54 protein-coding genes and 3 tRNA genes (2 of these 57 running past the window's edge) are annotated in these 55,475 nt (G+C 69.4%); 34 read left to right on the forward strand and 23 right to left on the reverse strand.

The window, feature by feature from the left end; translation table 11 throughout:
• A protein-coding gene (locus JOE67_RS10515) for a glycosyltransferase (protein ID WP_204975524.1) crosses the window boundary here: on the forward strand, positions 1-104 show its end. The gene continues 1,093 nt to the left of window position 1, outside the view; 104 of the gene's 1,197 nt are visible here — the last part of the coding sequence; its start codon lies beyond the left edge, outside the window; the stop codon is at positions 102-104.
• Positions 105-107: 3 nt separating this feature from the next.
• Here JOE67_RS10515 and JOE67_RS10520 read toward each other — a convergent pair whose 3' ends face one another.
• Positions 108-467 carry a hypothetical protein gene (locus JOE67_RS10520; RefSeq protein ID WP_204975525.1) on the reverse strand — a complete coding sequence of 120 codons (360 nt, stop codon included), beginning with the start codon at positions 465-467 and terminating at the stop codon, positions 108-110.
• A 109-nt stretch (positions 468-576) separates the two neighbouring features.
• Here JOE67_RS10520 and JOE67_RS10525 point away from each other — a divergent pair, with 109 nt between their 5' ends.
• The 3 genes from JOE67_RS10525 to JOE67_RS10535 all read left to right on the forward strand — a co-directional run bounded on the left by JOE67_RS10525 (position 577) and on the right by JOE67_RS10535 (position 2,695).
• The gene (locus JOE67_RS10525) at positions 577-1,068 is read left to right on the forward strand and encodes a MarR family winged helix-turn-helix transcriptional regulator (protein ID WP_338041580.1); all 492 of its coding nucleotides are present in this window, start codon (positions 577-579) and stop codon (positions 1,066-1,068) included.
• Between the two features lie 126 nt (positions 1,069-1,194).
• On the forward strand, positions 1,195-2,328 hold the full coding sequence (locus JOE67_RS10530) for a low temperature requirement protein A (RefSeq protein ID WP_204976918.1): 1,134 nt from the start codon (positions 1,195-1,197) through the stop codon (positions 2,326-2,328).
• Positions 2,329-2,437: 109 nt separating this feature from the next.
• Positions 2,438-2,695, forward strand: coding sequence for a DUF6458 family protein (locus tag JOE67_RS10535; protein WP_204975526.1), 258 nt, complete (start codon positions 2,438-2,440; stop codon positions 2,693-2,695).
• A 54-nt stretch (positions 2,696-2,749) separates the two neighbouring features.
• Here the strand turns inward: JOE67_RS10535 and JOE67_RS10540 are convergent, their stop codons facing one another.
• From JOE67_RS10540 to JOE67_RS10550, 3 genes are all read right to left on the reverse strand, one after another.
• A complete protein-coding gene (locus tag JOE67_RS10540; protein WP_204975527.1) occupies positions 2,750-3,670 on the reverse strand; it encodes an NADP-dependent oxidoreductase in 921 nt (306 codons plus the stop codon).
• 94 nt (positions 3,671-3,764) lie between these two features.
• Positions 3,765-5,234, reverse strand: a complete 1,470-nt coding sequence (locus tag JOE67_RS10545; protein WP_239528087.1) for a deoxyguanosinetriphosphate triphosphohydrolase family protein — start codon at positions 5,232-5,234, stop codon at positions 3,765-3,767.
• A gap of 31 nt (positions 5,235-5,265) precedes the next feature.
• The gene (locus JOE67_RS10550) at positions 5,266-5,886 is read right to left on the reverse strand and encodes a cyclodeaminase/cyclohydrolase family protein (protein ID WP_204975528.1); all 621 of its coding nucleotides are present in this window, start codon (positions 5,884-5,886) and stop codon (positions 5,266-5,268) included.
• Between the two features lie 63 nt (positions 5,887-5,949).
• On the opposite strand from JOE67_RS10550, the gene JOE67_RS10555 reads away from it, so the two are divergent.
• Positions 5,950-6,423, forward strand: coding sequence for an SRPBCC family protein (locus tag JOE67_RS10555; protein WP_204975529.1), 474 nt, complete (start codon positions 5,950-5,952; stop codon positions 6,421-6,423).
• A 28-nt stretch (positions 6,424-6,451) separates the two neighbouring features.
• On the opposite strand, the gene JOE67_RS10560 is transcribed toward JOE67_RS10555, so the two are convergent.
• Positions 6,452-7,567 carry an alcohol dehydrogenase catalytic domain-containing protein gene (locus tag JOE67_RS10560; RefSeq protein WP_204975530.1) on the reverse strand — a complete coding sequence of 372 codons (1,116 nt, stop codon included), beginning with the start codon at positions 7,565-7,567 and terminating at the stop codon, positions 6,452-6,454.
• A gap of 165 nt (positions 7,568-7,732) precedes the next feature.
• On the opposite strand from JOE67_RS10560, the gene JOE67_RS10565 reads away from it, so the two are divergent.
• Positions 7,733-7,957 carry a hypothetical protein gene (locus tag JOE67_RS10565; protein WP_204975531.1) on the forward strand — a complete coding sequence of 75 codons (225 nt, stop codon included), beginning with the start codon at positions 7,733-7,735 and terminating at the stop codon, positions 7,955-7,957.
• Between the two features lie 21 nt (positions 7,958-7,978).
• Here JOE67_RS10565 and JOE67_RS10570 read toward each other — a convergent pair whose 3' ends face one another.
• The 4 genes from JOE67_RS10570 to JOE67_RS10585 form a co-directional block, all read right to left on the reverse strand.
• Positions 7,979-9,061 (reverse strand): acyltransferase family protein, encoded by a 1,083-nt coding sequence (locus JOE67_RS10570; RefSeq protein ID WP_204975532.1) that lies wholly within the window; start codon positions 9,059-9,061, stop codon positions 7,979-7,981.
• Between the two features lie 289 nt (positions 9,062-9,350).
• Positions 9,351-9,423, reverse strand: a tRNA-Phe gene (locus JOE67_RS10575).
• Between the two features lie 69 nt (positions 9,424-9,492).
• Positions 9,493-9,566 (reverse strand) — tRNA-Asp (locus tag JOE67_RS10580).
• Positions 9,567-9,592: 26 nt separating this feature from the next.
• Positions 9,593-9,665: transfer RNA gene (locus JOE67_RS10585), tRNA-Glu, on the reverse strand.
• Between the two features lie 231 nt (positions 9,666-9,896).
• Here JOE67_RS10585 and JOE67_RS15780 point away from each other — a divergent pair.
• On the forward strand, positions 9,897-11,297 hold the full coding sequence (locus tag JOE67_RS15780; RefSeq protein WP_204975533.1) for a peptidoglycan DD-metalloendopeptidase family protein: 1,401 nt from the start codon (positions 9,897-9,899) through the stop codon (positions 11,295-11,297).
• A gap of 72 nt (positions 11,298-11,369) precedes the next feature.
• Here JOE67_RS15780 and ppa read toward each other — a convergent pair whose 3' ends face one another.
• Both ppa and JOE67_RS10600 read right to left on the reverse strand, forming a co-directional pair.
• Positions 11,370-11,861, reverse strand: coding sequence for an inorganic diphosphatase (gene ppa / locus JOE67_RS10595; RefSeq protein WP_204975534.1), 492 nt, complete (start codon positions 11,859-11,861; stop codon positions 11,370-11,372).
• Positions 11,862-11,903: 42 nt separating this feature from the next.
• On the reverse strand, positions 11,904-12,836 hold the full coding sequence (locus JOE67_RS10600) for a LysR family transcriptional regulator (protein WP_239528089.1): 933 nt from the start codon (positions 12,834-12,836) through the stop codon (positions 11,904-11,906).
• Positions 12,837-12,943: 107 nt separating this feature from the next.
• Here JOE67_RS10600 and JOE67_RS10605 point away from each other — a divergent pair, with 107 nt between their 5' ends.
• The 3 genes from JOE67_RS10605 (at position 12,944) to tilS (ending at position 16,294) form a co-directional block, all read left to right on the forward strand.
• Entirely contained in the window at positions 12,944-14,338 is a 1,395-nt protein-coding gene (locus JOE67_RS10605; RefSeq protein ID WP_204975536.1) for an MFS transporter, read from the forward strand.
• Between the two features lie 42 nt (positions 14,339-14,380).
• Complete coding sequence (locus tag JOE67_RS10610) at positions 14,381-15,175, forward strand: 3-hydroxybutyrate dehydrogenase (RefSeq protein ID WP_204975537.1); 795 nt, start codon at positions 14,381-14,383, stop codon at positions 15,173-15,175.
• A 123-nt stretch (positions 15,176-15,298) separates the two neighbouring features.
• The gene (gene tilS / locus JOE67_RS10615) at positions 15,299-16,294 is read left to right on the forward strand and encodes a tRNA lysidine(34) synthetase TilS (RefSeq protein ID WP_204975538.1); all 996 of its coding nucleotides are present in this window, start codon (positions 15,299-15,301) and stop codon (positions 16,292-16,294) included.
• A 40-nt stretch (positions 16,295-16,334) separates the two neighbouring features.
• On the opposite strand, the gene JOE67_RS10620 is transcribed toward tilS, so the two are convergent.
• Positions 16,335-16,793, reverse strand: a complete 459-nt coding sequence (locus JOE67_RS10620; protein WP_239528091.1) for a DoxX family protein — start codon at positions 16,791-16,793, stop codon at positions 16,335-16,337.
• Between the two features lie 82 nt (positions 16,794-16,875).
• On the opposite strand from JOE67_RS10620, the gene JOE67_RS10625 reads away from it, so the two are divergent.
• Positions 16,876-17,436, forward strand: coding sequence for a TetR/AcrR family transcriptional regulator (locus tag JOE67_RS10625; protein ID WP_204975539.1), 561 nt, complete (start codon positions 16,876-16,878; stop codon positions 17,434-17,436).
• 94 nt (positions 17,437-17,530) lie between these two features.
• Here JOE67_RS10625 and JOE67_RS15690 read toward each other — a convergent pair whose 3' ends face one another.
• The gene (locus JOE67_RS15690) at positions 17,531-18,118 is read right to left on the reverse strand and encodes a DUF937 domain-containing protein (protein WP_204975540.1); all 588 of its coding nucleotides are present in this window, start codon (positions 18,116-18,118) and stop codon (positions 17,531-17,533) included.
• An 84-nt stretch (positions 18,119-18,202) separates the two neighbouring features.
• Here JOE67_RS15690 and hpt point away from each other — a divergent pair, with 84 nt between their 5' ends.
• From hpt to JOE67_RS10675, 9 genes are all read left to right on the forward strand, one after another.
• On the forward strand, positions 18,203-18,754 hold the full coding sequence (hpt, locus tag JOE67_RS10635) for a hypoxanthine phosphoribosyltransferase (protein WP_204975541.1): 552 nt from the start codon (positions 18,203-18,205) through the stop codon (positions 18,752-18,754).
• Between the two features lie 71 nt (positions 18,755-18,825).
• Positions 18,826-20,832, forward strand: a complete 2,007-nt coding sequence (gene ftsH, locus JOE67_RS10640; protein WP_239528093.1) for an ATP-dependent zinc metalloprotease FtsH — start codon at positions 18,826-18,828, stop codon at positions 20,830-20,832.
• Position 20,833: 1 nt separating this feature from the next.
• Positions 20,834-21,424, forward strand: coding sequence for a GTP cyclohydrolase I FolE (gene folE / locus JOE67_RS10645; protein ID WP_204975542.1), 591 nt, complete (start codon positions 20,834-20,836; stop codon positions 21,422-21,424).
• Positions 21,421-22,215 carry a dihydropteroate synthase gene (folP, locus tag JOE67_RS10650; RefSeq protein ID WP_204975543.1) on the forward strand — a complete coding sequence of 265 codons (795 nt, stop codon included), beginning with the start codon at positions 21,421-21,423 and terminating at the stop codon, positions 22,213-22,215. The genes folE and folP overlap by 4 nt, the downstream gene beginning before the upstream one ends.
• Before the next feature lies 1 nt (position 22,216).
• Positions 22,217-22,585: a dihydroneopterin aldolase gene (folB, locus tag JOE67_RS10655; RefSeq protein WP_204975544.1), complete on the forward strand. Its 369-nt coding sequence runs from the start codon at positions 22,217-22,219 to the stop codon at positions 22,583-22,585.
• On the forward strand, positions 22,585-23,124 hold the full coding sequence (gene folK / locus JOE67_RS10660; RefSeq protein ID WP_204975545.1) for a 2-amino-4-hydroxy-6-hydroxymethyldihydropteridine diphosphokinase: 540 nt from the start codon (positions 22,585-22,587) through the stop codon (positions 23,122-23,124). Before folB ends, folK begins: the two co-directional genes overlap by 1 nt.
• Positions 23,121-23,585, forward strand: coding sequence for a DUF3180 domain-containing protein (locus JOE67_RS10665; RefSeq protein WP_204975546.1), 465 nt, complete (start codon positions 23,121-23,123; stop codon positions 23,583-23,585). Before folK ends, JOE67_RS10665 begins: the two co-directional genes overlap by 4 nt.
• Positions 23,586-23,835: 250 nt before the next feature.
• Complete coding sequence (locus tag JOE67_RS10670) at positions 23,836-24,375, forward strand: PH domain-containing protein (protein WP_239528577.1); 540 nt, start codon at positions 23,836-23,838, stop codon at positions 24,373-24,375.
• Positions 24,372-26,042 (forward strand): PH domain-containing protein, encoded by a 1,671-nt coding sequence (locus tag JOE67_RS10675; protein WP_338041581.1) that lies wholly within the window; start codon positions 24,372-24,374, stop codon positions 26,040-26,042. The genes JOE67_RS10670 and JOE67_RS10675 overlap by 4 nt, the downstream gene beginning before the upstream one ends.
• A gap of 39 nt (positions 26,043-26,081) precedes the next feature.
• Here JOE67_RS10675 and JOE67_RS10680 read toward each other — a convergent pair whose 3' ends face one another.
• The 5 genes from JOE67_RS10680 to JOE67_RS10705 all read right to left on the reverse strand — a co-directional run bounded on the left by JOE67_RS10680 (position 26,082) and on the right by JOE67_RS10705 (position 32,152).
• Entirely contained in the window at positions 26,082-27,635 is a 1,554-nt protein-coding gene (locus JOE67_RS10680; protein ID WP_204975547.1) for a serine hydrolase domain-containing protein, read from the reverse strand.
• Complete coding sequence (locus JOE67_RS15785; RefSeq protein ID WP_338041582.1) at positions 27,632-29,473, reverse strand: membrane dipeptidase; 1,842 nt, start codon at positions 29,471-29,473, stop codon at positions 27,632-27,634. The genes JOE67_RS10680 and JOE67_RS15785 overlap by 4 nt, the downstream gene beginning before the upstream one ends.
• 62 nt (positions 29,474-29,535) lie before the next feature.
• Entirely contained in the window at positions 29,536-30,654 is a 1,119-nt protein-coding gene (menC, locus tag JOE67_RS10695) for an o-succinylbenzoate synthase (RefSeq protein ID WP_204975548.1), read from the reverse strand.
• On the reverse strand, positions 30,651-31,367 hold the full coding sequence (locus JOE67_RS10700) for a MurR/RpiR family transcriptional regulator (RefSeq protein ID WP_204975549.1): 717 nt from the start codon (positions 31,365-31,367) through the stop codon (positions 30,651-30,653). Before JOE67_RS10700 ends, menC begins: the two co-directional genes overlap by 4 nt.
• Entirely contained in the window at positions 31,367-32,152 is a 786-nt protein-coding gene (locus JOE67_RS10705; RefSeq protein ID WP_204975550.1) for a GNAT family N-acetyltransferase, read from the reverse strand. Before JOE67_RS10705 ends, JOE67_RS10700 begins: the two co-directional genes overlap by 1 nt.
• Before the next feature lie 114 nt (positions 32,153-32,266).
• On the opposite strand from JOE67_RS10705, the gene JOE67_RS10710 reads away from it, so the two are divergent.
• Positions 32,267-33,391 (forward strand): M20/M25/M40 family metallo-hydrolase, encoded by a 1,125-nt coding sequence (locus tag JOE67_RS10710; protein WP_204975551.1) that lies wholly within the window; start codon positions 32,267-32,269, stop codon positions 33,389-33,391.
• 19 nt (positions 33,392-33,410) lie between these two features.
• Here the strand turns inward: JOE67_RS10710 and JOE67_RS10715 are convergent, their stop codons facing one another.
• Positions 33,411-34,502, reverse strand: coding sequence for a C39 family peptidase (locus JOE67_RS10715; RefSeq protein WP_204975552.1), 1,092 nt, complete (start codon positions 34,500-34,502; stop codon positions 33,411-33,413).
• 322 nt (positions 34,503-34,824) lie between these two features.
• On the opposite strand from JOE67_RS10715, the gene JOE67_RS10720 reads away from it, so the two are divergent.
• The 7 genes from JOE67_RS10720 to JOE67_RS10750 all read left to right on the forward strand — a co-directional run bounded on the left by JOE67_RS10720 (position 34,825) and on the right by JOE67_RS10750 (position 42,931).
• Entirely contained in the window at positions 34,825-36,675 is a 1,851-nt protein-coding gene (locus JOE67_RS10720; protein ID WP_204975553.1) for an ABC transporter substrate-binding protein, read from the forward strand.
• A 96-nt stretch (positions 36,676-36,771) separates the two neighbouring features.
• On the forward strand, positions 36,772-37,812 hold the full coding sequence (locus JOE67_RS10725) for an ABC transporter permease (RefSeq protein ID WP_204975554.1): 1,041 nt from the start codon (positions 36,772-36,774) through the stop codon (positions 37,810-37,812).
• Entirely contained in the window at positions 37,809-38,726 is a 918-nt protein-coding gene (locus JOE67_RS10730) for an ABC transporter permease (protein ID WP_204975555.1), read from the forward strand. Before JOE67_RS10725 ends, JOE67_RS10730 begins: the two co-directional genes overlap by 4 nt.
• Positions 38,727-38,729: 3 nt before the next feature.
• A complete protein-coding gene (locus JOE67_RS10735; protein ID WP_204975556.1) occupies positions 38,730-40,385 on the forward strand; it encodes an ATP-binding cassette domain-containing protein in 1,656 nt (551 codons plus the stop codon).
• Positions 40,382-41,356 carry a S66 peptidase family protein gene (locus JOE67_RS10740; RefSeq protein WP_204975557.1) on the forward strand — a complete coding sequence of 325 codons (975 nt, stop codon included), beginning with the start codon at positions 40,382-40,384 and terminating at the stop codon, positions 41,354-41,356. The genes JOE67_RS10735 and JOE67_RS10740 overlap by 4 nt, the downstream gene beginning before the upstream one ends.
• Positions 41,356-42,207 carry a serine hydrolase gene (locus JOE67_RS10745; protein ID WP_204975558.1) on the forward strand — a complete coding sequence of 284 codons (852 nt, stop codon included), beginning with the start codon at positions 41,356-41,358 and terminating at the stop codon, positions 42,205-42,207. Before JOE67_RS10740 ends, JOE67_RS10745 begins: the two co-directional genes overlap by 1 nt.
• 25 nt (positions 42,208-42,232) lie before the next feature.
• Positions 42,233-42,931 (forward strand): DUF2520 domain-containing protein, encoded by a 699-nt coding sequence (locus tag JOE67_RS10750; protein ID WP_204975559.1) that lies wholly within the window; start codon positions 42,233-42,235, stop codon positions 42,929-42,931.
• Positions 42,932-43,045: 114 nt separating this feature from the next.
• Here JOE67_RS10750 and JOE67_RS10755 read toward each other — a convergent pair whose 3' ends face one another.
• A complete protein-coding gene (locus JOE67_RS10755) occupies positions 43,046-45,706 on the reverse strand; it encodes a family 20 glycosylhydrolase (protein ID WP_204975560.1) in 2,661 nt (886 codons plus the stop codon).
• 117 nt (positions 45,707-45,823) lie between these two features.
• On the opposite strand from JOE67_RS10755, the gene JOE67_RS10760 reads away from it, so the two are divergent.
• On the forward strand, positions 45,824-46,876 hold the full coding sequence (locus JOE67_RS10760; RefSeq protein ID WP_204975561.1) for a LacI family DNA-binding transcriptional regulator: 1,053 nt from the start codon (positions 45,824-45,826) through the stop codon (positions 46,874-46,876).
• A 17-nt stretch (positions 46,877-46,893) separates the two neighbouring features.
• Here JOE67_RS10760 and JOE67_RS10765 read toward each other — a convergent pair whose 3' ends face one another.
• On the reverse strand, positions 46,894-48,687 hold the full coding sequence (locus JOE67_RS10765) for a DUF2207 domain-containing protein (RefSeq protein WP_204975562.1): 1,794 nt from the start codon (positions 48,685-48,687) through the stop codon (positions 46,894-46,896).
• A gap of 88 nt (positions 48,688-48,775) precedes the next feature.
• On the opposite strand from JOE67_RS10765, the gene lysS reads away from it, so the two are divergent.
• Both lysS and JOE67_RS10775 read left to right on the forward strand, forming a co-directional pair.
• Entirely contained in the window at positions 48,776-50,299 is a 1,524-nt protein-coding gene (gene lysS / locus JOE67_RS10770) for a lysine--tRNA ligase (protein WP_204975563.1), read from the forward strand.
• Between the two features lie 13 nt (positions 50,300-50,312).
• Positions 50,313-51,500, forward strand: coding sequence for a MarP family serine protease (locus JOE67_RS10775; protein WP_204975564.1), 1,188 nt, complete (start codon positions 50,313-50,315; stop codon positions 51,498-51,500).
• 26 nt (positions 51,501-51,526) lie between these two features.
• Here the strand turns inward: JOE67_RS10775 and JOE67_RS10780 are convergent, their stop codons facing one another.
• A complete protein-coding gene (locus tag JOE67_RS10780; RefSeq protein ID WP_204975565.1) occupies positions 51,527-52,639 on the reverse strand; it encodes a DUF4192 family protein in 1,113 nt (370 codons plus the stop codon).
• A 193-nt stretch (positions 52,640-52,832) separates the two neighbouring features.
• On the opposite strand from JOE67_RS10780, the gene JOE67_RS10785 reads away from it, so the two are divergent.
• The 3 genes from JOE67_RS10785 (at position 52,833) to JOE67_RS10795 (ending at position 55,293) form a co-directional block, all read left to right on the forward strand.
• Positions 52,833-53,006: a hypothetical protein gene (locus JOE67_RS10785; RefSeq protein ID WP_204975566.1), complete on the forward strand. Its 174-nt coding sequence runs from the start codon at positions 52,833-52,835 to the stop codon at positions 53,004-53,006.
• Positions 53,007-53,081: 75 nt separating this feature from the next.
• On the forward strand, positions 53,082-54,512 hold the full coding sequence (cls, locus tag JOE67_RS10790; RefSeq protein ID WP_420827656.1) for a cardiolipin synthase: 1,431 nt from the start codon (positions 53,082-53,084) through the stop codon (positions 54,510-54,512).
• Between the two features lie 70 nt (positions 54,513-54,582).
• Positions 54,583-55,293, forward strand: coding sequence for a hypothetical protein (locus JOE67_RS10795; protein WP_204975568.1), 711 nt, complete (start codon positions 54,583-54,585; stop codon positions 55,291-55,293).
• A 10-nt stretch (positions 55,294-55,303) separates the two neighbouring features.
• On the opposite strand, the gene JOE67_RS10800 is transcribed toward JOE67_RS10795, so the two are convergent.
• Positions 55,304-55,475, reverse strand: the final stretch of a protein-coding gene (locus tag JOE67_RS10800) for a diacylglycerol/lipid kinase family protein (protein ID WP_204975569.1). The gene runs 827 nt beyond the window's last position; only the last 172 of its 999 coding nucleotides appear in the window; its start codon lies off the right edge, out of view; the stop codon is at positions 55,304-55,306.

Genomic DNA, 55,475 nt, shown 5'->3' on the forward strand with positions numbered 1-55,475 from the left:
GGCGACGGCGGGCGGATGCCGGCGGCGAGCCGCCCACAGACACCGCGACGCTGCGTGTCATGCGGGCGATCGACGCCGAGGCGATGCGTCCGGGCGAGCTCTGAGGCTCAGACCTCTTCGAGCACCTCATCGCTCGGCAGCTCGTCATGACCCTTGCTGCGGGCCTCGAGGTACGAGCACAGCTCGGCGGCCACGGCGAGTTCGCTGGCGAGGGCGTGCAGCTGGTGGCTGTCGAGCACCGTGTTCTCGTCGTTGGGCTCGAGCGTGACGGTCCACCGCTCGTCGCCGATGCGGATCGGCTGCATGAAGATGCTCACCGACGAGTTCTTCACGGGCACGATCACGAGCCCGGTGTCAGAGCCGTCAGAGCCGTCCTGGATGATCACACGGACGAGATCGCCCGCCTCACGGGCACCACGAAAGTCCTTGACCCAATTCTCCAGGGTTGCCTTGCTTCGAAAATTCACCTGTGTCCTCCGTCACTGCGATTCCGCGACTCCTTCGGCCGCGCGAATCCCCTTCCCCTCTCCTATCATGACTGATGCGGGCCTGTGAGGCCCCGCTGAAGGAGTGAGTGTGGCGAAGGTTCAGGCGGACGGGTACTGGTACGAGCGCAGCGAGGGGGAGCGGGCGCGCGAAGTGCTCGAGGCCCTGCGCGTCTACCGTGCCGCGGAGCGGGCGATGCGGCGACGCACCCAGGACGAGATGTCGATGGGCGAGAACGAGCTGCTCGCCCTGCGCTTCCTCTTCCGCCAGCCGCAGCACGGTGCTCAGCCGGCTGCTCTCACCACTTACCTCGGCATCTCGCCAGCCGCGACCTCGGTGCTCCTCGATCGACTCGAGCGCTCGGGTCATGTTCACCGTGACACCGAGGAGGGGGCGTCGGTCGTACGCGCCACCCAGCACGCAGACGATGACGTCCGCCATACCCTCGGCCGCATGCACGAGCTGATGTACGCCGTGGCAACGGGGATGGATGCCCAGGCACAGGCGAACGTCATGGAGTTCCTCCGCGCGATGGCGGATGCGGTCGACGGCGTCGCGCCGGCTGACGGCCCCGCAGACTGATCGGACGGGCGCCGTCTCAGGCTGCGCGGTCGCGGACCGAGTCCCGCCGTGCACGCCGGTGCTGTCGTGCTCTACCCTGAGCCGGTGAACGTCAACGCAACGGGGGCGCGTTTCGCGCTCGAACGCATGGTGCCCCGCGATCCACGTGAGCCGCACCGGGTCGCCAGCTCTCTCGAGCTGTTCTTCGACCTCGTGTTCGTCATCTCGGTGAGCACGGCGTCGAGCGAGCTGCACCACGCCGTCTCGGCAGGGCATGCGGGTTCGGGCATCGTCTCGTATCTGATGGTGTTCTTCGCCATCTGGTGGGCGTGGATGAACTTCACGTGGTTCGCGTCGTCGTTCGACGTCGACGACTGGTTCTACCGCGTCACGACCATCGTGCAGATGGCCGGTGTGCTCGTGCTGGCGGCGGGCATCGGCCCCGTGTTCGACGATGAGCACCGCGACTTCACTGTCGTCGTCATCGCGTACGTGGTCATGCGGCTGGCGATGATCGTGCAGTGGCTGCGCGCAGCGCGACAGGATCCGTCGCTGCGTCGCACTGCCATCGCCTACGCGATTGGAATCGCGGTCGTTCAGGTGCTGTGGGTTGCGTTCCTGCTGCTGCCCTCGGCGGCCACGCTGCCCGTGTTCGTCGTGCTGATGCTCGCCGAGCTCGCGGTGCCGGTCGTCGCGGAGCGGCGAGGGGCGACGCCATGGCATCCGCATCACATCACCGAGAGATACAGCCTGTTCACGCTCATCGTGCTCGGTGAGAGCCTGCTCGCCTCCGCGACGGCGATCATCGGAGCGAGGGAGAAGGTCGATGCGATCGGCCCGCTGATCTGGGTCGCGGCGGTGACCCTGGTCTCGGCCGCCGCGATGTGGTGGATCTACTTCTGGCCGCCCCACCACCGCGCGATCTCCGAGCGATCGTCGTTCGCGTACGGATATGCGCACTATTTCGTCTTCGCGGCCGCCGGCGCCTTCTCGGCGGGCATCGAGGTGTGGATCGACGACCTCACGGGAGACACGGCGCTGCCCGCTGTCGCGGTGTCGTTCACGACGAGCGTGCCCATCGCCGTGTTCCTGATGGGCGTGTGGCTGGTAGCGATCCGTTCGAACGCCGACCGGGTGGTGAACACCGCGGTGCCCGCGGGGGTGCTGCTCGTGCTGCTCGACCCGGTGCTGCCCGTACCCGTCACGCTCACCGCGGCGATCCTCGTCGCGATCGTGACAGTGCTCGTGCTGCGGCCGCCTGTGCGCGGCGGCGAGCGCTGACCTGGGCCGGGGGTGACTTGTCAACCCCATTCTCCGCCGGCGCCAGGATGGGGATCCTGGAGGTCAGGCGGGCCGTACGGCCACGCCGCCAACCCGAAGGGAGCCAGAGATGACCATCGGCACCGGAGTCGTTCTGTTCGTCATCGGAGCGATCCTCACGTTCGCACTCAACATCGACGTCGGCTGGGCCGACCTCGACATGGTCGGCTACATCCTGATGGGCGCGGGTGTCGTCGCGTTCATCGTCGGCCTCGTGCTCATGGCTCGTCGCCGTCGCACCGATGTGGTCACTCGCACCGAACCCGCTGTGGGGGGCTACGAGACCCGTCGTTCCACACGCGCGGCGGGAGACGAAGAAGTCTTCTGACCGGAGGAACGTTCGCGCCCGGGTCCCGAGTGAGGCCCGGGCGCGAACTCTGTCTCAGGGGACGATGACGAGCTTGCCGCGCGTGTGACCGTCCTGGCTGACGCGGAAGGCGTCGGCGACGCCGTCGAGCGGGAATGTCTTCGCGATCTCGATCTGCAGCTCTCCCGCCTCGGCGAGGTCGGCGAGGCGAGCGGTCTGCGACCCGTCGGGACGCACCCAGATGTGCCGGCCGTCGTGCTTCGTGACCGAGCCATCGGCGATCGAGACGTGCATGCCGCCCTCGGCGAGCACGTCGAGGGTCGTGTCGAGCACCTCTCCGACGAAGTCGGCGACGGCGTCGACCGGTCCGCCGGCGATCTCACGGACGCGCTCGGCGAGCCCGTCGCCGTAGGTCGTCGGCTCGCCGCCCAGCGCGCGGATGTAGTCGTGATTGCGCTCGGATGCTGTGGCGATGACCTTCGCGCCACGGCGCGCGGCGATCTGCACCGCGAAGCTGCCGACTCCGCCCGAGCCGCCGTGGATCAGCACGGTGCGGCCGCTCAGGTCGCCGAGCGCGTCGATCGCCCGGAGTGCCGTACCGCCGGCGAGGGGGAGGGCGCCCGCCTGCTCCCACGAGAGCGTTGCGGGCTTGCGTGCGACCGCCGATACAGGAACGGCGACGCGCTCGGCGAACGTGCCGGCGCTCACGGTGTCCTTCCGGGCGTAGGCCATGACCTCGTCGCCGACCTCGAACTCGGGGGTGTCCATGCCGACCGCGACGACCACGCCGGCGACGTCCCAGCCGGGGATGACGGGGAACTGCGTGGGCATGATGGGGTCGAGGCCGCCGGCCATCACCTTCCAGTCGACGGGGTTCACTCCCGCGGCCCGCACCTCGATCAGCACCGACGCCGGGGCGAGTTTCGGCTCGGGCAGATCGCGCACCTCGAGGGCGTCGAGATCCTGGGTGAACTGGTCGTAGACGACGGCGCGCATGTGGCCTCCTGGGGGTGTGACGGGGATGGCGTATCCACTCTTCCACTCTCTGCGGCATCGAGGGCCGCTGTCGGGCCGGGGTGAGCGGGTCCGGTCAGAGGCCCTGACCGGCGTCCCAGAGGCGCTCGGTGCGGCCCGCGAGCAGGGCGTCGAGCGAGATGGCCTGAGCGTCTGTGAGAGACGCGACGTAGTCGATGATGCCGCGGCCGCGGCCGAGAGTGTCGACGACGGCGGCCGGAGTGCTCAGCCGGCGGTGGTCGTCGGTGGCGAGCTCGACGAGGTCGATGAGGCGGCGTGGCGCCCGTCGTGCGTCGCGCGGATCGTCGAGCCATGCGGTGAAGCCGTCGACGAGGCGCTCGAGCACACTGGCCTGGCCTCGCTGGTAGACGGCGAGATCGGGCCGTTCGAGGATGAACCGCTCGTGCAGGAACTTCAGCACCGCCACCTCGTGCCAGGCCTGCCGGTTGAGGCTGACGTGGCCGGCGCGGATGTCGGGATGCCTGTGCACCTCGATCGACGATTGCAGCCGGGCGATCCAGGCGGTGGTGAATCTCGCCAGGCCGCGCTCGCTGGCCAGTGAGCCATCGAACGGCTCGGCGACGAGGCCGTCGATCACCTCCGACGACACCTTCGCGACGGCCTCGCTGAAGGCATCGGGGTCGGCGATCCAGCTGTCCTTGCTCTGCATGCGGCGCCAGAGCAGCTCGAGCGAGTGGCCGGGGGTGCGGGTGTCGGCGGCGAGGGCGACGGCGTCGGCGGCGCGCAGCTGCGCAAGGTCGCGACGCCACGACCGGAACTCCGCCGAGAGGGTCGCCGGGTTCAGAAGCCCCGCGCGGTAGAAGTCATCGAGGTCGTGCAGCGAGTACGCGATGTCGTCGGAGATGTCCATGATCGAGCACTCGACCGTCTGCTGACCGTCGGCGATACGCGGATACGCGGAGAGCGCGCTGCGGGTATCCGGTTCGTCGATCGCGTAGAAGCTGAACTTGCTCGCGCCGCCGCGCCGCGGCCCGCCCTCGCCTCTGCGCCAGGGGTACTTCAGCACGGCCGCCCGCACCGCGGCGGTGAGGTTGAGTCCGACGCCGGGCCGGTCGTGCTCATCGAGCCGGGTGAGGATGCGGTACGTCTGGGCGTTGCCCTCGAAGCCTTCGGCGAGGCCGAAGCGGGTGCGGGCGAGTCGGTCGAGCGTCTGCTCGCCGAGGTGGCCGAACGGCGGATGCCCGAGATCGTGCGCCGCGGCAGCCGCCTGCACCACGACGGGATGCGCCCCGCCGAGCTCGACCGCGACACGGCCCGCGTCATCGTCGCGCGTCTGCAGGTGGGTGGCGATCGCCCGCGCGACAGCCGCGACCTTGATCGAATGCGTGAGGCGGTTGTGCACGGCGAGACCCGCACCGGCCTGCGAGATGACCTGCGTCACCGCAGACAGGCGCGAGTAGTAAGGAGAGAACCGGATGCGCTCGACGTCGACCCGGAACTGCGGGTGCCCTTCGGCCTGCTGGAACTCGTCGAGCGCTTCGGGCAGTCGTCGCATCTGGCGGGGATCATCCGGCTGCTGGGGCATGGTGTCAGTGTGGCACGGCGGGTGAGTGCCGTCAGTCGAGATCGGCGGATATCCGCCGGATCAGCTGCGCTACCTCCTGGCGGGCCTCGTCGAGTCGTCTCACGTCGGTCTCGAGGCTCGCCAGGGTCGCCGCGTCGGCGCCGTGCGTGCGGCCGATCTGCAGGTTCGCCCGCAGGCTCAGCGCGGCACCCGACAGCCCCGCGGCGAGCGCCTCCATCGCGACCGCCAGATCGACCGCGATGTGAGGGTTGCCGTTCGAGGCGAGAACGCGGGCGTCGGAGACGAGCAGGATGCCGATCGCTCCGAGGCGCGCGACGGATCCTGCGGCGTCGACGGCGGCGGCGCTCACGCGCTGGTCGCGTTCCGGATGCTCTGGTGCCAGCGCCAGTGCCGACCCGAACTGCACGGACAGCACGCCGTCGGCTTCGATCGCCTGAAGCACGTCGGCGCGATGCCGTGCCAGTCGCTCGGCGCTCGTCGTCGCGGCCGGGCTGTCGGGTGTGTACGCCGCGACCATGCCCATCAGCGCGGCGGCGACGCCGAGCAGCACGCCCGTGGCTGCGCCTCCGCCGGGAGACCCGTTGGGCTCGCTGAGGGCGTCGAGCCAGGCATCCATCGGGCGCGATGTGGGGACGTGTGCGGGGTCGGCCATGCCCGTCAGAGTATCGGGGGCGGGAGCCGTTGCGCCGCGCGCACGGCGGGAGGACCATGAAGCATGGGCGTCATCGAGTTCGACCTGGTGCGGGTGGTCGCCGGCCCGATCGAGGAGGTCTTCGATCGGCTGGTCGGCATCGACGGCTATGGGGAGTGGATGCCGAAGCGCGGCAGCCTGCTGCGTCGCACGCGCCAGACTTCACCGGGCCCCGTCGGCCTCGGGACGACCTACTTCGACGAGACCTCCGCGGGGGACGTCCCCGGCGAGGTCGTCGAGTTCGAGCGCCCGACGGCGATCACGTTCCACTGGTGGGACGCGAGCTCTCACGGAGATCTGAAGGTCGAGGGGTGGCCGGGATACCGACTGCAGGCACTCGGTCCGCGGTCCACCCGTGTGCACCATCACGCACGGCTGCAGGTGTATGGCCTCTCCCGCCTGGCTGCGCCGATCTACCGTCTGATGGCCCGTCGCGAGCGCACCCTCGTCGTCGAGGCTCTGCAGGTGTCGTTCAATCGCCGCGCGGCGGGGCTCTGATCCGACGCATCCGGGCTGTGACCCGACGTCAGAAGAGGATCACCTGACGGATCGCATCGCCGGTGTCGAGCACGTCGAGCGCCCTGTTGATGTCGTCGAGGGCGATCGTCGAGGTGATGAGCTTCTCGGCGGGCAGTGTGCCGTCGCGCCAGAGCGCCTCATACGCAGGGATGTCCTGCGCGGGTATCGACGAGCCGAGATAGGAGCCGACGACCGTGCGCGCCTCTGCCGTGAGGGTGAGCGGCTCGATCTGCGACAGGGCACCGGGCGCGGGGAGCCCGGCGGTGACGGTCGTGCCGCCGGGAGCGGTGACGCGGAACGCGGTCTCGAAGGCTCGGGGATGCCCTGCGGCCTCCACCACGACGGGCGCGGTGATCCCGGCATCCACCGCCGATTCCGGTGTGTAGACCGCGTCGGCACCCATCTCGAGGGCGGCTGCGTGCTTGTCGCTGTTGGCGTCGATGCCGATGACCCGGCCGCCGGCCGCCTGCGTGATCGCCCGCCCCACGAGGATCGCCGACATGCCGACGCCGCCCAGGCCGACGACGATGAGGCCCTGACCCGCACGCAGGCCGCCGGCGTTGCGCACGGCGCCGCCCCCGGTCAGCACAGCGCAGCCGAGCACGGCGGCGATGGCCGGCGGGACGTCATGGCCGACCCGAACCACCGAGCGCCGATCGACGACCGCATGCGTCGCGAAACCCGAGACGCCCAGATGATGGTTGACCGCTGAGCCGCCCTCGTCGTGCAGTCGCACCTCGCCGGAGGGGAGAGTGCCCGCGCCGTTCGTCGCACTGCCGGTCGAGCACGGCAGCTTGCCTCCGGTGCGGCAGTTGTCGCAGCTCTCGCAGCGCGGCAGGAACACCGTGACGACGCGATCGCCGACCTCAAGGTCGTCGATGCCGCTGCCCAGGGCATCCACGATCCCCGCCGCCTCGTGCCCGAGCAGCATAGGAACCGGCCGAGGACGCGTGCCGTTGACCACAGACAGATCGGAGTGGCAGAGTCCGGCGGCCTCGATGCGGATGCGCAGCTCGCCCGGTCCTGGCGCATCGAGCTCGAGCGTGCGGATGCCGAGAGGGCGGCTCGCGGCGTACGGGCGCTCCGCGCCGATGCTCGTCAGGACTGCTCCGGTGATCTTCATGCATCGATTCTCGCCGGAGATGTCCGGGGGAGGCGCAGACGCTCGCCGCGCGATGTCGAGACCGGCCCCCGGACGTCGCCGCGGTGGGATCACTGGGATCCTCGGCATCGGGGTGGCATTCTTGAACATCTGCGCTGCGCCCACCGAGGACAAGAGGTCCTACTGATGCCCACCGACAGCCGCTTCACCACAGCCGCCATCGTCGTCGGCGTCCTCGGCATCGGGGTCGGCGTCGGTCTCGTGATTGCCAGCTTCCTGGTCGGACTGGGCACGTCGCAGGGGTCGGCCCTGTCATCTGCGGGGACGATCACCACCATCGCGTTCGTCGTGCTGACTGTCGTTCTCAGCGCCGCCGCTCGCCGCCAGAAGCAGGCCGCGGGACCTGCCTGATCTCCGATTGCCCGTGGCCGCTCATAGAGCGGGCGCCTGTCGACCAGGGGTCGTCGTCGCCTGGCGCTTGGTTACGGACGAGGCAGACGAGCGCTTGGGAAACCTGAGGCGCATCGTTGGCTTCTCGACGAGGTGCCAGGAAGCCAGCGCAAACGGGGCGGTGCATGCCGCCGTGGCGATCATGAACAGCCACGGTGGCACTTCCGTGCCGAGCAGGATCACGAGCATCTGCTGGATCGGAAACGCGTAGACGTACATTCCATAGGAGATGTCGTTGACGGATCCGAGGCGCATCGGGAGCGAAGCGCCGAGCCACAGAAGGAACACGCTGAGTGGCAGCGGACTCAGCCATCCTTCAAAGCCAGCAAGATACGTGACGACGAGGACTATGAACGAGATGGCGCCGACTGCCGGCGACACCCGCACGTGGTCGCGCAGCGCGTAGACGAGGGCACCGGCAGCGAAGAATGACCAGAGCCGGAACCCTCCGAGCGCGAGGTCGAACGGGGCGGGCCATTCCGCCCCCACCTCCATGCCCGCACCGATGCTCAGCAGGACGGTGGCCCCGAGCGCGAAGGAGGCCAGGTGCCGCCGCACCAAGGGGATGCTCAACGCGAAGCCGATCAGCAGGTACGCGGTGAACTCGTAGAAGAGGGTCCACAGCGATGCGTTCCACACCTGGGCGTGGGGAACGGTGGTCAGCGTTTGACCGATGGTCTGCTCCCCGATCCACAACGTGACGTTCTGTGCGACGTAGTTGACTCCAGTGCCGAGCGAATACGCCGTGCCGGTCAGCGCACCTGCGATCGGCGCCAGCACGAACGCCGTGATCAGAAGGGCCACCCAGAAGCCCGGATAGATGCGGATGAATCTCTTCCAGAGGTATCTGCCGAAAGGGAGACGGAGTCTCGACCCTGCTATGAGATAGCCGCTGATCGCGAAGAAGCCGTTGACCGCGCCGGAGCCGATGAGTGACGCGGGCCACCCTGGCTCGACGGCGAGCACAGGGTACGTGTGCCAGACGATGACCGACGTCGCGAGCAGCAAGCGAACGAGATTCAGAGCGTTATCCCGCCTGGCCAGCGAAGTGCCGAGTGTCCCCATGCAGCCGAGGGTAGTGAGCGTGCTCCGTCACTACTGTTCTGAGGGCACCCGTCGTGGTCGTGGACGTCAATTTGGGCGTCCGCAACCCGCACGGCGAGGGCGATGCTGGCGACGCCGAGCTCGCCGTCGTCGGGGGTCATGCCTGTTCTGTGCGTTCCGCCGCTCGCGCGTTGGCGATCACTGAGGTGACTACCGTCGCCAGCCGCGCACTCGCACCAGGGCAAAGCAAAACCCTCGCGATGTAGAAGCTACGCGAGGGTTTCTGGGCTGATTGTAATGATCAGCCTTGTGGCTCCGACCGGCATCGATCCGGTGACCTTTCGATTTTCAGTCGAACGCTCTACCAACTGAGCTACAGAGCCGTACGGCACATCATGATCTGCCGCATCCTAGACGAAGAGCCTCCTCGAAAGAAGGCTCATCGCTCAGAGCGACCCTGACGGGACTTGAACCCGCGACCTCCGCCGTGACAGGGCGGCACGCTAACCAACTGCGCTACAGGGCCATAACTTTTCAATTGTATCGGAAGAGTGACCCCAACGGGATTCGAACCCGTGCTACCGCCGTGAAAGGGCGGCGTCCTAGGCCGCTAAACGATGGGGCCGAAGAGATTCCCGGAGGTTTCCCTTGCCGACGCTCAAGCATAAGGGGCAGAGCGGGCAAAAACGAAATCCAGGGCGGTTCTACTTCCATCCCGGGCGTTTCGGGGGGACTATGGATGGGTCTCGCCTGTGCGTCCGAGTGCCACCCGAGTGCTCGTGCGAGGCACGCCACCTGTTGCAGCTGTGACGAATGTTGTTACTGTTACAGCTGTGAAACCGGCGGAAGGAGCCGAGTGAACGAGGCAAGACTTGCGGATGCCCGATCCGCAGGCGACGAAGACTGCGGCTGCACGCCGCCCTCTGTCGACCGCCCCTCCGTGCTGGCGAACTCGAAGATCACTCGCCGTGGCGCGATCACCGTCGGCGCCCTGAGCGCCATCGCGCTCACCGCGTTCGGTGTCTCGTCAGCAGGTCAGACGGCCCAGGCCGCCGACTACCCCAGCTGGGACGACGTGCAGCGCGCCAAGGCGAACGAGGCCGCGAAGGCCTCGGAGATCACGCGTATCGAGGCGCTGATCCGCACGCTCACAGACCAGGCCGCCGCAGCCGAAGCCGCGTCGCGCAAGGCCGGCGACGAGTTCTACGCCGCCCAGCAGGCCTACTTCGACCAGGCCGCCAAGGCGGAAGACCTGCAGTCGCAGGCCGACGAGCAGGCGAAGATCGCCGACGAGAGCGCCCGCAAGGCGGGCCAGGCGGCCAACCAGCTGTACCGCAGCGGCGGAGACGAGGCGGCTCTCGAGCTGTTCCTGTCCGAGTCCTCCGATGGCGCCGACGACCTGCTCGCCCGCCTCGGCAGCATGGACAAGCTCGTCGAGTACAACCGCACGGTCGCAGAGCGTGCGGCCTCGGCTCGAGACACCGCACAGGCGCTCAGCAACCAGGCATCCGCAGCTCGCGACGAGCGCGACCGCCTGCAGCAGGTCGCCGAGCAGAAGATGATCGCCGCGCAGCAGGCGGCCGAGGCCGCGCAGAGGGCCCTCGAAGAGCGCCAGGCGAACCTCGTCACCCTCGAGGCGCAGCTCGCCGCACTCAAAGACAACACGACCGCGACCGTCGCCGCCTACCAGGAGGGCGAGCGCAAGCGGAAGGCCGCCGAAGAGGCGCGACGCAAGGCCGAGGCCGAGCGTCTGCGGCGCCTCGCCGAGGAAGCCGCCAAGAACAACCAGGGCGGCGGCGGTGGCGGCAGCCCCGCCAGCGGCGGTGGTGGCGGTGGAGGAACCGGTAGCGGCGCCTGGCGTCGGCCGCACGGCGGTCGCATCTCGTCGGGCTACGGCCCCCGGCCCCCACGTTGCGTGAACGGCACATGCCGGTCGACCTTCCACCGCGGACTCGACTTCGCGAACGGCTGCGGTGCCGCGATCTACGCCGCATCGTCGGGTCGTGTCGACGTCGCCTGGTACAACGGCGGTTACGGCAACTACGTGCGCATCCAGCACGGTGACGGGATCGCGACCGGCTACGCGCACCTCAGCCACTTCGCCGTCCACAGCGGGCAGCACGTCAGCGCCGGCCAGATCATCGGCTACTCGGGCAACACCGGTGCCTCGCAGGGCTGCCACCTGCACTTCGAGGTCTACACAGGCGGCGGCACGACCGACCCCTACAGTTTCCTGTCGCGGCGCGGCGCTCTCTGAGTCCGCGATCCCACCGCTTACGAGAGAACCCCCGGCCGCTCGGCCGGGGGTTCTCTCGTGAAAGCGAAGGTCTCAGTGACCGTCGTTCGCGAAACGCTCGATCGCCTCGTCGAGAATGCGCTGCGCCTCGGCGGCGTCGCCCCACGCGTCGACCTTGACCCACTTGTTGGGCTCGAGGTCCTTGTAGTGCTCGAAGAAGTGCGCGATCTCCTTCTTCGTGTACTCCGGCAGGTCGCCGATGTCCTGGATGTGGGCCCAACGCGGGTCCTTCGAGAGCACGGCCACGAGCTTGTCGTCGCCACCGGCCTCGTCGCTCATCTTGAGCACGGCGACGGGACGCACGTTCACGACGACGCCGGGGAAGATCGCGTGGTCGAGCAGCACGAGCACGTCGAGCGGGTCGCCGTCCTCGCCGAGGGTGTTGTCGAAGTAGCCGTAGTCCGCCGGGTAGCCGAAGGTGGTGTACAGGACGCGGTCGAGGTGGACGCGACCGGTCTCGTGGTCGACTTCGTACTTCACGCGGCTGCCGCGCGGGATCTCGATGACGGCGTCGTGTGCGCCCATGTGCTGTTCTCCTTGAAAGACGGGTGGATGCCGGAGACCAGCCTACTCGCGCCCGCCTGAGCGGCCGAGCAGCTGAGCCTGCACCTCGACGGTGCGCCGGCGCAGGGCATCCGCCACCGCTGCCACCGCCGGCTGACGAAGCGAATCGGCCCGCACGACCAGCCAGTAGGGGAGTCGCTCGTCGAAGTCGTCCGGCAGGAGCCGGACGAGATCCGGATGCTGGTCCGCGAGGAAGCACGGCAGGAAGCCGATGCCCGCGCCGGCGCGCGTCGCCTCGACGTGCACGAAGACGTTGGTCGAGCTCAGCGAATCCTGCATGCCAGGCACGAGCCGGCGGGGTGCGTCGAGGTCGTCGACCTGCAGCATCGAGTCGACGAAGTAGACCAGCGGATGATCGGCGAGGGCGTCGATCCCCGAAGGGGTTCCGTACTCGGCGAGGTATTCGTGAGACGCGTACATGCCGAGCGCGTACTCGCCCAGGCGGATGGCCTCGGCGCGGTGCACCTGCGGCTCGCCCACCACGACCTCCATGTCGAGGCCGGAGCGATGCTGCAGAGCGCGCCGGGTCACGTTCATGACCTCGACGCTGAGCCGCGGATGCCTGCGGCGCAGCTGCGCGACGGCCGGGGCGATCACGAAGCCGCTGAACCCGTCGGTCGACGAGATGCGCACCACGCCGGCGATCGGGTCGAGCGGGCCGTCGCTCTGCAGGATGCCCGACATGGCGGATTCGACGTCCTCCGCGGCGCGCACGGCGCGCCGGCCGAGGTCGGTGAGCTCCCAGCCGCCCGCGCCGCGTGAGAGCACGCGGCCGCCCAGCGCGCCCTCGAGCGCGGTGATCCGGCGGGACACGGTGGTGTGGTTGAGTCCGAGGGTCTCGCCCGCCGTGACGAACCGCCCTGCGCGCGACACCTCGAGCAGGATGAGCAGGTCGTGCGGGTCGGGTGAGGACGGCGAGACGGCGGTGGTGCTCATATCTGCAATTCTGCACACCAGGTCTGCTGGAATGGTCATTGATGCACACCGGGTCGACTGCCGATACTTGCTGAGACCACCGCGAGCTCACACACGAAGGAGTGCACATGAGCGTCCCCCACGCCGCCGCAGGCGCGACATCCACCGCCGGACCCGAGACCGGGAAGACCTCGGGCCTGAAGAAGATCGTCGCCGCCTCCATGGTCGGCACCGTCGTCGAGTGGTACGAGTTCTTCCTCTACGCCACCGCCGCATCGCTGATCTTCGGCAGCTACTTCTTCCCGAACGCCGGCACCGAGCTCGACGGCATCATCGCCGCGTTCCTCACCTACGCGGTCGGCTTCATCGCGCGTCCGCTCGGCGGCATCGTGTTCGGCCAGATCGGCGACCGCCTCGGCCGCAAGCACACGCTGCAGGTCACGATCATCCTCGTCGGCGTCGCGACCTTCCTCATGGGCTGCCTGCCGGGCTTCAACGCCATCGGCTACTGGGCGCCGGCGCTGCTGGTGCTGCTGCGCTTCATCCAGGGCTTCGCCGTGGGCGGCGAATGGGGTGGCGCCGTGCTGCTCGTCGCCGAGCACAGCCCCGACCGCTCGCGCGGCTTCTGGTCCAGCTGGCCGCAGGCCGCAGTGCCGGTCGGCAACCTGCTCGCCACGCTCGTGCTGCTCGGCATGTCGTGGATCCTGCCCGCCGACCAGTTCCTCGGCTGGGGCTGGCGCGTGGCGTTCTGGGTCTCGGCGATCGTCGTGATCATCGGCTACTACATCCGCACCCACGTCAGCGAGGCGCCCATCTTCCTCGAGGCGCGCGCCCAGGTCGAGGCCGACAAGGCCGCCGGGTACGGCGTGCTCGAGGTCGTCAAGAAGTACCCGCGCGGGATCTTCGGCGCGATGGGCCTGCGCTTCGCCGAGAACATCCTGTACTACATCATCGTGTCGTTCACGATCGTGTACCTGAAGACCGTGCACGAGTACGACACCAGCCAGCTGCTGCTCGCGCTGCTCGTGGCCCACGCGATCCACTTCGTCGTGATCCCGCAGGCAGGGCGTCTCTCCGACCGCTTCGGACGCCGCCCGGTCTACCTCGCCGGTGCCGTGCTCGGCGCGCTGTGGGCGTTCTTCGCCTTCCCGATGTTCGACACCCTGAACCCGCTGATCATCATCGCGGCCGTCTCCATCGGACTCTGCTTCCACGCCCTGATGTACGCCGGTCAGCCGGCCATCATGGCCGAGATGTTCCCGACCCGCATGCGGTACTCGGGCGTCTCCCTCGGCTACCAGGTGACCTCGATCATCGCCGGGTCGCTGGCGCCCATCATCGCCACCGCGCTGCTGCAGGAGTTCAGCTCGTGGGTGCCGGTCGCCGTGTACGTCGCGATCGCCTGCGCGATCACCGCCGTCGCCGTGATCACGCTGCGGGAGACCAAGGGCATCTCGCTGCTCGCGGTCGACCAGGCCGACGCCGAGAAGCACGGCCTCACCGCCGTGAAGGCCGGCGCCTGAGCATCCGCCGCTCGATCGAGATCCCGCCACCGGAGGAATGACATGACTCAGCCCGACGCCCCCGCGCCCGTCACCGCGACACCGCTCGCGGGGCGTCGGGCCCTCGTCACCGGCGGCGCGAGCGGCATCGGCCTGGCCGTGGTCGAAGCGCTCGCCGCGCGAGGCGCCCACGTCGTAGTCGCGGATCGCGATGCGGACGGCTGTCGCCGAGCGGCGGCGGCGGTCGGCGGCACGCCATGGACCGTCGACCTCCTCGACCGCGACGCCGTCGCCGACGACCGGCTCGCCGAGGCGCTCGACGGCGTCGACATCCTGGTGAACAACGCGGGCATCCAGCACGTCAGCCCCATAGAGGACTTCGACCCCGATGACTTCCGGCGCATGCTCGCCCTCATGCTCGAGGTGCCGTTCCTGCTCGTGCGCGCGGCGCTGCCCGGCATGTACGAACGCGGGTTCGGGCGCGTGATCAACATCTCCTCCGTGCACGGCCTGCGTGCCTCTCCGTACAAGTCGGCGTACGTCACGGCGAAGCACGGGCTCGAGGGGCTGTCGAAGGTCACCGCGCTCGAGGGCGGCGCACACCGAGTGACGAGCAACTGCGTCAATCCCGGGTACGTGCGCACCCCTCTCGTCGAGAAGCAGATCGCCGATCAGGCGAGGGTGCACGGCATCGCAGAGGCCGAGGTCCTGGATCGCATCATGCTCACCGAGAGCGCGATCAAGCGGCTCGTCGAGCCGGCCGAGGTCGCCTCGCTCGTCGCGTGGCTGGCGAGCGACGACGCCGCGATGGTGACCGGCGCGAGCTACACGATGGACGGCGGCTGGTCGGCCCGCTGAGGTTTCTTCCGAGCCCTGGCTGTTCACAACTCCGGAGATCCGTGGCCGATCGCGGCCGTTCCGGGCCGGATCGGCACCTCACGGCCGCATTCTCCTGAGTTGTGACCGCGCTAGCGTGGAGACGTGCCCTCGCTCGATCCCGCCATCGCCGAAGTCCGCCGCGCCGTGCGCACCGCGCTGAGCCCGCTGCCCGCCGGCTCCACCGTCGTGGTCGCACTGTCGGGCGGAGCTGATTCGCTGGCGCTCACGGCCGCGACGGTGTTCGAGGCGCGTGCCCTCGACATCGCGGTGCTGAGCGTGACCGTCGACCATCAGCTGCAGGACGGCTCGGACGCGGTGGCTGCATCGGCCGCGGTCGCCGCCGAGCAGCTCGGCGTGCACGACGCCCTGCAGACCAAGGTCTCCGTCGCATCCGACGGAGCGGGGATCGAGGCCGCTGCCCGCGACGCGCGCTACGCAGCGATCCACGGCATCGCCCGAGCCGAAGGCGCGGCCGCGGTGCTGCTCGGGCACACTCTCGACGATCAGGCCGAGACGGTGCTTCTCGGCCTCGCCCGCGGTTCGGGCGCCGCGAGTCTGCAGGGCATGGCGCCGGTTCGCGAGAGCGACGACGGGATGCTCTGGCTGCGCCCGCTGCTCGCCGTGCGCCGCGCCACCACGCGGGCGTGCTGCGCAGCATCCGGAATCGAGTTCTGGGACGACCCCCACAACCTCGACCCGCGCTATGCCAGGGTGCGCACGCGCGAGCGGGTGCTGCCGCTGCTCGAAGCAGAGCTCGGCCCCGGCATCGCCGAGGCACTCGCCCGCACCGCCGAACAGCTGCGCGAAGACGCCGAGGCGTTCGACGAGATGATCCACGAGACCATCGAAGACATCGTCGAGCACGCCGAAGCGGGCATCTCGGTGAGCGTCGCCGCGCTCGCCGCGAATCCTGCGGCACTGCGCAACCGCGTCATCCGTCTCGTCGTCGACAGCGAGTTCGGGGTGAGCCTGACCAGGGCGCAGACTCTCGAGGTGGCTCGCCTGGTGACCGACTGGTCGGGCCAGGGGCCGATCGATCTGCCCGCGTGCACCGCGCGGCGGGCAGGCGGGCAGATCGTCTTCACTGCGCGAGGCTGATGCCACCGCTTCCCGCACGGCGGGGTCGGGGCGAGAGCCGTCAGCCCGCGGCGGCCACCACGACCGCGCTAGCCACGTATGCCACCTGCAGCGCGGTGCGAAGGCCCAGCGGCGTGCTCGGAGCGGCGGGATGCCGGCGTGCGCCCGCCGCACGGATGTTCGCCGGGAACATCGCCACAAGAAGCGTCGCGAGGCCGAGTGCTGCGGCGAAGCGGATGCCAGGAATCACCGTCGGCGGAACCAGCAGGCCGATTGCACCAAGCACCTCCAGGACGCCGGTGACGGTGACCAGCAGCGCGGGGCGGGGTAGCTGCGGCGGAACGATCGCGATCAACCCATCCCTCCGTGGCTGCAGGAAGTGAGCGCTCGCAGTGAGCAGGAACATCGCAGCGAGGCCGACCGCGAGACAGGCGCCCCAGCCGTCGAAGTACCCGATCCCGGCGGTGCCGATCGCAACACACGTCAGCGTCACGATGATCAGAACGATGAACGGCATCATGATGATCTCCCATCTAGTCAGTGACAAGTTTGCGAGGCGTCTGCTAACTTGTCAATGACTAGTTCGGGAAGGGCTCGCGCACATGACGAACCGCTACCACCACGGGAACCTTCGTTCGCAGGTGCTGGAGGCCGCTGCGAAGATCATCGCCGCCGAGGGCGCGGACGCCCTCTCGATGCGGGACCTCGCCCGGCAGGCGGGGGTGTCTCACGCCGCCCCCGCGCATCACTTCGGGGACAGGCGAGGGCTTTTCACCGCGCTCGCCGCGGACGGGTTCACCGGACTGGCCGACGCCCTGCTCCCATCCGTGCAGAGCGGCGACTTCTCGCAGACCGCCGTCGCCTATGTGGCGTACGCCGTCTCGCACCCCGGGCACTACTCCGTGATGTTCCGCACATCGCTTCTGGATGCCGACGACCCCGCGCTGGGAGACGCTCGGCAGCGGGCCGGGGCGTTGCTGCAACAGGGGCTGGGCACTGTTCCCGACGAGCGGATACTGATCGAGCGGTCGGATGCCAGGCGCACGGCGTGGGCGGTCGTCCACGGCATCGCCGGGCTGACGCTCTCCGGCGCTCTGCCAGGCGTCGATGCCGAGGCGCTCACGCTCGCCGCCGCTCGGCAGCTGTTCGGCACCTCGGACTGAGACGGAGTCCGGCGAGGACGCGCTCGCCTCGCGAGGCTCGCAGTCGAATCAGCCTGGCGAGGCGACCCGGCGAGCCCCGCGAGGGCGGCTGTCGCTACCGCTTGCCGCCGAGCAGGCCACCCAGGATGTCGCCGAGTCCGCCGCCTGCACTGCCGGATGAGCTCTGGCCGCCGCCGAGCAGGCCGCCCAGGATGTCGCCGAGTCCGCCGCCTGCACTGCCGGATGAGCTCTGGCCGCCGCCGAGCAGGCCGCCCAGGATGTCGCCGAGCCCGCCGCCCGCTCCACCGGACTTGCCCTTGTTCATGTTGGCGATGATGCCCATGATGATCGGCGCGAGGATCGGGAGCAGCTTGCCGAAGTCGATGCCGCCCGCCGTCTTCTCGCTCTTGTTCAGCGTCTCGGTGACCTCGCCCTTGCGCTCGCCGAAGACGTGCTTCACGATCTTCTCGCCGTCGGCCTGGTCGACGTCATCGACCTTCGAGGCCCCGGTGAAGCCGCCGTGGCGGTTCAGGGCCTTCTCGATCGCCGCGGAGCCCTCATCGGTCTGGGCGTTCTTGGCCAGTCCGCCGAGCAGCGTCGCCCCGCCTTCCTGCACGGCCTGGCGGGCGACATCCGTGCTGACGCCGAAGCGCTCAGCGATGTCGTCGACCGGCACCTGCTTCAGGATCTCGTCGAAGTTCATGTGTTCCTTCCCCGCAGGGCGGGAGCCCTGCTCCACAGCACACAGTAGTGCGGAAGGTCATGCCGATCGACCTAAGATCGATCCATGCGCGCTGCCGACATCCAGGAAGACCTGACCGACATCCTCGTCACCGAGGAGCAGATCCACGCCAAGCTCGAAGAGCTGGCTGCGCAGGTGGCGACCGACTACTCCGGCAAGGACCTTCTGCTGATCGGCGTGCTCAAGGGCGCGGTGATGGTCATGGCCGACTTCTCGCGCCGGCTGCCGATGAACGCCCCGATGGACTGGATGGCGGTCTCGAGCTACGGCGCCAGCACCAAGTCCAGCGGCGTGGTGCAGATCCGCAAGGACCTCGACACCGACCTGCACGGCAAGCACGTGCTGATCGTCGAGGACATCATCGACTCGGGTCTCACCCTCAGCTGGCTGCTCGAGAACTTCGAGTCCCGCGGGGCCGAGTCGATCGAGGTGCTCGCGCTGCTGCGCAAGCCCGAGGCCGCGAAGGTGCAGATCGACTGCAAGTACGTCGGGTTCGACATCCCGAACGAGTTCGTCGTCGGCTACGGCCTCGACTACGCCGAGAGCTACCGCAACCTTCGCGACGTCGCCGTGCTGGCGCCGCACGTCTACAGCTGAGGCCATCGCCGTTCCGCCGAGGGTGAACGCACAGCGGACGCCTGAACACCGGGCGGTACGCTGAACGCATCATGGATGTCAAGAAGGTCTCCCGCAATCCGCTGATCTACGTCGCGTTGATCGGCGCACTGCTCTTCGCCGGTTTCCTGCTGATCTCGAACCTCTCGGCGCCCAAGCAGGTCACCGTGCAGCAGGGCCTCGAGCTGCTCGACGGCGACACTGTGACGAAGGTCGTGAACACCGACGGCGACCAGCGGGTCGACCTCACGCTCTCGAAGGAGTTCGAGGGCGCCAAGAACGTCCAGTTCTACTACGTCGAGGCGCGGGCCGACCAGGTCGTCGAGGCCATCGACGGCGCCGAGATCAAGGCCAAGGACGCGAACGACGTCGTGCCGCGCGCCACCTGGTTCGACGGCTTCCTCTCGCTGCTCCTGCCGCTCGTGCTGCTGGGTCTGCTGTTCTGGTGGCTGCTCTCGTCGATGCAGGGCGGCGGTAGCAAGGTCATGCAGTTCGGCAAGTCGAAGGCCAAGCTCGTCAGCAAGGAGACCCCGACGGTCACCTTCGCCGACGTCGCCGGTGCCGACGAGGCCATCGAGGAGCTGCACGAGATCAAGGAGTTCCTGCAGGATCCGGGCAAGTTCCAGGCGATCGGCGCCCGCATCCCGAAGGGCGTGCTGCTGTACGGCCCTCCCGGCACGGGAAAGACGCTGCTCGCGCGTGCGGTCGCCGGTGAGGCCGGCGCCCCCTTCTACTCCATCTCCGGTTCCGACTTCGTCGAGATGTTCGTCGGCGTCGGCGCGTCCCGCGTTCGCGACCTGTTCACGCAGGCGAAGGAGAACGCCCCCGCGATCATCTTCATCGACGAGATCGACGCGGTCGGGCGCCACCGCGGCGCAGGCCTCGGCGGCGGCAACGACGAGCGCGAGCAGACGCTCAACCAGATGCTCGTCGAGATGGACGGCTTCGACCCGAACGCGAACGTCATCGTGATCGCCGCGACGAACCGTCCCGACATCCTCGACCCCGCGCTGCTCCGCCCCGGTCGCTTCGACCGCCAGATCGGGGTCGACGCTCCTGACCTGAAGGGCCGTCAGCACATCCTCCAGGTGCACGCGAAGGGCAAGCCGCTCTCGCAGTCGGTCGACCTCGAGGTCGTGGCCCGCAAGACGCCCGGCTTCACCGGTGCCGATCTCGCGAACGTGCTCAACGAGGCGGCCCTGCTGACCGCCCGCTCGAACGCGCAGCTGATCGACAACCGCGCTCTCGACGAGGCCATCGATCGCGTGATCGCCGGCCCGCAGCGCCGCACCCGCGTGATGAAGGACAAGGAGAAGCTGATCACCGCGTACCACGAGGGCGGTCACGCCCTCGCCGCGGCGGCGATGAACTACACCGACCCGGTCACCAAGATCACGATCCTTCCGCGCGGCAAGGCCCTCGGCTACACGATGGTGCTGCCCATCGACGACAAGTACTCGGTCACCCGCAACGAGCTGCAGGACCAGCTGACCTATGCGATGGGCGGCCGCGTCGCGGAGGAGATCGTCTTCCACGATCCCACCACGGGCGCCTCGAACGACATCGAGAAGGCGACCAGCATCGCCCGCAAGATGGTCACCGAGTACGGCATGACCGCGCAGGTCGGCCCCGTCAAGCTGGGCTCCGAGGGCGGCGAGATGTTCGTCGCGCGCGACATGAACCGCGGTCGCGACTACTCCGACAAGGTCGCCGAGGCCGTCGACGAGCAGGTGCGCGCGCTGATCGAGCAGGCGCATAACGAGGCCTACAAGGTGATCAGCGAGAACCGCGACATCCTCGACCGGCTGGCGCTCGCGCTGCTCGAAGAGGAGACCCTCGACCACAACCAGATCGCCGAGATCTTCACCGAGGTGCGCAAGCTTCCCGAGCGTCCTCAGTGGCTCTCGAGCGAGGAGCGTCCTGTTTCGAGCCTTCCCCCGATCGCGGTGCCCCGTCGTGTCGAAGAGGGCGTCGCCGCGCAGACCGCGCAGCCGGGCGACCGGGCTCGTACCTCCGGCTCGCCCGCGACCGGCGGGCAGGCCCGGCCGGCGACGGCGTGACGTGAGCGTCGACAGGGCGCGCGTCGAGCGGCTCACCCGCGAACTGCTCGAGGCGATCGGCGAGGATCCGGACCGGCCGGGGCTGACGCAGACTCCGGCGCGGATGGCCGAGCTGTATGCGGAGTTCTTCGCCGGCGTCGGCGAAGACCCCGCGAGTCATCTCGCGCGAACCATCAGCGTCTCGCGGGGCCCTGCCCCCGACACCCTGCCATCGGGGGCGGTGCTGCTGCGCGACATCCGCTTCCGCTCGGTGTGCGAGCACCATCTGCTGCCTTTCGCCGGTGTCGCGCACATCGCGTACCTGCCCGGCGAGCAGGTCGTCGGCCTGGGCGCGCTGGTGAAGGTCGTCGAGACCCTGGCGACCCGCCCGCAGGTGCAGGAGCGTCTGGGCGAGCAGGTCGCGGATGCCATCGCCGAGAACCTCGACACCAGGGGCGTGCTCGTCGTGCTCGATGCGTCGCACGGGTGCGTGACGATGCGCGGCGGCCGGCAGCCGCTCGCGACGACGGTGACCATCGCCGCTCGTGGCGAGTTCACCGAGCCCGCGGCCCGCGCCGAGCTCATCGCGCTGATCGGCGGCGGGCAGCCGTGACCGGCATCTGGGGCATCCTGAACATCACGCCCGACTCGTTCAGCGACGGCGGGCGCTACCTCGATCTCGACATCGCCCTCGCCCGCGCCCGTGCGATGCGCGCGCAGGGAGCGGGCATCATCGACGTGGGCGGCGAGTCCACGCGCCCCGGCGCCGAGCGCATCGGCAGCGCAGAGGAGCAGCGTCGTGTCCTTCCGGTGATCGAGGCGCTTTCGGCCGAGGGCATCCCGACCTCTATCGACACCCTCAACGCCGACACCGCCGCAGCCGCGGTGAAGGCGGGGACGCGCATCGTGAACGACGTCTCAGGCGGATTGGCCGACGAGCGGATGCTCGCGATCGTCGCCGACCTGGATGCCGATATCGCGATCGGTCATTGGCGCGGCCCGTCGGACGACATGTACGCGCGGGCACAATACGCGCGGATCGCGCGCGAGGTGGCATCCGAGTTGCGCGACCGGGTCACTGCGGCCGCGATCGCGGGCATCGCGCCGTCGCGCGTGATCCTCGACCCCGGTATCGGCTTCGCGAAGTCGGGGGCGCAGAACTGGGAGGTGCTGCGCGGTCTCGACGAGATCATCGGCCTCGGCCATCGGGTGCTCGTCGGCACGTCTCGCAAGCGGTTCCTCTCCGAGACCCTCGGGGGAGAGGCCGATCAGGAGCGCCGCGACCTCGCGACCGCCGTGACCAGCGCCCTCGCGGCGCGGGCCGGCGCCTGGGCGGTGCGGGTGCACGATGTCGCGTCGACCCGCGATGCGCTGGCCGTCAGCGCCGCATGGGATGGAGCCTGAGATGAGCGCTGTCGACGAGATCACCCTCACAGGGCTGACCGTGTTCGGGTATCACGGGGTCTTCGACTTCGAGCGGCGGCAGGGTCAGGAGTTCACGATCGACCTCGCTCTGCAGCTGTCGCTCTCGGCGGCCGCGGCGTCAGACGACGTCGTCGACACCGTGCACTACGGCGAGCTGGCGGACAGGGTGGCCGGCATCGTGTCCGGCGAACCGGTGAATCTGATCGAGACGCTGGCACAGCGCATCGCCGACGCGGCGCTCGAAGACGCCCGTGTGCAGAACGTGACCGTCACCGTGCACAAGCCGCATGCGCCGATCGAGCAGACCTTCGCCGACGTGTCGGTGACGATCCGCAGAGGACACGCGTGATGGACCGGCGGCTCACCCACCTCTCCGACCTTCCCGACCCGCGGCCGGGACGCGAACCGCAGGTCGCCGTGATCGCACTCGGATCGAACGAGGGCGACCGCGGCGAGATGCTGCGTGCGGCGGCCGAGCGGCTGCGCCGCCTGCCGCTCGTCGACGACCTCGTCATGTCGGACCCGATCGAGACCGTCGCCGTGAAGCCCGACGGCCCCGATCACGACGCCCCGCCGTACCTCAACGCGGTGGCTCTGATGACCACTCGCCTCGCTCCGCAGGTGCTGCTCGGCATGCTGCACGCGGTGGAGGAGGAGCAGGGCCGGGTGCGCCTCGAGCGCTGGGGTGACCGCACCCTCGACCTCGACCTGATCGCCTACGGCGACTTCGCCAGCGACGCCGAGCACCTGCAGGTGCCGCATCCCAGGGCAGCCGAGCGGCTGTTCGTGCTCGAACCTTGGCTGAGCGTCGATCCCGACGCCGTGCTGCCGGGCGCCGGACGCGTCGACGAGCTCGTGCGGCGGTTGCGCGCGTCGGAGGACCGATGAAGCGCACATCAGGAGCACTGCTCTTCGTGCTCGCGCTGCTGTCGACGGGCGCCGGCTTCGCCTTCGATCATCTGCTCACCGTGACCGGGCGGGCCACGTTCACCCCCTCGGGCTTCCTGCCGGTTCTTCTCGTGCTCATCGCGATCGCCGTGCTGCTGCTGGCGTGGCCGGTGCGCCGCAGCACCCGCGGCGGGCAGCGCATCGATCCGTTCCGGGCCCTGCGGGCAGCCACGCTCGCAAGGGCGTCGAGCCTGCTCGGCGCGATCATGGCCGGCTTCGGCGCGGGGCTGCTGCTGTTTCTGGCCACGCGGCCCGTGCCTGCGCCGGTAGGGTCGGTGGTGGCGATGATCGCCCTCATCATCGGCGCGGCGCTGCTGGTCGGGGTGGCGCTCATCGCGGAACAGTTCTGCACACTGCCGAAGGATCCTGATGAGCGACAGCCAGACGAACCCGCCCCGTGAGCCGAACCCGTTCGCCCCGCCTGCGGAGAACCCTGCGCCTCCGGTGACGTCCGCGGCTCCGGCATCCGCTCCTCCGGCCCCGCCGATGCCACCTGCTCCTGGCGCGCAGCCCGCTGCTCCGGCAGCACCGCCTCTGCCTGCCGCCCAGCCTGCGCCTCCCGCTCCGTCTGCCGCGCAACCGGCGCCGCCTCCCGCGCCCGCCGCTCCGCAGCCCGCGCCTGCCGCTCCGCAGGCCGCGCCTGCGTCCCCGCTGATCGCCCCCGCCGTGCTCGACGAGGGCACCTACACGGGCATCCGCACGCCGCGCAGCGCCGCTGCGCTCGCGCTCGACGGCGCGTGGCATCAGATCTCACCGCGGTACGTCGTCTCGCAGTTCGTGCAGTACGCGATCGTCATCGTCCTCGTCGCGATTGCGGCCGTCGTCGCCGCCACGATGTTCGAGCAGACCTGGGTCTGGATCCCCGCCGGGGCGTTCATCGCGATCAACCTGATCACCCTCGCCATCCTGCCCCGCCAGGCGAAGGCGCTCGGCTACATGCTGCGCGCCGATGACGTGGTCTTCCGCCGCGGCATCCTCTGGCAGCGGATGGTCGCCGTGCCGTACGGCCGCATGCAGCTCGTCGACATCACGCAGGGTCCGCTCGACCGCATCTTCGGTCTCGCGCAGCTGAAGATGGTCACCGCTGCGGCGGCGACCGGCGTGCAGATCCCCGGGCTCACGCAGGGCGCCGCCGAGGCGCTGCGCGACACCCTCATCGAGGTGGCCGAGACCAGGCGGACCGGCCTGTGAGCACGCCCGGAGCTTTCGACGCCGTGTCGGCACCCGAGACGCTGCCCGACGGCGGCTCGTCGTCGCTTGCCGACGGCGAGTGGCACCGGATGCATCCGCTGACGCCACTGTTCAAGGGTGGCCTCGCTCTGCTGGTGGTGGCCGGAATCGTCATCTCGAACATGCGCGACAAGGTCATCGGATGGGTGGTGAAGCTCTTCGCGCCCGCCGAGGCCGGGTACGTCACGCAGAGCGGCGACCCCGTCGACTGGGTGCTCGAGAACAACCTCGTGCTGCTGGCGCTGGCCGCCGTGCTCGGTCTGGTCGTGCTGCTCGTCGCCATCTTCTGGTTCCTCTGGCGCTTCCAGCAGTTCCGCATCACCGGCCACCACGTCGAGGTCCGCAAGGGCCTGCTGTTCCGCTCGCACCGCCGAGCCCCGCTCGATCGCGTCCAGGGCGTCAACCTGACCCGCCCGTTCCCCGCCCGGCTGATCGGACTCGCCAAGCTCGAGGTGGTCGGGGCGGGCAACGACGCGAACGTGCCGCTCGAGTACCTGTCGACCCCGAAGGCCGAGGCGGTGCGCGCCGACATCCTCCGGCTCGCAGCTGGGGCCAGGAGCGCGCGCCTGGTGGCATCCGGGTCCGCGCCGCAGCAGACGACCCGTGAGCAGATCGTCGGATCGATGAACGCGGGAGTCTCCGGGCTGATCGAAGGCGTCGATCTCGCCGACGTCGCGCCCGAGAGCGTCGTGAAGATCCCGACCGGCCGCCTGATCGGCTCGCAGCTGGTCATCGGCGTGCTCTGGTTCCTGTTCTTCGGCGCGATCTTCGTCATCTCGATCAGTGCGATGTACCTCGGCATGACCGCAGACGGTGAGAACCCGGCCGACATCGCGCTGGGCCTGGTCGGCTTGGGCCTCGGCATGGGCATCCCGCTCGTCATCGCCGTGGTCGGCATCACCTGGGCGCAGATCTCGAAGTCGCTGCGCTATTCGATCGCGTCGACCCCCGACGGTGTGCGCATCACCTTCGGCCTGCTGACGACGGTGACCGAGACGCTGCCTCCAGGCCGCATCTTCGCGGTCGAGGTGTCGCAGTCGCTGCTGTGGCGGCCGTTCGGCTGGTGGACGGTGAAGATCAACCGGATGACGGGAAAGAGCGCCGCTCAGCAGAGCTCGGGCAATGCGCAGCAGTTCAGCATCGTGCTGCCGGTGGGGCGCCGCGCCGACGTAGAGCGCGTGCTCGGCCTGGTGATGCCTGGCATCCCGCCGCACGAGATCGCGGCGATGTGGGAGAGCGGTGTCACAGGACCCGTCGCCGATGACCCGTACAAGACCATCCCGGCACGTGCCGCCTGGCGTCGCCCCCTGTCGTGGAAGCGTCACGGCTACCGCCTCACCGAGCACGCGCTGCTGGTGCGGCGCGGCTTCCTCTGGCGCCGTCTCGCCGTCTTCCCGCTCGCGCGCCTGCAGAGCGTCTCGATCTCGCAGAGCCCCCTCGAGCGACTGCAGCGGGTCTCGCGCGGACAGGTCCACTCGGTGACCGGCCCGGTCACCGGACACCTGTCTGGCCTGGAGCGCGACGACGCGATCGCGCTGCTCGACGGCGTCAGCCGCGCGGCGGCGCACGCCGCGTCGAACGATCGGACCCACCGCTGGGCGGAGTGGCAGCAGGCCACCGAAGCCTGACCCGCCGGCGGATGCCGCGCCGAGGCGGCACCCGCGGGTTCACTGAACCGCGCCTGGCTCCATCGCGGCGACCCGGTGGTGATCGGTGACGAGGTCTGCTTCGTCGCGGGGCTTGCCGCGCTCACCGGCCACGCGCACCTCGAGCGTCTGCACGATCGGCTCGGTGAGCCCGACCATCCGCAGATCGCAGACCAGTGCGCCTGTCGCGCACGGCACCGTCCAGCGCAGCGCCGAGGCATCGGGCGCACAGACGATGCGCGATGCGAGGGGCGGCGCGTCCGCGTCGGGTACGCCGACCTCGTCTGTCGCGGTTCGCAGGCGCCGCGTGCGCACCTCGGCCGGCACGTCGCGCAGCACGTTGCGCGCGAGTTCGCCCGCGTCTGCCCAGGACTGCGGATGCTGCAGTGCGCGACCCGAGCGCAGCAGCTCGTCGACGCGTGCCGCCGCGGCCAGTGTCTGCGGCCATGGCCTGACGACAGCCGCAGGCGCATCGACAGCTCGCAGCACGTCGTGCAGCATCAGGCCGGCGATGCGCCCCGCCCCGAACGAGTCGGAGTTGCCGAAGGCGACCACCCCGATCCCGGATGCCGGATGCCAGCGCATGTGCGATGAGAAGCCGGGAAGGCCGCCGGAGTGCTGCACGATGCGCCCGAACCTGCGGTCGTGCTCGACGACCAGGCCGTACCCGTAGCCCGCGCCGTCGAGTTCGCGGTCGCCGAACTGACCGACCGCGGGGGAGATCAGCGTGCGTGCGACCTGCATCTCTCGTCGGGAGGCGGCGCTGAGCGGTCCCGGCGAGTTCGGCCCAGAGAGGCCATCGTCGAAAGCGGAGCTGAGGAAGTGCATCCAGCTGCCGATGTCGTCCACGGTGCTGAACATGCTGCCGATGCACCCCAGCGCCCCCGTGCCCACATAGGGCTCGGCAGCGAAGGAGTCGCCGTCGTCGAAGGTGCGGAATCCGTGTGCGAGGTCGGCATCCGGCGGGTAGAGATCGGCCGATGCCCTGGTGGCCGAGAGGCCGAGCGGGGCCAGCAGGCGGTCGCGGATGACGTCTTCGACCGGGCGGCCGGTGACCGACTCGATCGCCCTGCCGATGAGCGACTGGCCAAGGTTGGAGTACTGATACTGGGAGCCGGGCTGCGCCGAGAGGCTGAGACCCGCGCTGACCACGTCTCTCATGAACGCGCGCGACTCGCCCAGATGGTCGTCCCCCCACGGGTTGTCCTCGACGAGACCAGCGCTGTTCGACATGAGCATCGACAGGGTGATCCGGTCTCCGACGGCGTGCCCGTCGATGCGCGCACCGGCGACCTCGGGCACCCACTGCGTGACGGGCGCGTGCAGGTCGAGCAGTCCCTCATCTCGCAGGCTCAGCGCCGCCGCGGAGAGGAAGCTCTTCGACATCGATGCGATGCGGAACACGGTGCCGCGCGTGGTCGGGGCGCCGTCGCGGCGCGGCTCGCCGTGTGCGGCGAAGGCCACGACCCGTCCATGACGGGTGATCGCCACGAGGGATGCCGGCGCACGCCGAAGCGTCGCCTCGTCGAGCCGGTCCGCCAGTGCGGGCTCGGCGGCGCGCAGCAGATCGGTCATCGGGATGCCCTGGCCGCGGCCGCGGCGCGGATCTCGGCCGCGAATCCGGCGATGAGCGCGCGGCTGGCGCGCGTGTTCTCGTCGTCGACCGCTCGGGCCTCGGCGAGCAGCTCGGCGACGGGCCGGTCGCCTTCCGCCGGGGTGGTCGGCTCCTGCCAGCGCGCCAGGTCGTCTGCGCCGACCTCGGGGTGGAACTGCAGTCCGCGAACGTGTGCGCCGAGGCGGAAGGCCTGATTCTTCACAGCCGCGCTCGAAGCGAGCAGCACAGCCTCGGGCGGCAGCGCGGTGATCATGTCCTGGTGGTTCTCGATCATGTGCGACGATTGCGCCAGGCCACTGAGCAGAGGGTCTGCGGCGCCGGCCGCAGAGGGCGTGATCAGTGTGGCTCCGCGCTCCTTCGGCCCGAAGTCGGCGCGCACCTCGCCCCCGGCGACGTGCGCGAGCAGCTGCCCTCCCAGGCAGATGCCGAGCGTCGGCAGATCTGCCGCGATCGCCTCGACGGCGAGCGCCCGTTCCTGGGCGAGCCATGGTGCGCGGTCGTCGTCGTCGGGCATGAGCCCGCCGCCGAGCATCACCAGGGCGTCGTAGCCCGAGAGGTCGGCGGGCAGACCGTGCGAGCCGAGAACGGCGTCGACTGCGATGCCCTCCTCTTCGAGCCAGGCGCCCAGCCGGCGGGGCCCCGAGGTCTCGGCGTTGACGACCACCAGTGCGCGTGGCACCGTGGTGCTGTCGGATGCGGATGCGGATGCGGATGCGGATGCAGCGGTGCGCAGGGTCACATCGACCCGCGGCACGAACGACACGGGCTCGCCCGCAGAGCCGGCAAGGAAGGCCGCGTGATCGGCATCCGACGCCTCGAGCACGCGCAGCACGTTGCCGTGCGCGACGGCCTCGAGGTCATGCTGCGACCACCCGCGGCGGCGCAGCTCGTCGAGCAGATCCTGGTAGCGCGAGACGTCTTCGAGCCCGCCGGGCATGGCATCCGTGCCGTCGTAGTCGGCGCCGATCCCGACGGCATGCACGCCGGCGACGGCCCGGATGTGCTCGAGGTGGTCGGCGACGTCGGCGATCCCCACCGGCGGCGCTTCGCCGATCTCGCCCGCCTCGACCCATTCGCGCCGCGCCTGCGAGAGGAACGACGGGACGAACGCGACCATGACCACGCCGTCGCGCTCGCCGATCGCGGCGAGCACATCGTCGGGCACGTTGCGCGGGTGATCGCACAGGGCGAGTGCGCACGAGTGGCTGACCATCACCGGCCGCGTGCTGACCGCGAGCGCATCGCGCATGGTCGCGGGTGAGACGTGGGCGAGGTCCACGAGCATCCCGATGCGATTCATCTCGCGCACGACGTCGCGGCCGAACTCGGTGAGTCCGCCATGCCTGGCCTCGTCGGTGGCGGAGTCGGCCCAGTCGATCGTGCGCGACCACGTGAGGGTCATGTATCGCGCGCCGAGCCGAGCGTACTGGCGCAGCACGGCCAGCGACCCGTCGATCTGCGCACCGCCCTCGATGCCGATGAGCGATGCGAGCCGGCCGGAGCCGAAGGCGCCTCGCACCTCGCGGGCATTCCGTGCGGCCACGAGCCGGTCGGGATGGGCATCGATCAGACGCTGCACGAAGTCGATCTGCTCGAGCGTGGCCGTCACCTGCTCGGCCCCGCTCAGGGCCGGATCGACCCACACCGACCAGAACTGACCGGCAACGCCACCCTCGTCGAGCCGCGGAAGGTCGGTGTGCAGCGCCGGGACGCGGGCATCCAGTCCCTGCACGGCATACCCGAAGCCCTCACGGCGGGCCCATGCCAGGTCGTTGTGTCCGTCGATGACGGGGATCATGCTCTCTCCCTCTCTCTGCATGCCTCAGTCTGCCTGCATGCGCCGGGCTCCCTCCGCAGGGCTCAGGCCGCTGCGGTGTCGAACGTCCGCGACGTGTTGTGCCGCACCCACTCCTCGTCGACCTCGTGGCCGATGCCCGGCGCGGTCGGGACGCTCACCCGGCCGGCGTGCGCCACGATCGCCGGGACGACGACGTCGCGCGCGAAGTACTTGTCCGATCCCGAGACGTCAGACGGCAGGACGAAGTTCGGCATGGCCGAGAGCGCGACGTTGGCGGCCCGGCCGACGCCGAATTCGTGCATCCCTCCGCACCAGACCGGGATGCCCGCGTCGGCGGCGAGGTCGTGCGCCTCTCGCGCAACGGTGAGCCCGCCCATGCGCGACACCTTGATGTTGAGCACCCGCCCGGCGTCCAGCGCGAGCATCGTGCGCAGATCCCCCAGATCGACGACCGACTCGTCGAGGCAGATCGGCGTGCTCAGAGCCTGCTGCAGGCGTGCGTGCGCGACGAAGTCGCGGGGCGCGAACGGCTGCTCGATCATCGTCAGCCGCTCGTCGTCGAGCGCACGGAAGACCGCGGCCGCAGCGTCGTCGTCAGGGTAGGCGCCGTTCGCGTCGACATGCAGATCGAGATCAGGATGCGCCGAGCGCACCGCCCGCACGGGCTCGAGATCCCACCCGGGGGCGATCTTCAGCTTGACGCGCCCGTAGCCCGCGTCCGTCTGGCGCTGCACCTGCGCGAGCAGGGCATCGATGCCCGGTTCGATGCCGAGCGACACACCGGCGACGACCTCGGTGCGGGTGCCGCCGAGTGCCGTCGCCAGCGAGACGCCGAGATCGCGGGCATGCAGATCCCACGCGGCCGCCGAGAACCCGGCCTTCGCGAACTCGTGGCCTCGCACGCGCTGCCACTGCGACTCGAGCTGAGCCGGGGTGTCCCACTCGGCCCCGAGCGCCGCGGGCACGAGGTACCGCAGGGCGATCGACCACGCCGTCGCCGTCGTCTCCGAGCCGTAGTACGGGTCGGCAGGAGACGCGATCTCGCCCCAGCCCGTGCGGCCGTCGGCGTCGGTCGCCGCGACGAGGATGTGGTCGAGGTGCGTCTTGCGGTGCGAGCTCGTCTCGAAGCCGTGCACCAGGGGAAGCGAGACCTCGAAGAGGCGAAGGCGGTCGATTCTCATTCGATCTCCGGTTCGTTCAGGGCTTCCCCCGCCGCGCTCGGCCGGTACAGCCCGAGGTCGGAGCCGAATCGGTCGCGGACGGCGAGGCGGCGACGCGCGCCCTTCGCACTCGCCGTCGTGAGAGTCGAGAGCAGATGGCAGACGGCAGCGACGGACGTGGGTGAGTCTGCGTACGACGCCGACCCGGTGTGCACGCGGATCAGCGACGACGCGACCCCGGCGAGCGGGGCGTCCTCGCTGTCGGTGATCACCAGCAGCTCGCCTCCCGCCTCACGGAACAGCTCGCCGAACCGCACCGTCTCCTCGCGGTAGCGGCGCATCGAGAAGACCACGAGCACGTCGCTCGCGCGCACATCCGTCAGCACGGTCAGGGGCGTGAGCGCGCGACCGTCGACGAGGAACACATTCGAAAGGGTCGCCGAGAGGTCGGCGCCGAGCAGCTCGGCGTACGCGGCCGCCTTGCCCAGACCCCCGATGTACCGACGGCGAGCCCCGAGGATCAGCGCGGCGGCGCGAGGCACGTCGCCCGTGCGCGACAACTCGTCGAAGGTGCGGGCGAGCGATCGCGTCTCGGCCTCGATCACCCGGGCCTGCAGCGCCTCTGCCGACACGTTGGTGCGGATGCGCTGACCGAAGCGCTCTCCGGGCGAGACCAGCTCGCGGTCATGGTCGTTCTCGTCTTCGTGAACATCGGTGCCGGTCCGCGTCGTCATCACGCGCTCTCCCCATCGTGACGGTGCACCGCGAGGTGCACGGCTGTGGTCTCGTCGACGAGCCGGCTGGCGACCAGGACGCGTCCGTCGGCGAGCAGACGGTGCAGTGCGCTGCGCACGACCGCATCCGCATCCGGCTGCTCGTCGTCGGCCGCGCAGGCGCGCGCAGGCGCAGCGAGCCAGATCGCGCCGCACCCGGCGTCGGGTGCCGGCAGGGGGCGGCCCCAGTCCTGCTCCCCGAGCGCGGGCGGAGTGACGGAACGGGCGCCGGCGTACGGGTCGGCGGAGCGCTCGAGAGCCCAGTCGACGACCACCCTGTCGGTACCAGGCCGCGCATAGTAGTCGGCGACGTAGCCGATGCCCTCTGCGCCCAGTGTCGAGAAGTTGAAGTGCGCGTTGCGCGTGAGCGACGGATCGAACGTCCATCGCATGTGCCCGTGCCCCCAGCCGAGGGCCACTTCGCGCTGCGCCTGCTTGAGCATGCGTCCGACGCCGGTGCCCTGGTGAGCAGGGTCGACCACGGCGGCCTGAGAGTAATGGAACTCGGCTCCCTGCTCGTCGCGGCCCGCGAAGCCGTAGGCGAACCCGACCAGCGATCCGTCGGCGGTGTGCACGCCCACCGCCGAGCCGCCGTTGCGCACGAGCGCGCTCAGCAGGTTGGTGTTCAGCTGCAGATCGGGACTGTCGTACCCGAAGACGCGGGCGTACAGCACACCGGCCGCGTGCAGGTCGGCATGCGTGCGCAGCGTGCTGCTGTGGTACCGCGGCTCCGATGCCTCGTGCATGATACGAATCCTATATTTCGATTGTGGACGCTTCGATGCTAGAAGATATCTGACTTGAATGGCAGGATCAATCCACAGATATGTTTCGTAACTGCACTCATTGAAGGAGCGGACATGACCAAGCCCTGGGCGAGCGACGCCGATCTCGTCCTCGAGCGCATCGCGCACCTGGTCTCCATCGAGTCGCCGTCGTTCGACGTGCCCGCGAGCCGCGACATCGCCGGCGACCTCGCCGGCTGGTGGACGGACGCCGGCGCCGAAGTGCGCCTCGTGACGACCGAGAGCGGAGTGCACCTCGTCGCAGAGCTCGCCGGCGAGGGTGAACCGCTGCTGCTCGTGGGCCACACCGACACCGTCTGGCCGCGCGGCGCGCTCAGGGGAGATGTGCCGTGGGCCATCGACGGTGACACTCTGCGCGGCCCTGGCGTGTACGACATGAAGAGCGGGCTCGTCGTGATGCTCGCCGCCGCCGAGCGGCTGCGCGATCGTCCGCGACGAGCGGTTCGCGCTGTGCTGGTGTGCGACGAGGAGGTCGGCTCCCCCTCGGCGCAGGACCTGCTGCGCGACTGCGCCACGGGGGTCTCCGGGGTGATCGGGTTCGAGTCCCCGCATCCCGACGGCGCGCTGAAGGTCGGCCGCCGCGGCAGCACTCGGATCAGGCTGTCGATCGCGGGGCGCGCCGCGCACGCCGCTCTCGACCCCGGCGCGGGCGTCTCGGCGATCGACGAGCTCGTCGATCAGCTCGTCGCGATCCGCGCGATCGTCGGCGACCCCTCCCTGCCGTCGGAGGTGCTCTGCAACGTCGGTGCCATCGACGGAGGCGGACGAGCGAATGTGGTGCCCGCCGCCGCATCTGCCGAGATCGGCCTCCGCTTCATCGACGGCGAAACCGAGACGCGGGTGCTCGAGGACATGCGTGCCCTCGCCCCGGTGCGAGCGGGAGCGCAGGTGCAGGTAGAAGTGCTGAGCCACCGCCCCGCCTGGGCCGCCTCGAGTGCCGACGCCCGGCTGCTCGCGCGCATCGAGGCCGCTGCGCAGCGCGTGGGGCAGACGGCAGAGGGTCGCCCAGCGGCCGGCGCCGGCGACACCAACCTGCTCGGCAGCCTCGGCCTGCCGACGGTCGACGGCTTCGGCCCCCGCGGTGGCGGTGCCCACGCGGTCACCGAGCACGCGTCGCTGGCATCCACGATGCAGCGTATCGACCTGCTCGAAGCGCTGCTCGCCGACGTGACCGGCTGAGCTGGTCGGAGTCACACGCTCACCACGGCGCCTCGCCCGACGCGGTCGGAAGCGGGTACCCACGCGGCGTGACGAGGTATGCGGTGCGACGGCTGCGTGCCCAGACGGCGTCGAACTCCGCCCGCGAGTAGGTGCGCAGGCCCGCCTCGCCACCCGGGCTCGCCGGATCGGCCACGAGCACGTCGCCCTCCGGCGTGAGGCCCCGCACCACGACGAGGTGGCCGGTCGGAGCGTCGTAGTCGGCGCCTGCGAGTTCTGCCCGGTCGGCGAACCGGATCGAGGCGATGAGCGGGATGCCCGCTGCTGTCAGTGTCCGCGCGTCGTCCAGTGACCTCAGTCGCGTGACGACCGCTGCGAGACCAAGGCCGCCCGCCACCGCCGCATTGAACGACCAGTTCCCTGTGCCGTCGTAGGGCGCGTCGTACGCTTCGCGGGCTACCCATGGCACGCGCGGGTCGGCGCCGTCCGGCGCATCGCGGGTCGACTCGGGGATCGCCACCTGCCAGGCATCCATCACCATCGTGAGCGATGTCGGCGAGCACCAGACCGGGCCGCCTCCGCCGAGGTCGTCGCGGGCGGGGTACGCCCGCTGGGAGAGGGGCCGAAGGCGCGCTGCGGCTCCCGACAGCGGCGCGGCAGGGCCGGACAGGTGCGACGCGCGCTGATTCCCCGGGCCGTGGTCGGGTGCGGAAAAGCTCACGGCGGCGAGGTGAAGCGGATGCCCTTCCGTCGCCTCATCGAGGGTGATGCGCAGACGCACCGCCTCGAACGGCGCGCCGTCGGCTGCCATCAGCACGTCGGTGTCGACGGCCGGCGCCGAACCGGCGCCCGACGGGGGAGTGGAGACGCTGCGCCTGGACCCGACCGACCGCCATTCCGCGAGGGGAAGCCACGGATGCCACCCGCCGCTGACAGCACGGGCGCTGATCTCGATCATGGCGGGATGACCGGGGTCCAGGTTCCAGGAGGCGATCGTCTGGTCTGCGGCGAAACCGGCCTCGAGCGGCTCGGAGGTCCAGCGCCGGCCGTCCCAGCCGGCGACGGGGTCGGCTCTGACCAGGCGGGTGCGCCAGCTCAGCGTCGAGGGCGAAGTGACGGCTGCGGGTGACATACGCGGTGGGCTCCGATTGTTAGGACGGTTGATCTGTAACGGATCATCGATCACGGGCGCGATGCCGTCAAGAGGTCGTGCGCGGATGGCGAGGCCACGCGAAGACGGGTTGACCCGCGGTATGACAAGTGACGTAGGCTGGTCGCGCGTCAAGGAAGCCGCCGATGAGCAGGTCGAACGATGTCGACGACGACAGCGCCGACCCGTGTCGCTGGCAAGTATCTGGTACGAATGTGTTGACCAGAGCTCCTGACGTGCGGTTCTATTGCTGAATCCCCAACGGGCCCCGTCGCAGGGCCTCGGCACCGAAAGAAGGACGCTCATGCGAACACGTCACAGCAAACATCTGGTCCGTGCCCTGTCGGTCGCGGCTGCCGCCGCGATGGTGCTCGCACCCGCGACGGCCTCGTACGCAGCACCCACCGGCGTGCATGCGGCGGACTCGTCGACTCCCCCGTCCGACAAGTCGGACGCCAAGACGCTGCGCATCGCGACCTCGGGCTTCGTCGACTCGTTCAACCCGTTCACCTCGATCTACCTGCTGCCCACGAACACGCTGCGCTATACGTACGAGTTCCTCGTGCAGAACTCCCAGGAAGACGGCTCGCCCACCAAGGGCCTCGCCGACAAGTGGGAGACCTCCGACGGCGGCAAGGTGTGGACGTTCACCCTGCAGGACGGGCTGAAGTGGTCTGACGGCGAGCCGATCACCTCGGACGACGTGGCCTTCACGTACCAGTCGATGATCGACGACCCGGCGCTGGGCGTCGCGAACGGCGGCCTCGTCGCCAACGTCGACACGATCGAGACGCCCGACGAGAAGACCGTGGTGCTCAACATGAAGGCGCCGCAGGCGCCGAACCCCGGGGTCGAGATCCCGATCGTCCCGAAGCACGTGTGGGAGAAGATCGACAGCCCCGCCGAGCACCCGAACGACAAGGATGTCGTCGGCTCGGGTCCGTTCCTGCTCGAGAGCTACAAGGCGAACCAGTTCATCACGCTGAAGGCCAACAAGGACTTCTGGCGCGGTGCGCCGAAGATCGACCGCATCCAGTACATCTACTACACCAACTCGGATGCCCAGGTGCAGGCGCTGCGCTCTGGCGATGTCGACATGGTCACCGGCCTCACCGCAACGCAGTTCGACGCCCTGAAAGACGTCGAGGGTATCGAGACGCACTCGGGTCAGGGGCGCCGCTACGCGGCGATCAGCATCAACGTCGGTCTGAAGACCCGTGACGGGCAGGCGTACGGAAACGGCAACCCGGCCCTGCAGGACGCCGCCGTGCGTCAGGCGATCCGCCTGGGAACCGACACCGACACTCTCCTCGACAAGGTCCTGGGTGGATACGGCGTCCCCGCGACGAGCTTCGTGCCCGCGTCGTACCCGAAGTGGACCCTGCCCGCCGAGGACGAGGTCATCATGGACTTCGATCCCGAGGCGGCCAAGAAGAAGCTCGACGAGGCCGGCTGGGTGGCCGGGGCCGACGGCATCCGCGCCAAGGACGGCAAGCCGCTCTCGCTGCGCCTCTTCGTCGATTCGACGAGCATCACCGAGCAGTCCCAGGCCGAGTACTTCGTGCCGTGGATGAAGGAGATCGGCATCGACGTGAAGGTCGAGGCGACCGACACCGACACGATCACGGCCGAGACCACCAAGGGCAACTACGACATGTACTTCAGCGGCTGGAGCCAGGGGGCCGACCCCGACTACCAGCTCGGCATCAACACGTGCATGAACCTGCCCACCGGCACGGACGGCAGCGGCGGCACCTCGCAGGACGGCTGGTGCGACCCCGAGTTCGACAAGCTCTACGAAGAGCAGCACACCGAGCTCGACCAGGACAAGCGCGAGAAGATCGTGCGCGAGATGCTGCGGATGAACTACGAGGCCACGCCGCAGATCGCGACCTGGTACGCCAACAGCCTCGAGGCCTACCGCTCCGACCGCTTCGAGGGCTTCTCTCTGCAGCCCAAGAACGAGGGCATCATCGCCAACCAGTCCGGCTACTGGGGCTATCTGACCGTCGCCCCGGTGAGCGACGAGGCCGCGGCGGCCGCCGACGGTCCCAACGTCGGCCTGATCGTCACGGGCGTCGTGATCGGCGTGCTCGTGATCGGAGGCATCGTCTTCGTGATGATGCGCCGCCGCAACAGCGCCGACGTGGAATGATCCGGTGATCATCGTGGCGGGTCTGCGGGCCCGCCACGATGATCGTCAGCGCACACCGGCCGCCGTCTCACGGGGCGTCAGAAGAAGGAGACAGAGATGTCGGATGCGATGCCGGCCACCGAAGCCGTCATCATCGAGGAGCAGGGCGAGGCGCGACCGCGTGGAGTTCCTGCGCTGACCTACGCGCTCACCAAGATCGGCGGAGCGCTGATCAGCCTCGCGATGGTGATCATCCTCGGGTTCTTCGCGTTCAAGATCCTGCCGGGCGATCCTGCCGCGGCCATGGCGCGCGACCGCCCCATGACGCCGGAGCAGATCCAGCAGCTGCGCGAGCAGATGGGCCTCGACAAGCCACTGTGGCAGCAGTTCGGCGACTACCTCGTGAACGTGTTCACTCTGAACTTCGGCGAGAGCTACGTCTACAAGGAGTCCGTGGCGTCTCTCATCGGTCAGTACTTCTGGAACACGATCCTGCTGACCGGGACGGTCGCGATCATCGCGATCGCGCTCGGACTGTGGCTCGGGCAGAAGGCCGGATGGATGCACGGCTCGCTCTTCGACAAGGTCACCACCGGAACATCCCTCGTGCTGTGGTCGGTGCCGACCTTCTGGCTCGGTCTGATCCTCCTCATGGTGTTCGGCGGCACGCTGCGGTGGTTCCCGACCGGCGGGATGGTGTCGCCCAACCCGCCGGACGACGTGATCGGGCAGATCCTCGATGTCGTCTCGCACATGGTGCTGCCGGTGATCACGATGGTGGCCGTCGTCTACGCCCAGTACGTCATGGTGATGCGCGCCTCGGTGATGGAGGAGAAGAGCGCCGACTACCTCGTCACCGCCCGCGCGAAGGGCCTGCGCGACGACCTCGTGCGCAGCCGGCACGCGGTGCCGAACGCTCTGCTCCCCGCGGTCACGCTCGTCTTCATGCACATCGGCGGACTGATCGCCGGAGCGGTCACGGTCGAGACCGTCTTCTCATGGCCCGGGCTGGGCAAGCTCACCTTCGAGGCGATCCAGGGCCCCGACCTGCCCCTGCTGCAGGGCACCTTCGTGGTGTTCTCGGCGATCATCATCGTGATGAATCTCGCCGCCGACTTCATCTACCGCTGGCTCGACCCGAGAGTGAGGCGCGCATGAGCGCTGAGAAGCTGACCGTCGCGCGCTCGCCGCGTGCCATGGCCTGGGAGCGTCGGCGCGGCGCGTTCAGTGCATTCTGTGCCGAGTTCGCGCGCAGTCGCTCGGGCATGATCGGCCTGATCTTCCTGCTGGTCGTGATCGTGATCGCCGCACTGGCGCCGGTCATCGCCCCCGCCTGGATGCTCGACGTGACGAGACTGCTGGACTCCCCGCGCTTCGCGCCGCCCTCGGCAGAGCACCTGCTGGGCACCGACCATCAGGGGCGCGAGATCTGGGTGCGCATGGTGTGGGGCGCCCAGGTGTCGCTCGTCGTCGGCTTCGCGGCGACCGCCGTCTCGATGATCATCGGCACGATCGTCGGCATCGCCGCCGGGCACTTCACCGGATGGGCCGGCGGCCTGCTCATGCGCCTGATCGACTTCTTCCTCGTGCTGCCCTCGCTGATCCTCGCGATCGTCCTGTCGTCGGTGCTGCAGCGCGGGGTGTGGACCATCGTGATCGCCATCGGCCTGACCTCATGGGCCGGGACGGCACGCGTCGTGCGCTCGCAGACGCTGTCGGTCGAGTCGAGGGACTACATCGAGCGGTCGCGGGTACTCGGTGCCGGCCACTGGCACATCATCGTCAAGCATCTGCTGCCAGGGGTGCTGCCGCTGGTGCTCGCCAACACGACCCTGACGGTCGGGTCGGCGATCATCGCCGAGTCGACGCTGTCGTTCCTCGGCCTGGGCGACACCACCACGCAGTCGTGGGGAGCCGTGCTGAAGAACTCGATGGACGTCTCGGCCGCGACGAGCGGCTACTGGTGGTACGTGCTCGTGCCTGGTATCGCGATCGTGCTCGTCGTGCTCGCCTTCACCCTCGTCGGCCGTGCCGTGGAGAACATCATCAACCCGACCCTGAGGAGCCGTTGAGCGATGCCCGATCTGACTTTCGAAGACGTCTCGATCACGTACCGGACGTCGGGCCGATCCGGGCGGGGCGAGGTGGCGGCCGTGAAGAACATCTCCCTGCGTCTGCCTGCCGGCGGCACTCTCGGCGTGGCAGGCGAGTCCGGCTCGGGCAAGTCCACCCTCGCGATGAGCGTGCTGCGGCTGCTGCCGGCGAACGCCACCCTCACGGGCCGGGTCATGGTGGGCGACACCGACGTCACCGAGCTGAACTTCGGAGCGCTGCGCGCGCTGCGCTGGGCCGACGCGTCAATCATCTTCCAGGGGGCGATGCACTCGCTGAACCCCGTGCGCACGGTCGGTCAGCAGATCACCGAGGCCCTCGAGCTGCACGTCACCGATGCCTGGCGCACCGAGAAGGACCGCCGGGCGCGGGTCGCGGAGCTGCTGCGCATCGTCGACCTGGCCCCGCGCAAGGTCGACGCGTACCCGCATGAGATGTCGGGCGGGCAGAAGCAGCGCGTGATGATCGCGATGGCGCTGGCCTGCGAGCCGGACATCATCATCGCCGACGAGCCGACGACGGCTCTCGACGTGATCGTGCAGAAGCAGATCCTCGAGATGATCAGCTCGCTGGTCACCGAGCGCGGCATCTCGATGCTGATGATCAGCCATGACCTGTCGGTGCTCGCGACCGCGTGCGATCGCATCGCCGTCATGCGCGACGGCGAGCTGCTCGAGGTCGGCGAGTCGCTGCAGGTGTGCCTCGAACCCGAGCATCCGTACACCAGGCAGCTCGCCGACGCCTTCCCGACCATCGGTGACCCGTCGTCGCGGATGAACCCCGCCAGCCGTCGCGACCGCGACCCCGGAGCGTCGATGAAGCCGGCGCAGGGGATGAGCGACGAGGTGCTGCTCGAGGCCAAGGGGCTCAATGTGACCTATCACGGTCGCGGCGAGGCTCTGCGGGCGGTGAAGAACGTCGACCTGCAGGTGCGGCGTGGTGAGATCCTCGCGCTGGTCGGGCAGTCGGGGTCGGGGAAGAGCACGCTCGCCCGAACGCTCGTCGGGCTGCAGCATCCGGATGAGGGGTCCGTCGTCCGCTTCCGCGGACAGGACCTGCCGCGCGGCGGACGCGCGCTGCGCGAGTTCCGCAGCGAGGTGCAGATGGTGCTGCAGGATCCGACGGCGGCCCTCAACCCGAAGCTCAGCATCTACGAGTCGGTCGCCGAGGGCCTGCGCGTGCAGCGCTACCAGGGCGACGAGGCCCAGCGCGTCGCGCAGAGCCTCGCCGATGCCGAGCTCACTCCGCCCGAGCGCTTCATGACCGCCATCCCTCAGGAGCTGTCGGGCGGGCAGCGCCAGCGTGCGGTGATCGCCGGAGCGCTCGCCCTGGGCCCGCAGATGCTCGTCGCCGACGAGCCCGTCGCGTCCCTGGACGCCTCGGTTCGCGGCGAGATCCTCTCGCTGCTGCTCTCTCTGCGCGAGCGCCTGGGGCTCAGCGCGCTCGTGATCACTCACGACCTCGGGCTCGCGTGGAACATCGCAGACACGGTGGCCGTGATGTACGAGGGCGAGATCGTCGAGTACGGCACCACAGAGCAGGTGCTGCTCGACCCGCAGCACACCTACACGAGGCGGCTCCTGGCGGCGGCGCCCACCATCGAGCGGACCATGTCATGACGAGCGTCGTCGCGCATCCGGTGGTCGACCGGCACGCGTATCTGACCGACGCGCCGCTGCGCCCCGGCGATCGGGTGCGCCTGGTGTCGCCGTCGGGCCTCGGCAGTGCCGAGAGCCTGGAGCGCGCGGTCGGCTACTACCGCGACTGGGGGCTGGACGTCGTCGTGGGCGAGCACGTGCTCGACCCGCATCCGCGCGCGAAGTACCTGGCGGGTTCCGATGAGACCCGCCGGCAGGACCTGGTCGACGCGTGGCTCGATCCGGATGCCGATGCCGTGGTGTGCCTGCGCGGCGGCTACGGCGCCATGCGCCTGCTCGACGGGATCGACTGGTCGGCGATGCGCGCGGCGGCGACTCGTCGCGATGGCCGGCCGAAGCTGCTGACCGGCTCGTCCGATATCACGGCACTGCACGAGGCGTTCCGTGTGCACCTCGACGTGCCGACGCTGTTCTGCCCGATGCCGGCCAATGACGTGTTCCGCGACTCCGAGACCATACGCGCCGATGTGCACCGCTGGCTCTTCGAGCCGTGGGGCGGGCGCGAGATCGTGGGGCCGAAGACCGAGGTGCTCGTACCGGGCCGCGCGAGCGGACGCTTCACCGGTGGCAACCTCAGCCTGCTCGCAGGGGCGCTCGGCGCGCCGGAGTCTCGTGCGGTGCCCGACGGCATCCTCTTCCTCGAGGACATCGACGAGGAGGCCTACCGGCTCGACGGGTTCCTTCTCGCGCTGCTGCGTTCGGGGCGTCTCGCCGCAGCATCCGGGGTCGTCCTCGGCTCGTGGCACCGGTGCGATCAGCCGGACGCCGTGCGTGCGCTGATGACCGAGTACTTCGCCGACCTCGGCGTGCCGGTGCTGTGGGAGCAGGGCTTCGGCCACGATCCGGATGCGCTGAGCGTGCCGCTCAACGTCGACGGCGTGCTGGATGCCGCGGAAGACGGCATCAAGCTGACCGTGGGGGAGGAGTCGTGATGGTCATCGCCCTGCCCGCACTGGATGAGCGGGTGACCTGGTCGATCCGGATCGTCGACGCCGGATCGGGTGAGGTCCTGGCCGAGCACGCACCTGATGTGATGTGCGAGACCGCGAGCATCGGCAAGATCTTCCTGCTGATCGAGGTCGCCCGACGGCTTGTCGACGGCTCGCTGGCGCCCGATGATGTCGTCGCGATCCCCGACGAGCACCGCGTGGCCGACTCGGGGCTTCTCTACCGCATGCGCTCTCAGACGCTCTCGGTGCACGACGCCGCGCTGCTCGTGGGCGCGTTCAGCGACAACCTCGCCACCAACGCCCTGATCTCGCTGTGCGGTCTCGACCGGGTGCGCGCGGTCGCGCCTGGCCTCGGGTATCGCGACACCGCGCTGCACGACTACATCCGCTCGGAGCGCACACCCGATCTGCCGTGGACGCCGTCGTACGGCACGGGCGCCGAGCTGGCAGACGTGCTGCGCAGGCTCGGTGCAGGCCAGGTGATCTCGCCCGAGGTCAGCGGGATGGTGATGGACTGGCTCGCGGCAGACGCCGACACGTCGATGGTCGCTGACGCGCTGCTGCTCGATCCGCTCGCACACGTCGAGGCCGAGTACCAGGGCATGATCCTGCGTCACAAGACCGGCAGCACGTCGTTCGCCCGCATCGACGCCGGTCACCTGACGGGGCCGGCCGCGAGCGTCGCGTACGCGGTGGCCGCGAACTGGAAGGACAGCGAGATCGACCTGCGTGCTCCGGTGCTCGACGCCATGCACGCGATAGGCGAGCAGCTGCGTCGGCACGTCACCGGTCGCGAACGCGATGACGCGGGCATGGGGCAGGAGCCGCACTGAGCCCGCGCGCGGGTAGCATCGTCGGGTGACTCGTGACGGACGCCTGGGCATCGGCATCATCGGCGCAGGGCGGGTGGGGCCCGTTGTCGGAGCGGCTCTGGCCGGAGCCGGCCATGCGGTGACGGGTATCACCTCGGGCTCGGATGATGACCGAGCAGCCGCCGTGCTGCCAGGAGTTCCCGTGCTCGACGCCCTCGAGGTCGTGCGGCGCAGTGAGCTGGTCATCGTCGCGGTGCCGCACGATGAGCTGCCAGGGCTCGTCAGCGGCATAGCCGAGCTCGACGGCTGGCAGATGGGGCAGCTCGTGCTGCACACCGATCCGGCATACGGCATCGAGGTGCTGCGCCCGGCGGCCGCTCGTGGTGCGATCCCCCTCGCGGTGCACCCGGCGATCGCGTTCACCGGCACCACGATCGACCTTCGGCAGCTGCAGGCCGCGTTCGCCGCGGTCACCGCGCCGGCCGCTGTGCTGCCGATCGCGCAGGCGCTCGCCGTCGAGATGGGCTGCGAGCCTGTGGTCGTCGCCGAGGACGACCGGGAGGCGTACGCCGAGGCGATCCAGACGGCGTCCGAGTTCTCCCGCGCGATCGTGCAGCAGGCCACGGGACTGCTGCGCGGAATCGGCATCGAGAACCCCGGCGGATACCTGTCGGCTCTTGTCGGGTCGACGGTCGAGCAGGCTCTGCGGGCGGCATCCGACCCGGCCGATCCGCCGCTGCTCTGACGGGCCTGGGACCCGTTTGCCCCGACGGCTCGCGGTCGCGTCAGACGCTGCGGGCCGACCCGGGTGGAGTCGGCCCGCAGCGAGCGGCTGATCTCGTTCGAGATCAGTGGATGCTCATGCCCCCGGTCTGCGGAGGATCAGGGCCTCGCCTGTGCAGTTCTCGCATGAGGTGAGGTCCGAGCGCGGGGCCGTTCCCTCCACCGACAGCTGCAGCCGACCGTTCCAGGAGGGGTTGCCCGGGGTGGCCTTGAACGGCCCGGTGACGCGGGCTGTCACGGTGATCGTCACCTTCCCGTCCGCGGCCAGGTCGCCCGACCAGGTGAGCAGCGATCCGGCTCTGGCGAGCTTCCCCGTCGAGACCGTCGCCTTCTCCGCCGAGACGTTGTCGAGCACATCGGCGAGATCGACCTCGACGGACGCGTCGTCGACGGCGAGATCACCCGCCGAGATGTCGATTCGCCACGTCGCTGCCGTTCCCGGGCGCACGGTCGTGCCGAAGCCGGGGTCGGCTGACACCTCGATCGACCAGTCGGGGGTGCGCGGGATCTTCGTCACGGGATCCTCACCGAAGAACGGCGAGTGCCCGAGGAAACGCAGGAAGGGGTCGAACTCGGCGAACGATCCCACCTGCTGGGGCGAGTTCCAGACGGTCTGGGCGAACAGGCGCAGACGCGGCATCAGAGTCTGGGTGAGCACGTGCTCGGGAGCCCAGCCGTGTGCGTCGTCCCAGATGGGGAAGAACTGTCCTCCCACGTTGCCGCGCAGCTCGGGGCGCGCCGAGTACGGTGCGCCCCACCCACCCGAGAACACGTAGGGCGTGGCGTAGTGCTCCCAGGCGTACTCCGGCAGTGGTCGGTTGATCACGGATCCGTTTCTGCTGCTGCCAGAGGTCTGGTCTGCTGTGCCCATGGTCGGCCAGAGGTCGTGGTACAGGTCTGACGACGACCCGATGACCTGGCGCCCCTCGGCGAGCAGGTCGTTCGCATCGAGCGACCCGTAGATCTGCGCCCAGAAGATGACGGTGATGTCCTTGTCGAGCGGCACCACCTTGTTGCGGCCGTTGAGCTGATCGTTCCACACCATCGCCTTGTGGCCGGCGTCCTTCAGTGCGGTGTTGACGTAGTTCAGGAACCACGCGTACGAGTCTCGCGTCGTCGCCGCATCGTCGCCTGTCTCTTTGCGGATCCAGTCGCGCAGAGAGGTCTGCTGGTCGAGGGCCATGAACTCGTCGGCGCCGATGTGCACGTACGGCGAATCGAACAGGTCGCCCATCTCGACGGCGACGTCTGCGAGCCGCTTTCGCACGTCGGCTCGTGCATAGTTGTACGCCTCGCCGGCGAGCATGTATCCCGGCTCGGTGAAGACCTGGGCGTCGAGGGTCGCGTGGGCTGGCATGTCGAACTCGGGGATGACGGTCACGTGGTACTGACGCGCGAACGCGACGAGATCACGCACCTCGGCCTTGGTCCAGGACCCGCCGTCGGGCAGGTGATCGACGAGCTCGGGGAACACCTCGCTCTCGACCCGCAGGCCCTGACCGTCCTTCACCCTGACGACCATCGTGTTCATGTTGGTCCAGGCGAGGTCCTTGATCTGGTTCTTGAGCCAGGCCATCGAGTAGTGACGTCTGCCTGAGTCGACCTGCAGTGCGCGGAAGCGCATGTCAGTCCAGTTGACGGCGGTTCCGATCGGCAGGGATGCCTTTCCCGTCGCGGCCTTGGTGCTCTGCAGCGCCTGGCCGAGGGTGTTCAGCGCGTAGAGCACGCCCGCCTCGCCGCCGGCGGTGATGGTTATCCCCTTCTTCGTGGTGTCGATGCGGTAGGCCTCGCTCGACAGCTCGCGCGCGGTGGCCGGCGCGCTCGCCGGCAGCTCGACGTCGCCGAGGCGGACGAACACGCTGTTGGCGTCGGCCGACTCGGTGGCGATCGAGAGGGTCGCATCGTCGGTGACACCCAGCTCGCGCAGGCTCGCGGCACCGAGGTCGACCTCGTCGGTGATGCGGTCGGCAGATGCCGTGTCGACGACGAACTTCTGCAGCGGAGCGCTCCACGTTCCCGACCCCGCAGCGAAGCTCTGCACGGCGGGGATGGTCACGGGGAAGCCGTTCTCGCCGAGAGGCGGGGCGTCCCACGACGGCGGAGCGGACTTCGGCGTCGTGGCCGCAGCCACTTCCTTGACCTGGAAGTCGTCGCAGTAAGCAGGGGCGACATTGCCGCCGACGAAGCAGAACGCGTTGAGCTCCGTGGTGCGCGGGCCGGTCGTGATCGTGGTCGTGTACGTCTTCCAGTCCGCACCCGCGTTCGGGGTCGTGATTCCGGCGGCGTACTCGCCGCCCCCGTCGCCGCGGGCGAGCCCACGGTAGTAGGGGGAGTTCTCGGTGTCGAAGATGCCCCAGCGGATGCCGCTGCCCTTCAGGGCGATCGAGAACTCGTACTGGGTGTTCGGCTTGATGCCGGTGACCGTCTTGTTGACCATGCCGCGGTCGACACCCGTGCCGCGTACGGGAAGGTTGCCTCCGATGGGAGTCTTTGCGGTGGCATCCGCGTAGGTCAGGCCGATGCGGGCGGCGCTGCCGGTGCCGTCGGCCCCTGGGCTGACGATCGCCGCGTGATTGTGCTGAGTCTGAGGTCCCCACCCGCCCGACTCGAACCCGCCGTCGACGAGAGCGGGCCCTTCGCTCGCCGTGGCTGGGGTCGTGACCGCGCCGGGGGCCAGCAGGAGTGCCCCCGTGACCGCCAGACACGACGCGAAGGCCGTCAATGTCCTTTTTCGCATTTCGTGCTCCTTCCGAACTGCCGTAGGTCGGCGCGGTCACCTTACCCGGTTAAGTTCCTGTAAGTAAAGCGATTTACCATCGGCCCCAGGCGGGATGCGCGCGGGTAGTGTCGCAGCATGGCCACCGCTGAGAGCCCGCTGCCGCGCTTCACGATCCGCGACCTCGCGGCCGAGCTGGGGGTCTCGCACGCCGCAGTGTCGTATGCGCTGAACGGGCGGGCCGGGGTCAGCGACGACACCAGGGAGCGGATCGTGAGCGCTGCGCGCCGACTCGGCTGGCAGCCGAACACCGCAGCCCGCGCTCTCGCCGGTCGTGGCACCGACTCCATCGGTCTGGTCCTGGCGCGGGGTGCCGACGAGCTGGCCAGTGACTCGTTCTACCTGCGCTTCATCGCGGGCGTGCAGTCCGAGCTGTCGCCGCGCGGGATCACGCTGACCTTCCAGATCGCGGACTCATTGGCATCCGAGATGGAGGTATACCGTCGCTGGGCGGCTCAGAAGCGCGTCGACGGCGTGATCATGGTCGACCCGCGCGTCGGGGACCCGCGTCCGCAGATCCTGCTCGACCTTGGCCTTCCGTCGGTCGTCGTCGGCGGCCAGCACACGGGCGAGCACGTGCTGGCCGTGGTCGGCGCCGACGACACTTCGCCGATGGTCGGGCTGATCGACGCGCTCCGCGAGCGGGGGCATCAGCGGATCGCCTATATCGCGGGCCCTGCAGACTTCGCGCATGCGGTGGACAGGGCGAACAGCTATCGGTCGACGATGTCGGCGGCCGGTCTGCCGCCGCTCGAGGTCGTCAACACGCGGTACAGCGATCGTGAGGCCGCGCTGGCCTGGGATCGCCTGCGTGGCGATCGTCCGACCGCCATCGTCGCAGACAACGACCAGCTCGCCGTCGCCGTGCTGCGCGCCGCGCGCGCCGAGGGCGTACGAGTGCCGGAGGAGCTGAGCATCGTCTCGTGGGAGGACTCTCCGCTCTGCGAGGCCACGACACCCCAGCTGTCGGCGCTGTGGCGCGACCCCTTCGGGCTCGGGCGGCGGTCTGCCGTGTCGATCCTCGCCGAGTTGTCGGAGCATTCGACTGATCTCATTCCGATCGAGGCGGCCGTGCTGCGCGAGCGCGGCTCGATCGGCACGGCACCCGATGCACCGCGGCATCGGCCCTGACTCGCGCTCCGTGAGCGTCAGCGTCCGCCTGAGAAGCCTCCGCCTCCGCCGCCGCCGGAGAACCCGCCGCCGGTCGACCCGCCCGACGACGACGCCGATGGAGGCGTGTAGGTCGCGGCCGTGTTCAGCGAGGAGGAGTAGCTCGACAGGCGCGACGCGAGCGAGACGCCGACGTAGGTGCTGACCCAGTCGGGGCCTCGCCCGGAGTCGGCATAGGCGGTCTCGAGCACGGCCGACCAGCTGCGCTCTTCACCGAAGAGCATCGCGTACGGCAGCAGCTTCTCGTACAGGTGCACCACGTCGGACGAGCCCTCTCTGCGCCGTTCGGCACCGTCGACCGACTGCAGCATGCGCAGCCGGTCGGTCTCGGCGACGCGGATGAACTCCCGCACGCCCAGCAGGTACTCGGCACGCTCGGCGCCTTCTGCAGTGAGCACCGTATGCCTGCTGAACGCCACGATCGCCGAGACGCCCACACCGACGGCAGCCAGGGCGAAGGCGATGATCGACAGCGGCAGCAGATCGCGGTCCTTGGTGGCCGTCCAGATCAGCAGAGCAAGGGTCAGGCCGAGCATCCCGAGCGATGCCCAGCCGAATGCGATCGCCGCGCGACTGCGCTCGGAGGTGACCCAGCCGCGGCTCTTCGCCTCGTCGGCGCCCTTCTTGGCGAGACCCTGCATGCGCTTGGCGAACTTCGTGCTCGTGCGCGGTATGCGGCGGGTGGTCGTGTCTCCGGGGAACAGGGCGTCGAGCATGGCGCGGTCGAGTGGATGCCCGGTGCGTGCCCGGTCGAGCAGACGCACCGCCGGACGGTCGTCACCCTCGTCCTCCAGGCGCAGGGCGCCCTGAACCGCAAGGTGCACGATCTGCGCCGGCACCGGGTTCGGTGCGCCCTTGATGAGCGAGGCTGCGACGAGCGGCGGCTGATCTGCTGGCACATCGAACTGCGCGATCACGACCCCGCTCGCGACACGGCGTCGCCGTTGCAGGAGTGCGACCGCGATCCAGGAGCCGGCTGCGGTGACGAGCGAGAGCGCGGCGGCGACTGCCGGCCCGAAGTCGGCTACGGGATCGGCGCCGCGGGCGCTCGGCTGCGTGACGGTGCCGGCGGCGAACCCGATCGCGACCGTCACGCCGTCGCCCGCCGCTCGTTCGCCGGAGCGCACCCGATAGGTGGAGCCATCGCCCGACTGGTCGATGTCGCATGCCCGTCGCTGACCCTGATGGCCGGCGTAGCAGGCCGCGTCGCCGGTGGCGGCGCTCGCGAGAGCGGGGGAGAAGCGGAGCTCGGCGTCGAAGCGCCCGATGTCCTGTGAGCTGTTCAGCGGGAGCAGGTTCCAGTAGAACTCGTCGTTGCCGGACTCGGTGCCCCGCAGCATGAAGTCGCGCATGGTCGACTCGATCACGTACGTCGTCGAGCCGTGCACGTAGTCGTCGGTGCCGGTGAGCACGAGCACCATGTCGTCTTCGGTCTCGACCTCGAACGGCACGTCACGGCCCTTCTGGTCCTTGACCGAGACGATGTCGATGTCGAGACCTGCTCCGAGGTATCTCTGCGGATAGCCGCGGATGACGCCCTTGTTCTGATCGTGCTCGGGGAACTCTGCGACGAGCGTCTCGGTCACCTTCGCGATCGCCCTGCCGTCGGCGTCGAGCGAGATGTCGTACTCGGCCGACCAGGAGGAGTACGAGAAGTCGTCGACGTCTGCCGAGGCTGCGGGCATGAGCATGAGGAGGACCGCGACGATGATCGTGAGTGCAGCGGATGCGCTCACGGCGTGGAGCAGGGCGGGGGTTCGCTGAGCACGCATGTCGAGAGGCTATCCCGGGTGCCGGCCGGCCGCTCGGGGGCACGGGGCGCGCCGGTAGACTTGCAGGGACTTTCAAGGAGCCCCACCTATGACTGACGCGCCCGCGCAGACCCCCGCATCCGCTGAGCTGGAAGAGGACGTCTTCGAGCAGAAGGCGGTTCGCCTCGCGAAGCGAGAGCGGCTGATCGAGAAGCGTGCGGATGCCGGTGGCGGCGCCTTCCCGGTCTCGGTGCCGGTCACGCACAGCATCCCCGCGCTGCGCGCCGAGTACGGCGAGCTCGAGCCCGACACCGCGACCGGCATGGTCGCTGGTGTCGCCGGACGCGTCGTGTTCAGCCGCAACACTGGCAAGCTCTGCTTCGCGACGCTGCAGGCCGGCGACGGCTCGCGCATCCAGGCGATGGTGTCGCTGGCGAACGTCGGTGAGGAGTCGCTCGCCGATTGGAAGGCGCTCGTCGACCTCGGCGACCACGTCTTCGTGCAGGGCGAGGTCATCTCCAGCCGCCGCGGCGAGCTGTCGATCATGGCGGACGCCTGGCAGATCGCGTCGAAGGCGATCCTTCCGCTGCCCAATGCGTACTCCGAGCTGAGCGAGGAGGGACGGGTGCGCAGCCGGTTCCTCGATCTGATCGTGCGCGACCAGGCCCGCACCACGGTGCGCGCCCGCGCGGCCGTGAACGCGAGCCTTCGCGCGACCTTCACCTCTCACGAGTTCCTTGAGGTCGAGACCCCGATGCTGCAGGTGCAGCACGGCGGTGCGTCGGCTCGACCGTTCATCACGCACTCGAACGCGTTCGACACCGAGCTCTACCTGCGCATCGCGCCCGAGCTGTACCTGAAGCGCGCCGTGGTGGGTGGCATCGAGCGGGTGTACGAGATCAACCGCAACTTCCGCAACGAGGGCGCCGACTCGACGCACAGCCCCGAATTCGCGATGCTCGAGGCGTACCAGGCCTACAGCGACTACAACGGCATCGCCGACCTGACCCAGGAGCTGATCCAGAACGCGGCGGTCGCCGTCGCCGGCTCCACCACCGTCACCTGGGCCGATGGCACCGAGTACGACCTCGGCGGCGAGTGGGACCGCATCTCGATGTACGGCTCTCTCTCGCAGGCGGCGGGGCGCGAGTTCACACCGCAGGACGACGTCGCGGGCCTGATCGCCTTCGCCGAGGAGCACGGCGTCGACATCCCGCCGCACCCCACGCACGGCAAGCTGATCGAAGAGCTCTGGGAGCACTTCGTGAAGGTCGACCTCGTGCGCCCGACCTTCGTGATGGACTTCCCCGTCGACACATCGCCCCTGGTGCGCGAGCACCGGTCGATCTCCGGCGTCGTCGAGAAGTGGGATCTGTACGTGCGCGGCTTCGAGCTGGCCACCGGGTACTCCGAGCTGGTCGACCCGGTGATCCAGCGCGAGCGCTTCGTCGAGCAGGCGAAGCTCGCCGCGGGCGGCGACCTCGAGGCGATGCGCGTCGATGAGGAGTTCCTGCGCGCGCTCGAGCACGGCATGCCGCCGTGCGGTGGCATGGGCATGGGCATCGACCGCCTGCTGATGGCGATCACCGGTCTCGGCATCCGGGAGACCATCCTGTTCCCGCTCGTCAAGTGACGGGCCGCCGGCCATGACGCCGAACCTCGTCGATCTGCTGATCGCGGTGCTGCTCATCGCGTCGGTGGTGACGGGACTGAGTGCCGGGCTGTTCGCGGTGCTGGGCTCTGTGAGCGGCGTGGTGCTGGGCGCTCTGGCGGCACCATGGGTGCTGCCGCTCGTCGCGCGCGCCGTGCCGGACAGCGAGTGGCGCGGCCTGCTGCTGGTGCTGACCGCGCTCGCGCTGCTCGCGATCGGCGCGACGATCGGCTCGGCGATCGGGCGTCTGGTGCGCAAGGGCGCCGACAAGCTCAAGCTCCGCGTGGTCGAGCGTCTTCTGGGCGGTGTGGCAGCGGTGGCGGCCGCTGCGCTGGCGATCACGATGGTGGGGTCGTCTATCGCATCCGCCGGTGTGCCTGGGCTGTCTGCGACCGTCGCGTCGTCGACCGTGCTGCGCTCGATCGAGCGTTACATCCCTGCGCCCGTCGCCGAGGCGGCCGCCCGACTCAACGCGCTGGTGTTCGGCGAGTCCGGGCTGCCCAGCCTGCAGGGCCTGCTGCAGCCGGGGGATCTCGATGCCGCCCCGGATGCGGCGCCGATCGAGCTGTCGACTCCCGAGCTCGAACGCGCTGCAGGTTCGGTCGTGAAGATCTCGGGTTCGGCCGACGGATGCGGTGTCATCTCCAGCGGCACCGGATTCGTGGTCGCCGACGATCGCATCCTGACCAACGCGCACGTCGTGGCCGGTGTCGGCTCTCCGATCGTCGAGGTTCCGGGCGAGCCGGCGCGCGACGCCACCGTGGTGTACTTCGACCCGGTCGACGACATCGCGGTGGTCGCAGCCGATGTGGCGGCGGCGCCCCTCGCGCTGTCTGACGACCTGGGCGCGGGCGACGGGGCGGCGATCATGGGATACCCGTTCGGCGGACCGTTCCGTGTCGTGTCGGCCGGCGTCATCTCGGCTTCGAGCGCGCCGGTGGAGGACATCTACGGCGACCGCAGGGCCGCGCGCAGCGTGTACGCCCTGCGTGCTCAGGTCGAGCCAGGCAACTCCGGAGGCCCGCTGCTCACTGACCGAGGCCAGGTCGCCGGGATGGTGTTCGCAAAGGACGCCGCTACCGAGAACGTGGGATATGCGATGACCAACGCCGAGCTGAAGCCGGTGATCGCGCAGGTCGCCGACGCGTCGGACCGCGTGTCGGTCGGCGCCTGCATCCGCTGACGTCGGCGCCGAGGGCGATTCCCGCGTCATCGCTCGCGAAGAGCCCACTCGGGCAGCATCGACGCCGACAGGATGCTCGAGATGAGCGAGGCCATGCTGTGCCCGGGCTCGATGCGCAGGGCCTCGCCGACGTACACGTCTGCGTGCGATGAGCGACCCATGGCCCATGACAGCCAGGCCGCGGCGGTGAGGGCGCCCACCTTCGCGTGCCGAGGCGCACGTGCCGCTGCCCAGCGAACGACCTGCAGCGCACAGCCGAGGCGATCGAGATCGGGCTTCGGCCCCCGCCCCAGGAACACCTCGCCGATGGCATCCGGAATCGTCGTGCGCGCGGCCGAGAAGGCGAGTTGCGCATCGAACGCGAGGCAGCCGAATTCGACGTCGGTGGCCCACTGGACGAGGATCGCATCGCGTAGCGGAGGCCGTGCGAGACACCACAGCAGAGCGGCGCACGCATACGGGTCGTCGTCGGCCGGGGCCTCGAGCAGGCGCTCCGCGAAACGGGGGAGATCGGCGAGCATGGTCTCGGCGGCCAGAAGCGCGATCGGGTTGTCGGCGCTTCGCACGCCGCCGTGCATGTGGTGCTCTATGGCCTCGCCGAGATCTCGCAGCGCACGCCCGACCTGCTCGCGCTCGCTGAGGTCGCTCGAGGGCAGCTCGGATCCGGCCAGCTGATCGCCGCTCACATCGCCGATCCCCGGTACCTCGGGCGCCGCCGGTATGCCGTCGAGGGGATGGACGCGCGACCGGTCGCCCAGGTAGTCGCCCCAGCCCTCGCCGGTGAGGCACAGCGCCTCGACGACGCGAAGCCCGGCGCTCGCGCACTCGTCGACGACCGCCTCGACGAGTGAGAGGTGCGGCAGCCGCACGCCGCCGGGCACCTGCGTCGTCGTCTGGTCGGTGTACACGACGATCGCGACCGCGTCGACGTCGGGTACCTGCCGCAGGGCGCGCAGCGCCACCTCGGCGAAATCGTCGGGCGAGATCCCGGGATCGGGCAGGTCGAGGCGCATCGCGCCCTGGGTCCGCGAGCCGTGGAACGGCAGCATGACGATGCTGTGCCGTGGGGTGAAGCCGGCCAGGGCGGGCACGAGCCCGAGGAGCTCGGCGGGATCTGCGGCGCGGATGATCGTGGTCATGAAGGGGAGTGTGGTCGAGAGCATCGACCTCGTGATCGGCGTCAGGAGCGTGCTCCCCGGCGACAGTGGACAGCTTCGGAGAATCACTTTCCTGTGCAGGAGGATTGCGGCACCAGCCGGCACCAGCCGGCACCAGCCGCCACCAGCCGGCCGCATCGGCCGCACTCACAGACGCGGGCGGTAGCATGGGGGTGTGGAGAACTTCTGGGTCGCAGCGGCATGGTCACTTCTGCCGACCGTCGCGGTGAGCGTGGTCTTCGTGATCGTGCTCCGCGGCATCCTGCGCTTCGACCGCACCGAGCGCAAGGTGCACGCCCAGATCGAGGCCGAAGAGCGGGCAGCTCGCGGCCTGCCGCCCCGCGTCTGACGCACCGGCTACGCTGAACCGAGGCCATCGAGGGGAGGCGCTGTGCTCGACGTCAACACCTGGCCCTGGTGGGCCGTGGTCGGCTACATCATCATCGATCTCAGCGTCCGGGCGTTCGCGGTCATCGTCGTGCCGCGTAACCGTAGGCCCACGTCGGCGATGGCATGGCTGCTGGCGATCTTCTTCATCCCCGTCCTCGGCATCCTGCTCTTCCTGCTCATCGGCAATCCGAAGCTGCCGCGCGTCCGCAGGCGCAAGCAGGAGCAGATCAACCACTACATCGCCGACACGGCCAGCAACCTGCGCCTCGGCTCGCTGCGCCCCGACCCGCCGGAGTGGTTCCCCCCGCTGGTCGCGATGAACCAGTCGATGGGAGCGCTGCCCCTGTCGGGCGATAACGGGGCGCACCTGATCAGCGACTACCAGACGTCTCTCGACGTGATGGCCGACGCGATCCGGGATGCCCAGGACTACGTCCACGTGGAGTTCTACATCCTGCAGGCGGACGACTCGACCGACAACTTCTTCCGGGCGATGGAGGAGACGGCGGCCCGCGGCGTGCCTGTGCGGGTGCTGCTCGACTACTGGGCGAACCGGTGGAAGCCGAAGTACCGCGAGACGATCAGGCGGCTCGAGAAGATGGGCGCCGACTGGCACCTCATGCTTCCCGTGCAGCCGCTGCGCGGCCGCATCCAACGGCCCGATCTGCGCAATCACCGCAAGCTCCTGGTCATCGATGGCACGGTGGGGTTCCTCGGATCGCAGAACATCACCGACTCGTCGTACAACCTGCCCAAGAACATCCGGCAAGGGCTGCACTGGGTCGACCTCATGGTGCGCGTCGACGGTCCTGTCGTCGCGAGCCTGAACGCCGTCTTCCTCAGTGACTACTACGCCGAGACCGATACCGTGCCCGAGGGCATCGACATCACCCGCATCGAGACCGGCGCAGGCGACCTCGACTGCCAGATCGTGCCGTCGGGACCCGGGTTCGAGCTCGAGAACAACCTGCGTCTGTTCCTCGGGCTGCTCTACGCCGCCCAGCAGCGGATCATGATCGTCAGCCCGTACTTCGTGCCGGACGAGGCGCTGCTCGCGGCCGTCACCTCAGCCGTCGACCGGGGCGTGCAGGTCGAGCTGTTCGTGTCGGAACAGGGCGACCAGGCGATGGTCTATCACGCGCAGCGCAGCTACTACGAGGCACTGCTGCGCGCGGGCATTCGCATCTGGATGTATCCGAAGCCCTACATCCTGCACACGAAGAGCCTCACGATCGACGATCAGGTGGCCGTGATCGGCTCGAGCAACATGGACATGCGCTCTTTCGGTCTCAACATGGAGGTCTCGATGCTCGTGCGCGGCGAGGAGTTCGTCGACGAGATGCGCGTCGTGGAAGACGAGTACCGCTCGCTCAGCCGCGAGCTGACGCTCGAGGAATGGCAGCAGCAGCCGCTGCGCTCGACGGTGCTCGACAACCTCGCGCGCCTGACCTCGGCCCTGCAGTAGACGCGGCTCGCGCCGCACTGCCGTGCGCGGCGGTTCGAGACGCTCGTCGCCGCCGTGACACTATCGGGGTATGACCCTCATGCGAGCCCTCTCCTCTGCCGCGACGCTCGCCGCCGTGGCCCTGCTCGCCACTGCGTGCGCGACGGCACCCGGTGCGAGCGCGCCGACGAGCTCGGTTGCGCCGAGCGGCCCGTCGACACTGCCGACCGCCGACGGCGTCGACGAGGTCGAGGCGGCCTGGCTCGACGGCGGGCGTTCGTTCGCGCTGGTGACCTGGGGCTCGTCGTCTTGCGCCCCGGTGCTCGGCGATGTCGCCGCGTCGGGTCAGAGCATCCGTGTGACGTTCGCCGCCAGCGCCGAGAAGGCCTGCACCGACGACCTCGCGCCGCGGGCGCTGATGGTTCCGGTGCCCGAGGGCGTCGACGTCACGTCTGAGGTGGAGATCGAGGTCGTTCACGGTGAGCGCACCGACACGGTCGATCTGGACGCGCGTGCTGAGGCGCCGCAGGGACCGACCGAGTACCAGCCGTCGGCAGGCTGGTTCGACGACGGCATCGTGCTGCTGACATGGGGGTCCGGCTCGTGCGTGCCCGTCGTGAACGACGTGCAGCAGACGGATGCCGGGGCGACCGTCACGTTCGCTGAGATCGACGGAGTCTGCACCATGGACATGGCCCCGCGCCTCACGCCGATCATGCTCTCGCAGCCCGACGACGACGAGGCTTTCGAGCTGACTCTGGTCGGTGCGGGACTCGACGGCGAGATCGTCGTCGAGGGCTGAGCATCAGCGCTCAGAACCGCGAGGTGTCGTGCCCTTCCGGCAGGGCGATGGTGAGTCCGCCGCGCTGCACACGGCACGCCATGCGCACGGCGAGACCCAGCTCGTCGCCGTCGAGCTCGATCGATGTCGGCCCGATCATCGCCGCCTCCGCCGAGGCTCCGCGCAGGTAGCGGATCGACGCG

This window comes from Microbacterium esteraromaticum, assembly GCF_016907315.1.
Taxonomy (GTDB): Bacteria; Actinomycetota; Actinomycetes; order Actinomycetales; family Microbacteriaceae; genus Microbacterium; species Microbacterium esteraromaticum.

Excerpts from the sequence above, each read along its gene's own strand:
- JOE67_RS10530 (WP_204976918.1), top strand. The coding sequence starts at position 1,195 with ATGGTGCCCCGCGATCCACGTGAGCCGCACCGGGTCGCCAGCTCTCTC.
- JOE67_RS10535 (WP_204975526.1), top strand. The coding sequence starts at position 2,438 with ATGACCATCGGCACCGGAGTCGTTCTGTTCGTCATCGGAGCGATCCTC.
- JOE67_RS10540 (WP_204975527.1), bottom strand. The coding sequence starts at position 3,670 with ATGCGCGCCGTCGTCTACGACCAGTTCACCCAGGATCTCGACGCCCTC.
- JOE67_RS10545 (WP_239528087.1), bottom strand. The coding sequence starts at position 5,234 with ATGCCCCAGCAGCCGGATGATCCCCGCCAGATGCGACGACTGCCCGAA.
- JOE67_RS10550 (WP_204975528.1), bottom strand. The coding sequence starts at position 5,886 with ATGGCCGACCCCGCACACGTCCCCACATCGCGCCCGATGGATGCCTGG.
- JOE67_RS10555 (WP_204975529.1), top strand. The coding sequence starts at position 5,950 with ATGGGCGTCATCGAGTTCGACCTGGTGCGGGTGGTCGCCGGCCCGATC.
- JOE67_RS10560 (WP_204975530.1), bottom strand. The coding sequence starts at position 7,567 with ATGAAGATCACCGGAGCAGTCCTGACGAGCATCGGCGCGGAGCGCCCG.
- JOE67_RS10565 (WP_204975531.1), top strand. The coding sequence starts at position 7,733 with ATGCCCACCGACAGCCGCTTCACCACAGCCGCCATCGTCGTCGGCGTC.
- JOE67_RS10570 (WP_204975532.1), bottom strand. The coding sequence starts at position 9,061 with ATGGGGACACTCGGCACTTCGCTGGCCAGGCGGGATAACGCTCTGAAT.
- ppa (WP_204975534.1), bottom strand. The coding sequence starts at position 11,861 with ATGGGCGCACACGACGCCGTCATCGAGATCCCGCGCGGCAGCCGCGTG.
- JOE67_RS10600 (WP_239528089.1), bottom strand. The coding sequence starts at position 12,836 with ATGAGCACCACCGCCGTCTCGCCGTCCTCACCCGACCCGCACGACCTG.
- JOE67_RS10605 (WP_204975536.1), top strand. The coding sequence starts at position 12,944 with ATGAGCGTCCCCCACGCCGCCGCAGGCGCGACATCCACCGCCGGACCC.
- JOE67_RS10610 (WP_204975537.1), top strand. The coding sequence starts at position 14,381 with ATGACTCAGCCCGACGCCCCCGCGCCCGTCACCGCGACACCGCTCGCG.
- JOE67_RS10620 (WP_239528091.1), bottom strand. The coding sequence starts at position 16,793 with ATGATGCCGTTCATCGTTCTGATCATCGTGACGCTGACGTGTGTTGCG.
- JOE67_RS10625 (WP_204975539.1), top strand. The coding sequence starts at position 16,876 with ATGACGAACCGCTACCACCACGGGAACCTTCGTTCGCAGGTGCTGGAG.
- JOE67_RS15690 (WP_204975540.1), bottom strand. The coding sequence starts at position 18,118 with ATGAACTTCGACGAGATCCTGAAGCAGGTGCCGGTCGACGACATCGCT.
- hpt (WP_204975541.1), top strand. The coding sequence starts at position 18,203 with ATGCGCGCTGCCGACATCCAGGAAGACCTGACCGACATCCTCGTCACC.
- ftsH (WP_239528093.1), top strand. The coding sequence starts at position 18,826 with ATGGATGTCAAGAAGGTCTCCCGCAATCCGCTGATCTACGTCGCGTTG.
- folB (WP_204975544.1), top strand. The coding sequence starts at position 22,217 with ATGAGCGCTGTCGACGAGATCACCCTCACAGGGCTGACCGTGTTCGGG.
- folK (WP_204975545.1), top strand. The coding sequence starts at position 22,585 with ATGGACCGGCGGCTCACCCACCTCTCCGACCTTCCCGACCCGCGGCCG.
- JOE67_RS10665 (WP_204975546.1), top strand. The coding sequence starts at position 23,121 with ATGAAGCGCACATCAGGAGCACTGCTCTTCGTGCTCGCGCTGCTGTCG.
- JOE67_RS10680 (WP_204975547.1), bottom strand. The coding sequence starts at position 27,635 with ATGACCGATCTGCTGCGCGCCGCCGAGCCCGCACTGGCGGACCGGCTC.
- JOE67_RS15785 (WP_338041582.1), bottom strand. The coding sequence starts at position 29,473 with ATGATCCCCGTCATCGACGGACACAACGACCTGGCATGGGCCCGCCGT.
- menC (WP_204975548.1), bottom strand. The coding sequence starts at position 30,654 with ATGAGAATCGACCGCCTTCGCCTCTTCGAGGTCTCGCTTCCCCTGGTG.
- JOE67_RS10700 (WP_204975549.1), bottom strand. The coding sequence starts at position 31,367 with ATGACGACGCGGACCGGCACCGATGTTCACGAAGACGAGAACGACCAT.
- JOE67_RS10705 (WP_204975550.1), bottom strand. The coding sequence starts at position 32,152 with ATGCACGAGGCATCGGAGCCGCGGTACCACAGCAGCACGCTGCGCACG.
- JOE67_RS10710 (WP_204975551.1), top strand. The coding sequence starts at position 32,267 with ATGACCAAGCCCTGGGCGAGCGACGCCGATCTCGTCCTCGAGCGCATC.
- JOE67_RS10715 (WP_204975552.1), bottom strand. The coding sequence starts at position 34,502 with ATGTCACCCGCAGCCGTCACTTCGCCCTCGACGCTGAGCTGGCGCACC.
- JOE67_RS10720 (WP_204975553.1), top strand. The coding sequence starts at position 34,825 with ATGCGAACACGTCACAGCAAACATCTGGTCCGTGCCCTGTCGGTCGCG.
- JOE67_RS10725 (WP_204975554.1), top strand. The coding sequence starts at position 36,772 with ATGTCGGATGCGATGCCGGCCACCGAAGCCGTCATCATCGAGGAGCAG.
- JOE67_RS10730 (WP_204975555.1), top strand. The coding sequence starts at position 37,809 with ATGAGCGCTGAGAAGCTGACCGTCGCGCGCTCGCCGCGTGCCATGGCC.
- JOE67_RS10735 (WP_204975556.1), top strand. The coding sequence starts at position 38,730 with ATGCCCGATCTGACTTTCGAAGACGTCTCGATCACGTACCGGACGTCG.
- JOE67_RS10740 (WP_204975557.1), top strand. The coding sequence starts at position 40,382 with ATGACGAGCGTCGTCGCGCATCCGGTGGTCGACCGGCACGCGTATCTG.
- JOE67_RS10745 (WP_204975558.1), top strand. The coding sequence starts at position 41,356 with ATGGTCATCGCCCTGCCCGCACTGGATGAGCGGGTGACCTGGTCGATC.
- JOE67_RS10755 (WP_204975560.1), bottom strand. The coding sequence starts at position 45,706 with ATGCGAAAAAGGACATTGACGGCCTTCGCGTCGTGTCTGGCGGTCACG.
- JOE67_RS10760 (WP_204975561.1), top strand. The coding sequence starts at position 45,824 with ATGGCCACCGCTGAGAGCCCGCTGCCGCGCTTCACGATCCGCGACCTC.
- JOE67_RS10765 (WP_204975562.1), bottom strand. The coding sequence starts at position 48,687 with ATGCGTGCTCAGCGAACCCCCGCCCTGCTCCACGCCGTGAGCGCATCC.
- lysS (WP_204975563.1), top strand. The coding sequence starts at position 48,776 with ATGACTGACGCGCCCGCGCAGACCCCCGCATCCGCTGAGCTGGAAGAG.
- JOE67_RS10775 (WP_204975564.1), top strand. The coding sequence starts at position 50,313 with ATGACGCCGAACCTCGTCGATCTGCTGATCGCGGTGCTGCTCATCGCG.
- JOE67_RS10780 (WP_204975565.1), bottom strand. The coding sequence starts at position 52,639 with ATGACCACGATCATCCGCGCCGCAGATCCCGCCGAGCTCCTCGGGCTC.
- JOE67_RS10795 (WP_204975568.1), top strand. The coding sequence starts at position 54,583 with ATGACCCTCATGCGAGCCCTCTCCTCTGCCGCGACGCTCGCCGCCGTG.